Source organism: Spirulina sp. LEGE 11439 (assembly GCF_059821285.1).
On the sequence record NZ_JCAMRX010000002.1, the window covers coordinates 37,679 to 95,349 of the forward strand.

Genomic DNA, 57,671 nt, shown 5'->3' on the forward strand with positions numbered 1-57,671 from the left:
ATTGCTGGAAAAATTGCTGGAAAAATTGCTGGAAAAATTGCTGGAAAAATTGCTGGAAAAATTGCTGCGATGATTACATATTATCGTTTCTTTTTATTTTAAAACCTTAAGTTTTGCAACAGGCTGTTAAATTTTACGAGAGAATCTTTTTCTGTTAAAAAATAAAAAGATTTGCAACAAATGATGACAAGAAAAAGAAAGTTGGCGATAAAAATATCAAGAGATTTCTAGCAGTTTCTCAGGATAGTTTAGTTTTGTCAATATATAAAGTACGGAGACTTTTGCGATTTAACGAAGTCGAGCAATAAACAGTTGTCAGCGTACAGGTTCTTGCGGCGATCGCTAGACTTAAAGTTCCTCACGTATTGATAGCATTCATAGATAAGTTAAGATTAAGAAGATGTTATCGGAAAACTGAAATCTTACTCTTAATAACTGTTTGCCGATTACTAATAACCGTTTGCTATTCGAGATCAAACAGATTCTTTCTGTAAATCTTGAATCAATCGTTCTAAATGAAAGCGATCGGCTTGATAAACTTCCTTACAAAAATGGCAAGTTGCTTCTGCGCCATCATCTTTTTCAATCATATCTTGTAATTCTTCCGTGCCAAACATTTTTAATGCTCCGAGGACGCGATCGAAAGTACAACCGCAATGAAAGCGAATCATTTGCACCTCGGGTAAAATTGTTAAGCCCATATCCCCCAAGAGTTCTCGAAAGATTTCCGGTAAAGTTTTCCCCGATCGCAGTAACGGCGTAAACCCAGATAATTGAGAGACTCGAGATTCTAAAGTTTGCACCAATGCCTCATCTCGTGCTGCTTTAGGCATGACTTGCAAAAGAAGTCCCCCAGAAGCCGTCACCCCTCCCGCACCCACAAAAACCCCCACCAACAATGCGGAAGGAGTTTGTTCGGATGTCACGAGATAACTGGTGACATCATCGCCAATTTCCCCAGAAATGAGCTTGACCGTACTGGAATAGGGATAACCATATCCCACATCCCTAACCACATAAAGATAGCCCTCACGACCCACAGCCCCGCCAACATCAAGTTTGCCTCGGGCATTGGGCGGAAGTTCCACATCAGGATTATCCACATATCCCCGCACCGTACCATCTAAACCGGCATCAACTAATAAACCTCCCAAGGGACCATTCCCGCGAAAACGAAGATTGACCCGCGAACCTTCTTTTTTCATGCTAGAAGCTAATAAAAGGCCGGAAGACATCGCCCGACCGAGGGCCGCTGTAGCCACATAAGACATTTTGTGGCGCTGTCTGACATGGTTGGTCAAACGGGTGGTAATTACACCCACGGCTCGAATGCCTCCATCTGCGGCGGTGGCGCGAATTAGTCGATCGCTCATTCAATCTCCTTATTATTAGCTTAAAATATCTTAACGAACTTTCGATCGCTAGAATAGTGTCTGGAGGTTGAGGGATAGCATTACAGACGTAGCGCGATCGCGATCGAAGCCTCGATCGTCATGCGATCGCGGACAATCGAGAAGAAATAACTGAGAATTGGAACAGAAACAGGGTCTTCTGCGATCTTAAAAACACTTGAGTTGCGGAATAAGGAGTAATTTTTCCACCATGAATCATGTGCAACTGCGGACTTTGTTCGCTGTCTGTTTGTCATTGCAAGTATTAAATTTTGCCGCCCTTCCTCAAAGGAGTGCAGCAAAACAAACTCAATTAAATCCTGTAGAAGAAAAACTGGTTTTTAATGAAGCCTTTGAACCGACAGAAGGAGAGCGCCCCAATACGCGAGGAGGAGGCGCTCGTCCCGGTCTGCGGAAATGTTCTCGCGATCGCGATGCCAGCGAAATATTAATGCCACAACAGGGTTATGGCTTAACCTTAGTAGAACGTCCTTCACTTTTCGTTAAATTACCCGAAACCACCGCCCGAGAAGTCTGGTTGCTCGTCCGAGACGAAACTGGGGAGTTTAATGAAAAAGCAGTTCTACCCATCGTAGAAACATCTGGAATTGTTCGTTTTGCCTTTCCCGATCGCTTTCCTCCTTTAGAAATCGGTCAAAAATATGAATGGACTTTAGCGATCGTCTGTGGAGAAAATCTCGATCCTGACGATCCTGTTTTTACCGGACAAGTTAAGCGCAGGGAACTCTCCCCAACTATCGTGCAAGAACTAAGACAAAAAACTGCGATCGAGCAGGCACAATGGTACGCAGAGCGGGGATATTGGTACGATCTGCTTTTAACAATGGTACGAGCAAGACAAGAATTTCCTCTGGACTCTAACTTAAAAATGCTTTGGGAAAGTTTATTGACTTCTGTGGGTTTGGAGAAAATTGCTTCTCAACCGTTACGCGCGATCGACTGAAGGTTTATTTTGAATATCTCTAAATCTGAGCAAAATCATCCTAATTTTCTGAGATTGTAATCTTTTAATTTATCGCTCCCTTTTCATGTAAAAAGGGCGCAAAATTTGCGCCCGCAATTTAAAAATCTCCAGTAAATCATATTTCCCCTCTCTTTTTAATGTTATAACTGAATTAATTCCCTATTAATAAATAATTAACTTTATTTCTTTACCTTTTCTTAACCAATTGTTAACGCTTTCTTATTTGACAAAGTATTTTATCTTGCAGTAACAGTAAAAGGGCTATCAATTGTAATAATATGCAAATGAATCTATTTGCATAAATGACAGTTTGCACGATCGACGAGTTTATGCAATTAACCTGACGCGATCGCTCTGTTAATCGGCATCTACGGGAGACAATCTCGCAGAAGTTAAAACCCTAACAATTGGATTTGAGACTCTACACTAGCAAAATTGAGGAGTGGCAGCATGGTTTTCTTAAAAGCAAAACATTCTTGGGCTTTTCGCTTATCGGCGATCGCTGTACTATCAGCCCTAACTGCTTGTAGCAGCAGCAATAAAGAAGATGTACTCGTAGATGGTTCGAGTACGGTTTTTCCGATTTCCGAAGCAATGGCAGAAGAATTCCAGAAAGAGAATTCCAATGTCAGAGTTACCGTTGGCGTTTCCGGTTCTGGGGGCGGATTCAAAAAATTCTGTGCGGGAGAGACCGATATTTCCAACGCTTCTCGTCCCATTAAAGAATCTGAAATTGAATTGTGTAAAGAAGCCGGCATTGAATTCGTTGAAGTTCCCGTTGCTTTTGACGGTCTTTCTGTCGTCGTTAATAAAGAAAACGACTGGGCAACCTGCATGAAACCAGACGAACTCGCCAAGATGTGGGAGCCAGCAGCCGAAGGAGAAATCAGTAAATGGAATCAAATCCGCGATGAGTTCCCCGACCAAGACTTGAGCTTGTATGGACCCGGTACCGACTCCGGCACCTACGACTACTTTACTGATGCCACCCACGGCGCAGAAGGAGAAAGCCGAGGTGACTATACCGCTAGCGAAGACGATAACATCATCGTACAAGGAGTTCAAAACGATAAAGGCGGTTTGGGTTTCTTTGGCTTTGCTTATTACGAAGAAAACAAAGATTCTCTCAAAGTCGTTGAAATTGAGAATGCGAATGGCGATTGTGTCGTTCCTACCAGTGTCTCCATCGAAGATGGCAGCTATAATCCTTTAGCTCGTCCCATTTTCTTCTACGTGAAGAAAGAGTCTTTAGAAACCAAGCCTGCTGTTAAAGCTTTTGCAGAATATCAGATTGGTTCTGATAATGCCGAACTCATTAGCGAGGTGGGTTATGTTGCCTTACCTTCCGAGTTGGTTTCTAAAATTGAAAGCCGCCTCGATGAAGGAAAAGTCGGTTCGATTTTTGAGGGCCGTTCCTCTTTGGGTGTAAAACTTGCCGATAAACTCTAGAATCTAAAATTAGATTCGCGCGTTTACCCGATAGTCAACAGTGCGATCGCACTGTTGACTGTATTCGATAACTGCTTCTTTTACATCGAGTATGGCCTCCAATTTTTCGACTGACAACACAACCCTTTGGCATCCCGATCGCCAAGGTAGCAAGCGGGTTCAATTTATCGTCAAAACCATATTTGCGACATTTGCCCTTGTTTCTGTCGCCACAACTATTGGCATTGTCCTGACATTGATTTTTGAAACATTTGAATTTTTTCGGGAAGTTTCCTTCTGGCATTTTCTTACAGATACGAAATGGACTCCGCTCTTTTCTAGCGCTCAATTTGGAATTTTCGTCCTGATTAGCGCCACCCTGATGACTTCAGGAATTGCGATTTTAGTAGCGCTACCTTTAGGGTTGCTTGCAGCAATTTGCTTGAGCGAATATGCCGGCCCCAAAATTCGTAAAATTCTCAAACCCATCCTCGAAATTTTAGCAGGGGTTCCGACGGTGGTTTACGGTTATTTTGCCCTCTTATTCGTCACCCCTCTCCTACAAAATTTTCTCCCCATACAAAGGGTTAATGCTCTAATGAATTGGGTCTGTCAGTTCACTAAAGGTTTTGTCTGCCTCCCTAATATTCCTGAACTGCAAGGATTTAATGCCCTCAGTGCGGGTTTGGTTTTGGGAATTATGATTACGCCTTTGGTGGCTTCTTTGAGTGAAGATGCCATTTATGCTGTTCCTCGTAGCCTCCGGGATGGTTCTTATGCCTTGGGTGCAACCAAACGAGAAACGATCGTTTCCGTCGTTCTTCCGGCTGCTTTATCGGGGATTGTTTCTTCAGTGATTTTAGCAATCTCCCGAGCCATTGGTGAAACCATGATTGTCACTCTTGCCGCCGGGCAAAACCCGCGTTTGGGCTTCAATCCAATGGTTCCCGTAATGACGATGACGGCATTTATCGTGCAAGTGAGTTTGGGAGATACTCCGGCAGGTTCGCTGGCCTATAAAACTATTTATGCGGTCGGAATGACTCTGTTTTTAATTACCCTCGTTCTGAATATTTTCAGTTTCTGGTTCGTTCGCCGTTTCCGCGAGAAATATGATTAATTGCCAAAGGTTATGACAACACAAAACCCGATTTCTGATGCCTCTAATGCCTCTGATTTTCAAATGAATTTATCTGGTCGTTACCGCATCGATCGCCTTTTTGCTATGGCGACTTGGGGTGCGATCGCGATCGCGATCCTCGTTCTGGTAACATTATTATTGAGCGTTTTGATTGAAGGCTTTCCGCGTTTAAGCTGGGCATTTTTAACTAATTTTCCCTCGCGAAAACCAGAACAAGCGGGATTATTGTCTGCTTTAGTCGGGACGATTTGGATGATGGTGACGATCGCGGCCATTGCTTTCCCTTTAGGAGTCGGTGCGGGAATTTATCTCGAAGAGTTCGCTAGAGATAGCTGGTTAGCACGAATTATTGAAATTAATATCAATAATTTGGCTGGAGTTCCCTCTATCATTTACGGATTGTTGGGGCTACAAGTTTTCGTGCGCTTCATGGAACCGATCACGGGAGGACGCAGCATTCTTTCTGGGGCATTAACCCTTGCTTTGTTAATTTTACCGATTATTATTGTCTCTACCCGCGAATCTTTACGTGCCATTCCCGACAGTTTGCGTCAAGCGGGTTTTGCGTTGGGGGCGACAGAATGGCAAGTGGTGTCCCGTCAAGTTTTGCCCATCGCTTTTCCGGGAATTCTCACGGGAACGATTTTGGCGCTCTCGCGAGCGATCGGTGAAACCGCACCTTTGATTACCATTGGGGCGCTCACCTTCATTTCGTTCCTACCGGAAAACCTACAAAGTCCATTTACAGTCCTACCCATTCAAATTTACAACTGGATTTCTCGTCCCCAAAAAGAATTTCACGTTAATTCTGCTTCTGGGATTATTATCTTAATGATCGTGTTGCTCATTATGAATGGAACAGCAGTGTTCTTACGAAATAAATTCCAAAAAAATCGCCTTTAACCAACAACAAAAAACAAACAAATGGTTTCTTCCCATCCCACCTACATGTCTGCTCCAGAAGATTTAGTGACGGAAGCCGTTCTTCGGGCTAAAAGCGTTAATGTTTATTACGGCTCGAATTTAGCCGTGCGAGATGTTTCCTTGGATATTCCTTACAATCAAGTTGTTGCTTTTATCGGACCGTCGGGGTGCGGAAAGAGTACGATTTTGCGCTGTTTTAACCGCATGAATGATTTGGTTGCCAGTGCGAGAGTTGAGGGTAAAATTACATTTCACGGACAAAATTTATATGGATCCGGGGTCGATCCCGTGGAAATGCGCCGTCGAATTGGCATGGTTTTCCAAAAACCCAATCCGTTTCCCAAATCGATTTATGACAATGTTGCGTTTGGGGCGCGGATTAACGGCTATACTGGCGATCTGGATGAACTGGTGGAAGATTCTCTCCGTAAGTCTGCCTTGTGGGATGAAGTCAAGGATAAACTTAAAGATAGCGGTTTGGCTTTGTCGGGAGGGCAGCAACAACGTCTTTGCATCGCTCGAGCGATCGCGATTTCTCCAGAAGTCATTCTTATGGATGAACCTTGCTCGGCTCTCGATCCTATTTCTACTCTGAAGGTAGAAGAGCTCATTCACGCATTAAAGCAACAATATACAATTGTTATTGTTACTCACAATATGCAGCAAGCTTCTCGAGTATCCGATCTGACAGCATTTTACAATGCAGAGGCGACAGAAACTGGTGGCAAGGTGGGCTATTTAGTAGAATACAATCGCACGGAAGTTATTTTCCAAAACCCGACGCAGGAAGCAACTCAGGCTTATGTAAGCGGTCGTTTTGGTTAATTTGGTTTCTTTTAGGACATTACTTAATATCTTTCTTGAAAAAAGAGGCTTCCTTAAGGAGGCCTCTTTTTTTGAATGTTGTCAGGACGTTCAATTGAATGTCCTGACGGTAGGGAAATGATTCGTTTCTTAATTTAGTTTCTCAATTTAGAAACTAAACGTAGTCCGAAGCATTCCCACAAAAGTCGTATCGTTATTAGGATTACCATTGGGGCTGAAAACAGCATAGACCCCGGGAGCAATTTCAATGTTGTCAGAGACCGGGAAACGGTACTCGAAATTGGCCATATAAGCCGCAGAGCGATCGTTTGGACCATTATCAGCGCGGACTAAATAAGGCAATTGACCGAAGCCGACAACCAATACGTCATCTTCTTTGAGCAAGTCGGGGAAGCCGAAGTTTGCACCCCAAGTCCAGAGGTCGGCGATATCTCCCCGACGCACGCTGGATTCGGCGATCGCTTGAGCATAGCCAACAAATGCACTCAAATTGATGTTTTCGTTGAGGTCGAAACTTCCTGACAAGTTGAAGTGATTGGCAGAAGTCGCAGCTTCTTGGATATTGCCGCTACTGTTGACATAGAGGAAGGGAGACGCACCTAAAACACTGGTCGCACCGCCAAGGGTAATATTGTTGCTGGTGCGAGCGCCACCGGGAGAGAAGCTGCGAGCATATCCCAAGGCCAATTTGAAGTCTTCATTGAGGGCGAGATTCAGTTGGATGGGAACGGTATAGCCGCCAGCAAAGACCCCTTGATTGGCATCGCTGGCATTATTGGCAAAGTAACCAACATCGATACCAAACGAATCGTTGAGTTTGATGTTTGCGCCAAATGCGGCACTGCCATCGGGAGCTTCGTAAAAGAGGTTGTTATAGGATAAACCTAAGGGCAAGCCATCGATCGCATAGGGGTTGGTGGTTTCTGAATCGATAATGTCATCGATGCTAATTCCCGATGCTGCCACGTGGAGCATGACATTCTCGTTAGCAGGGAAGCGGTACCATAATTTGGCGAGGCGCACGTCGTCGTTGGCCGTAAATCCGTATTTATTGGGATCGGCTTGAGGGGTTCCCGTGCCAAACTGGGAAACATTCCGCAAGTTCCGCGCTTGAATGCGGGTGCGAAGGCGATCGCGTCCGGTGAAGCTGGTATCGAAGTTCAATCGCGCCCGATAGCCGAAAGCAACGGAATTGTTGCGGTTGCGATTAAAATCGGCGGCATTGGTATTGCCGTTTTGCTGAATCGTATCTAAGTCGCTGATAAAGTTAGTGATGAGAGTATCGGCTCCACCGCCATCGCCAGCACTCAAATTATTACCATTGAAGTTGGCATCGGCAGAGTTGACTAACTCTCCCATCGTAATGGAGTCGATTACGCCCAACCCTTCAAACATTCCCAACATTCCGTTGCGATCGATAATTTGGGCGAAAGCGGCTGCGGGAGCTTGTTCGCTCAAATCCGGCGTAATTGCCAAGCCGTTCAATTGACTCAAATCATTGTAATCTGCGCCATCAAGTCCAAAAATCTTGGCGCGATCGCCTGTAGCGGTATCCAAGTTGAAAATAACTTCTCCCACTAACTTGGTGGTGGTGGAGAATTGGTGGTCTTCTAAGAAAGCAACGCGTCCTTCGAGATTATCCACCCGCGTTCCCAAGGCAGTGAGTTCGACTTCAAATTCCTGCATGAGGCGGCGCAGGGTTTCTAATTCGTCTCGGGTAACAAAATCGGCGGTGGTTTCAGCAATCAAGCGCTCGATTTGTTGCAAACAAGCGTTCAAACCTGCCGCGAATTCATAACGGCTTAAGGCACGATTGCCGCGATAAGTGCCGTTAGGATAGCCCTTAAGACAATCGTAGCGACGAACGAGATCGTCTAAGGCTTGGAATGCCCAGTCGCTGGGAGAGACATCGCTAAATTGCGATGCACCGGTAAATTGAGCCTGACCGGCGGTACCTTCTGTGCTGTAATTATTGATTTGTTGCAGGACTTCGCCGCTCGATAGGGAAGCCTCTGCGGGATTCGCAAATGCGTCTCCCGATATTGCTAGAACTGCACCCAGAGTTGCGGGGGCGGCTAATAAAGCCTTTCTCAGAATTTTAGACATGAATACATCCTCACACTGAACCAAGAAATAGAAAAATCGAAGGGATGAGTTGAGCTTATACTCTCAAATCAACCTAGATTGAGTTTAACGAAAGTTTGCCGATTAGAGATCGCCAAGCAACTTTTAATTATTATATCATTCCCTCCCGATCGGTATAAAAGGAGTGCAAAAATGCACCCCTTCTTGAGTTAGAGCATTACAAATCTCTTAGAACTTGAAAATGGTGCGAATCATACCCACCAAGACAGTGTCGTTATTGGGATTGCCGTTGGGGTTGAATACGGCATAAACTCCAGGAGCCATTTCGATATTGTCGGTTAGGGGGAAGCGATATTCGAGGTTGGCCATATAGGAAGGTGCGCGATCGCTCGGTCCATTGTTTGCACTGGCGAGATAAGGCAATTGACCAAAACCCGCTACTAGCACGTCATCCTCGCGGAATAAGTCGGGGAAACCGAAGTTAATGCCCCAAGTCCAGTAATCCGCGCTATCGCCTTGACGAATACCAGATGTACCAGACGCATTCGCATAACCCAAGAAAGCACTGACATTGAAGATTTCGTTGGGATCCCAAGAGAAGGAGAGGTTGTAGTGATTGGTAGAAGTTGCCGATTCTTGGATGTTGCCATTCCCGTCTACCCAGAGGAAGGGAGATAAGCCTAAAACACTGGTTGCCCCAGCGATTTCGACATTCCCAGCAGTGCGAGCGCCACCGGGCTGCCAGCTATAGCCGTATCCGAGAGCCGCTTTGAAGTTATCGGCAATATCAAAGTTTAATTGAAGGGGGATGGTAAACCCACCAGCAAAGAGTCCGAGATTGGCATCGTTAGGAGAACCAGCAAAATAGCCGATATCAATAGTTAACAGGTCGCTAACTTTGATATTGGCCCCCAATGCGGCCTCAGCATTGGGCATTTCATAAAACAGGTTGTTATATGCTAAGCCCAAAGGTAAACCGTCAACGGCATAGGGGCTGGTGCTTTCGGAATCCAAGATGTCGTCGATGCTGATTCCCGTGGCGGCGACGTGCAGCATGACATTGTCGTTAGCCGGGAAACGATAGTGCAGTTTTGCTAAGCGCACGTCATTGCTTGCGGTGAATCCGTATTTGTTAGGGTCAACTTGGGGGGTTCCCGTGCCGAGTTGAGAAATATTTTGTAGATTCCGTGCTTGAATACGGGTGCGAAGGCGATCTCGTCCGGTGAAGCTGGTATCGAAGTTCAATCGCGCCCGATAGCCAAATGCCAAGGGAGAATTCCGATTGCGGTTGAAATCAACAGCATTGCTGTTACCGCTTTGCTGAATCGTATCCAAGTCGCTGATGAAATTGGTAATCAGAGTATTGACTCCCGCCGCGTTTAAATTATTAGCGTTGAAGTTCAAGTCTGCCGTATTGACTAACTCTCCCATATTGATTGAGTCGGTGACTCCCAAGCCTTCAAACAAGCCCAACATGTTGTTGCGATCGATGATTTGCGCGAAGGAAGAAGCCGCAGCAGCCTCGCTCAGAGCGCTACCTGTAAAGCCATTCAACTCACTGAAATCGTTGTAGTCCGCATTATCCAATCCGTAAATTTTGGCGCGGCGACCTGTGGCAATGTCTAAGTTGAAGATCACTTCTCCCACTAACTTGGTGGTGGTAGAGAATTGATTGTCTTCGAGGAAAGCCACGCGACCTTCTAAGTTGTCTACGCGGGTTCCGAGGGTTGCCAATTCGGCTTCAAACTCTTGCATCAAGCGACGCAAGGTTTCGAGTTCTTCGCGAGTGACAAAATCGGCGGTGGTTTCGGCAATCAAGCGCTCAATTTGTTGCAAGCAAGCGTTTAAACCTGCGGCAAATTCGTAGCGAGTCAGAGCGCGGTTGCCGCGATAGGTGCCGTTGGGATAGCCTTTGAGACAGTCGTAGCGACGAACGAGGTCATCCAAGGCTTGGAATGCCCAATCTCCGGGGGACACATCGCTGAATTTTGATGCTCCGGTGAATTGAGCTTGGGAAGTTCCCTGCACGCGATAGCTTTCGATTTGCTGCAGCATATCGCTGGTGGAAAGGGAACCGTCAAAGGTTTGGGCTGTGGCTTCTCCGGAAGCCAAAAGCAATGCACCCAATGTGGCGGGGGCGGCCAATAAGGTTTTCTTGAAAATTTCTGACATGGATGACTTCCTCACACTGAATAAGAAACGGGTTGCTCAATGACTTGAATTTGAGGCTTGAGCCGGACCTCAATTAGCTTAATGAAAATTTCTCTTATTTACAGCAACTGTATATGAGCTGTCAATTGAGAATAAGCTGAAATCCTTACAATGAGAGGACTTACTCATCCACAACTCAAATTAGGATTGCTATAGCTTGAAACATTTTCGCCAAAATCATATCATTTTCAAGCCTCAAATATTGAATCTTGAATGATTTGATTTTGTTATCGAAACAGAAAAAACAATGATCTTTTTTTTAACTAGAGGAAAAAAAATCGACAAAGCTGCTAGAGTGAATTTCAATAATTCAAACACGAGAGCTTCTATTTGCTAAAGGTTTGAATTTCTGACATTTTAAAGTAAGATCGCCAAAAATCCTTGACATACATGAGTTTTTGGCGATTTTTTTTGATTTATGATAGATAAGATTGGGCATCTCTTAATATAGTCTATATCTTTAATTAATTTTTTCTTAACTATATCTTAAAGAATGTATTTTCTCGGTTCTGAGAATTTGTAAAATAATAACAAGTAGAAAGTTTGTAAAGTAAGATAAAAAGATTGGAAAATATAAAAAATAGAGATGATTAGAGGCCATTGATTCAACAATATATTTCATTATAATATCTCAATAAGTAGAGTGTTAGATAGAAGTTTACGCGATCGCCGATCGCGAGACCGTTTGCCAGATTTACGAGTTTTGCAGGTTAATAAATAATAATAATTATCAATAAGATTTTCTTAGAGATGGGTGCGATCGCAAAAAAAAGCAGAGAGCATTTAAACTAGCTCTCCACTTTTTCGATTCAGTTTTAATTGAACAACGACTTAAGCCAAGTCGCAAAACCAAACTCTATTTAGAATTTCAAAAGGGTACGAATCATCGCCGCAAGAATGGTGTCGTTGTTGGGGTTGCCATTGGGGTTAAAGACTGCATAAACTGCTGGAGCAATTTGGATATTTTTCGTGAGGGGGAAACGATATTCCAGATTAGCCATATAAGCGGGAGAGCGATCGCTCGGCCCGTTGTCAGCACTCGCGAGATAAGGAAGCATACCAAAACCAGCAACTGCAACATCGTTTTCCTTGAAAAGATCTGGGAAAGCAAAGTTCAAGCCCCAAGTCCACATCTGGGCATTATCTCCTTGCCGAATCCCCGATTCGCCAGTAGCAGTAAGGTGTCCGATATAACCGTTAATGTTAAAGTCATCGGAAACAGCCCAGCTTGCAGAAAAGTGATAGTGGTTAGCAGAAGTTGCCGACTCTTGGATATTGCCGTTGCTATCGACCCAGAGGAAAGGAGATTGACCCAACACACTACCCGTGGTTGCCAAGACAATATTTTCATCCGTGCGCAGACCGCCGTCCGAAAAACTGCGAGCATAAGCGACAGCTAGTTTGAGGTCATCATTGACCTCAATGTTAAGCTGGATGGGCAGGAAATAAGAACCGCCAAACAATCCGAGATTGGCATCGTTAGCATCTTGAGCGATGTAGGCAACGTCTAAACCAAAGTTTTCATTGAACCGAATGTTGGCACCAATGGCAGCCCCTGGAATTCCTTGACTTTCAAAAAATAAGTTATCGTAAGCTAACCCCAAAGGAATTCCTGTCAGCGTGTAAGGAGAGGTGGTATGGGAGTCAATAATATCATCCACAACGATTTGGGAAGCGCCAACGTGGAGTACAACATTATCGCTAGCCGGGAAACGATAGTGAATCTTATTGATGTGTATATCATTGTTGGCGCGGAAACCATAGAAGTTAGGAGCGGTTTGTTCCGTCCCTGTTCCGAATCGCTTCAAGTTGTGTAAGTTGCGAGCCTGAAGCCGGATTCGCAGGCGATCGCGTCCCATGAAACTGGTATCGAAAGCAAGTCGCGTCCGATGGCCAAATGCTACGGCTGAATTGCGATTGCGATTGAAGTCACTGGCTTGGGTGTTTGTACCCCCCGCACTATTTTGGGTACTGTTAATAGTATCGAGGTCGCTCAGGAAGTTATTAATCAGAGTGTTGACACCGGCTGCACTCAAATTGTTGGCGTTAAAGTTTGGGTCTGCTGAGTTGACCAACTCACCCATATTGATCGAATTTGTAACCCCCAAGCCTTCAAACAAGCCCAACATATTATTGCGATCGATGACTTGCGCGAAGGAAGAAGCCGCAGCAGCCTCGCTCAGAGCGCTACCTGTAAAGCCATTCAACTCACTGAAATCGTTGTAATCCGCATCATCCAAACCGTAAATTTTGGCGCGGCGACCTGTAGCAATGTCCAAATTGGTCATGACCACGCCTCGCAATACGGTGGTGGTGGAGAATTGATTATCTTCTAAGAAGGCGACGCGACCTTCTAAGTTGTCGATGCGGACACCGAGGAGCGCTAATTCTTCCTCAAATTCTTCCATTAAGCGACGCAGGGTTTCTAGGTCTTCCCGTGTGGCAAAGTCAGCAGTGGTTTCAGCAATCAAGCGCTCAATTTGCTGCAAACAAGCGTTTAAACCTGCGGCAAATTCGTAGCGAGTCAGAGCGCGATTGCCGCGATAGGTGCCGTTGGGATAGCCTTTGAGACAGTCGTAGCGACGAACGAGGTCATCTAAGGCTTGAAATGCCCAATCTCCAGGGGATACGTCGGTGAATTTTGAAGCTCCGGTAAATTGTGCTTCGGTATCCTCTACCATAGGATCTTCCATTTCCATGCTATAGCTCTCGACTTGCTGCAAGAGACTATCGACGGATGAATTAGCAGAGGCATCTCCAGAACCGACAAAGAGAAAGCCGAGAGTAGCAGAACCGGCCAGTAAAGAGTTTCTTAGAATTTTAGACATTAATAAATCCTCACACTTAAACAAAAACTAGAGAACTGAACTAACGGGTTTCAAGTTTTGTTCCCTATGTTTCTTGTTCTTAGCTTATCGGAAATTCTCTCCCTTGGAAGAGTTTGAGAAAAATTTTCTTGAGATTGTAATATCTATAATTTTACAGATTTGGCTGAGCAATGATTTGATTTCTTTATATTCCTAAAATGTGAAAAGGAGTGCTTGCAAGCACTCCTTTTTTGTGATATAGGCAGTTAGGTTGAAAAACTAGCTGAAAAACTAGCTGAAAAATCAGCTATGAAATTAGCCATTCTTAGAAACTGAAGGTTGTGCGGAGCATCCCGACTAAGATGGTGTCGTTGTTAGGGTTACCGTTGGGGTTAAAGACCGCATAAACCCCAGGAGCCATTTCAATATTGTCGGTGATGGGGAAGCGATATTCTAAGCTCGCCAAATAGGAGGGAGAGCGATCGCTCGGACCATTGCTGACATTGCCTAAGTAAGGAAGTTGACCGAAGCTGGCCACAATTACGTCATCTTCCCGGAAGATATCAGGAAAACCTGCGTTGATCCCCCAAGTCCAATAGTCAGCATTATCACCTTTACGGATTCCCGATTCTCCAGATGCGCTACTGTAGCCAAGGAAAGCGCTGACGTTAAAGGCTTCGCTAGGATCCCAAGAGAAGGAAAGATGGTAGTTGTTGATAGAACTTGCCGATTCTCGAATATTACCAGTGGTGTTATCTACCCAGAGAAAAGGAGAACGTCCCAAAACGCTAGTCGTTTCTCCAAGGCTGACATTACCGGCTGTTGCTAAACCGCCAGGAGCAAAACCATAACCATAACCCAAGGCAAATTTAAACTTCTCGTTGAGATTAAAGTTCAATTGCAGAGGAATATAAAACTCTCCTGCAAAGATGCCCAAGTTCGCATCGTTCGCATCGGTAGCAAAATAACCAATATCTAAGCCAATTTGGTCGTTGAATTTGACATTTGCACCCAGTGCTGCACCGCCATCACCGACACCATCGTAGAACATTTGGTTGTAAGCCATTCCCAAAGGAAGACCGTCGTAGGCATAGCCTCCGGTGGTTGCTGCATCGAGGATATCGTCAATAAAGATTCCTGTAGCGGCAATATGCAACATGACATTATCGCTGGCAGGGAAGCGATACCAGAGCTTCGCTAAGCGCACGTCATTATTGGCAGTGAATCCATAGCTGTTAGGGTCAACTTGAGGGGTTCCCGTGCCGAGTTGAGAAATATTTTGCAAGTTCCGTGCTTGCAGACGGGTGCGAAGGCGATCGCGTCCAGTGAAGCTGGTATCGAAGTTCAATCGCGCCCGATAGCCAAATGCTAAGGGAGAATTGCGATTGCGATTGAAATCGGCCGCATTCCCGTTTCCGGCTTGCTGAATCGTATCTAAGTCAGAGATGAATTGGGCAATGTAATTATTAACTTGTGTTGCGCTCAAGTTATTGGCGTTGAAGTTCAAGTCTGCCGTATTGACTAACTCTCCCATCGTGATGGAGTCAACAACACCAAACCCTTCAAACAATCCCAACATCCGGTTGCGATCGATGATTTGAGCAAAAGATGATGCGGCGGCGGCTTCACTCAGAGCGCTGCCAGTGAATCCATTCAATTCGCTCAAGTCGTTGTAGTCGGCATTATCCAAACCGTAAATTTTGGCGCGACGACCTGTGGCGATGTCCAAGTTGAAGATCACTTCTCCCACTAACTTGGTGGTGGTGGAGAATTGATTGTCTTCGAGGAAAGCAACGCGACCTTCTAAGTTATCTACGCGAGTTCCGAGGGTTGCCAATTCGGCTTCAAACTCTTGCATCAAGCGACGCAAGGTTTCGAGTTCTTCGCGAGTGACAAAATCGGCGGTGGTTTCGGCAATCAAGCGCTCAATTTGTTGCAAGCAAGCGTTTAAACCTGCGGCAAATTCGTAGCGAGTCAGAGCGCGGTTGCCGCGATAGGTGCCGTTGGGATAGCCTTTGAGACAGTCGTAGCGACGAACGAGGTCATCTAAGGCTTGGAATGCCCAATCTCCGGGGGATACATCGCTAAATTTCGATGCTCCGGTGAATTGAGCGCGAGTGCTTCCTTCTACACTGTAGCTTTCGATTTGCTGCAGCATATCGCTGGTAGAAAGAGAACTACCGAAGGGTTCTGCCATGGCTTCTCCGGAAGCCAAAAGCAATGCACCTAATGTGGCGGGGGCTGCTAATAAGGTTTTCTTGAGAATTTCTGACATGGATAACTTCCTCACACTGAACCCAAAAGCGTTGAACCCAAACGACTTGTTTTTAGTTTTGCGCTTTTGTATCTACCCTTATAGCAAATTGAGAGAGAATTGTCGATCTTTCGCAAAACTTTTTTTAAAGATTGAGGAATTGAGTCATGGATCGTCGTTAACGGAAAATGCTCTCCGCCTTCTGCGTCCCTAATTTCTTGGCTTCTCTAATTTCCTTATCTCGCTTTTTCCCTCTTCTCCTGCTCCCTGTTCCCGATTAGTATACAAACAAGGGTTGGAGGATTATCAAGGTGACGATTGAATTTGCCCGAGAGCTAGAAACTTTTTGGGAGAAGCGCTTGCAGGAAGATTGCGCCGATCGCTCCGATCGCACGCGTCAAAGTATTGCTTTGTGGCTGTTAGGGGAAGATCGAGAGCGATTTTCCGATATGGACAATCGCCAAAAAGCTATTACTCGACAAGCCATCGAATACCGCTATCGCATTCTCCACCAACGTTATTTGGGGGCAAGCCCGAGTCGAGCCTATCGCAATTTAATTTCGCGTTTGGGTGCGTTAGCGGTCTTGCGGAATAAAATCCGGACTTGGGTGTCCTTGAGTCGCGATCGCCAGAGGGCGGTGGCGGATGTTTTGCAGGAAGTAATTCAAGAGATGATCGAGAGCGATCGCTACATCCAAACCACCATTGCGCGAATTTCGCGCTGTAGCGCCAATCCCTCTTTGAGAAATTCATTATTGTTGGCCAGTATTGAAGAATACTGTATGCGACCCATTCGCAATCAACCGTTACTGGCTTATCGCTTTACCAATTACCTGCGGCGCGTCCAAAAAGGCGGTATGACCCAAGTGCCGCAAAAAGAGCGCATCAAAATGATTTCCGAGGAACTGACTCCCGAAGCGGGGGATTCTCCTGTGAGTTTGCTGGACTCGGAAGCGATCGCTACTTACCAAATCGAGCGAGATGGGGAAGAGGAACAGGTTTTACGCGAGGAGGTGCGACAGGAGTTCGAGCATTATTTGGCTGAAAAAGTCGATCCTCTTGCTGTTGAATGGCTGCGGCTCTATCTCCAAGGGCATTCCCAAGAAGCGATCGCCAAAATACTCGATTTACCCATTAAACAAATTTATCGCTTGCGAGAAAAGATCAACTATCACGCTGTGAAAATTTTTGCCCTCAAAAGTCGCCCGGAATTAGTCGCCAGCTGGTTAAAAACTTCTCTGCAAGAACACAATATGGGACTCACCCCCGATCGATGGCAAGAATTTTGGCAAGGTTTAACGCCTTTGCAGCAAAAAATTATCGATCGCCTCAAAGAAGGAAAGACGATCGATGAAATTGCCAAACAATTAAACCTGAAAAAATCCCAAGTCATGTCTGAATGGAGCAGAAGCTATCAACAAGCTCAGGCTCTTCGGAATTAGGCTTAAGGGAATTAGGTTTGAGGGTTGGGGAGAGATAGAAATTCAACGGTATCTTTCCTCTCTCATCCCTCATATTTTATTCTTGAGCGTCCGAACCCAAAACTTGCTCTTTCAAGGTCTGAAATTCTTGCATGAGTTCTTGACGACCTTGAGAACTCCAGAGATAACGCCAACCAAACCAAATAGCAAACCCAATACCCACCAATTCAAAAACGGGAGCGAGTAAGGGAATATCGTTAATCGCATCGAGTAACGCTAAGGTCAGGTATACGGTAACGAGTCCTCCCAACAATAGGGCTAGCACTGTTAAGGGATCTTTGAAATCTGAGAAAAACTTCTTCACCATCTCGGGTAACGTACCCAAGAATTCTGAAGCAGGTTCGATCCATTCTTGCCAAGGGCGATCGGTTGCCGGCGGTTTTGCGGGTGAAATTGCCCCAGAGGGATCTGTGTTAAAACCTGATGCTTGTTGGGATTGAGTAACTTCAGCTTCAGCCGAGGGAATATTCGGATCCATTACTTTTTTGTCTCCTGAGCTTTGAGATGGAATTTTATTGTAGGTTGCGATCGCGACCCGAAGATGGCAAAAACAAATTGATTCTTGCCCATATTACCCAAAAATATCGTCAGAATGTCCCTTATCGATCGTTACGAACAAAAATATGCCACAGATATCAATTTTTGATAACTTTGTTTTATCATTCAACAAATAACAAATAACCAACACCGAATCACAAATTTGTTATTCTTCCGATTGATATTGCGCGATTTTGGCATAATCTCCCAGAGCATAGCACGCCGTTCGTAAGCTGCCGAGCGCTTGCTTCTCTACCCGGCGATCGCCGATTTCTCGGGCGATGTTGAGGCGTTGTTCGTAATATTGAATCGCTTGTTCGTAATCGCCGATCGCGTCGTAAGCCACCCCGAGACTGCCTAAAGACTGTTCCTCGGAACGAAAATCCGTTAACTGTCGGGCAAGGGCAAGGCGTTTTTGATTGTAGGCGATCGCTTGACGATAATCTCCCAAGGTATAAGAGGCATTCCCTAAATTTCGCAAGATTTGTAGGGCAACTCGATCTTCCTCTAGCTCTCGTGCCAGTTCTAAGCGTTGTTCGTAGTAAGTAATGGCTTCGCGATAATTGCCTAAGGCATAGTAGGTATTGCCCAAATTTTTCAAAATTTGCCCGGCGGTTTGGCGATCGTCGAGAGAGCGGGCAAACATGAGGGCGCGTTTTTGGCAGGAAATGGCATCTTCATGCTTGCCTCGGGCTTTATAGGCCAAGCCTAAATTATTTAGAGCCGCCATTGCGCCGATGCGATCTTTAAGATCGAGAAAAACCTTTAAACTTTTTTTCTGAAATGCGATCGCTTTCTCATAATCGTCGAGATGGCGATAAGCATTGCCTAATAAACTGAAAACTTGTCCGATGGGCCGCTGTTCCGATCGCGATTGAGCGAGAGAGAGGCTAGAGAGTGCCGCTTGAATGGATTGTTGATAGTTTGCCAAAGCATAGTAAGCCAATCCCAAGTAATAAAAAGAGGTCGCCTCCGCCAGATTATCTTGAAGGTGGTGATAAAAGTCTCGCGCTTGTTGCAAGCTTTCGATCGCCTGCTGAAAATCGCCGTTTTGTTGACTGGCGATCCCTTGCTCGAGCAATTGCGCGGCGCGATCGCTCTCAAAATTGGGAGAATTTTGCCGTTCCTCAGAATTGAGGATGGGATTTTCCTTGGGGGTGAGTTTTTCGGATTTGTCACCTTCATCTGCCACTCTCTCGCTACCCCTTCATCAATGATCGATTATTAGGTCAACTGGATATGAGCGCGAGACAATATCCCTCAAGCGCTATTGACGAATCGAATTCGCTATCCCTCGACCTCATAGGTCGATTGGATATGCTGAATTTAGTTCCGCATCCCTCGACCTCAATTATCAAGTATCAATTATCAATTATCAACAAAATACGATCGGGACTTGATAAATATTGATGTGTGGATGTTTGTCAATCAGCCCGAACTGTGCAGCAAAGAATCGCGATATTGGGGAGGTTTGGGAGTCGGACGCAAGCGACGGGATTTGCGATCGCGAATCGAGCGCGCAATTCTTTCTTTTTCTGAGAGAGGGCGTTGAGAAGCTGACGTATTTTTACGAAGCTGAGGTTCTGGAGAGGCTGGGGGGGCGATCGAGGTATTCATACATTGAGAAAGATTATCTTGAGGAGAAGCAAGATTGAGATCATTGATAATCTCGTCAACGGATTGATAGCGTCGCTCTAATGAAGGTTCAAGCATTTTATCCAAAATTGGAGCCAAAAGTTTACCCACGTCGGTTCGTTCTTGCCATTGCAGTTTTCCGGTGCGGGGATTGGTTTTAAAGTCTAAGGGGGCTTTTCCGGTTAAGAGATACAAACTGGTTACGCCTAAAGCATAAATATCGCTGGCAAAAACTGGACGCAGGGAGAATTGTTCGGGTGGAGCAAAACCAACGGTACCCACAAAATGAGTGGTTACACCGCGAATGCTGCTTTCACTGGCTTGAACCAATTGATGTTTGACTGCGCCAAAATCGATTAACACCAAGCGCCGATCCTGAGACAAAATAATATTTTGCGGTTTGATATCGCGATGAATGACCCCTTGATCGTGAACGTATTTTAAGAGGTCGAGCATTTCTCGCAAAATGCGTTTGACGGTGATGCCCGACTGACATCCCTGTCTTCTGACCAATCTGGCGAGGGTTGCGCCTTTAATATATTCCTGAACGAGGTAAAATTCATCTCCCAGAACAAAATAATCTAATAAGAGAGGAATACGGGAATGAGTCCCTAAGGCAGCCAAAATTTTAGCTTCTCGGTGAAAGCGGCGACGGGCGGTATCTAGGGCTTTTTGTTCGCTGACTCGGGGACAGAGTTGCTTAATGGCGCAGAAAGGCTGTCCGGGCAATGACATATCTCGCGCTAAAAAGGTGACCCCGAAACCCCCTCGACCCAGCATTCGCAGGATGAGGTAGCGATCGCGAAACAATTCTTCGGATCCGCACAGTTGCCCGAGTTGAGTTTTGGCAAAGATATCGTTATGAAATTGGGAGAGGTTAGCGGGTGGAAAAGACATAAGATGTGCTATCGGAAAAAGTGAAATCTGGAATTTGGGTACGCGAGCCGATTTTCGGAATGTCGCGATCGGGTTCATTAAGTCTCTACACGCCCCCCCTCTCTGTTTCCCAAGGTCAAGAGTTGGGGGAATGACCCCTCACGCTGTATTGTACTCAAAATTCGCCTAATGTCGCCAGAATGCCCTTGCAATTAAGAGCAAGGAATGTATGAGGATGCCGATCGCGAGGGGAGAAACATTGAGGAACAAGAATCGGTAAAATTATTTTTGGTAACCGAGTTTGTCGATCTACTTATCGGTTAATACTTTCTTTCAATCTAAAAGTATGAATTCTAAATTACAACAGGCATTTGTGCGTAAAAATGCTCTCAAAGTCATTAGCGGCTTGAATAATTTCGATCGCGATCGCGTGGGGGCAACGGTGAAAGCAGCAACGGCAGGCGGTGCGACGTTTGTGGATATTGCCGCAGATCCTGAGTTGGTGAGGATGGCACGTCAACTGACAGATTTACCGATTTGCGTTTCGGCAGTCGAACCGGAAAAATTCGTCAGGGCAATGGCAGAGGGGGCAGATCTCATTGAAATCGGCAATTTTGACAGTTTTTACGCCGCAGGACGACGATTTGAAGCTGAGGAAGTTTTGGCGCTAACGCGGCAAACTCGTACTTTGTTACCGAATGTGACGCTTTCGGTGACGGTGCCTCATATTTTGACGCTCGATCGTCAGGTTGCCCTCGCTGAGGCGTTGGTCGCTGAAGGGGCAGATATTATCCAAACGGAAGGCGGAACTAGTGCAGCTCCCCAGCATCCGGGAACTTTAGGGTTAATTGAAAAAGCGGCTCCCACTTTGGCGGCGGCACGGGAAATCTCTCAAGCGGTTTCTGTCCCGGTGTTGTGTGCTTCGGGATTGTCAGATGTGACGGTGCCAATGGCGATCGCGGCGGGGGCTTCTGGAGTGGGAGTCGGTTCCGCTATCAATCAACTGAAGAGCGAGGTCGCAATGGTAGCTGCGGTGCGTCGCTTGGTTGAGGCGTTAGGGACGGTTTCCGCAACGAGTGCGATCGCATAGCCGTATCGTTTAGTAAGGTATAGCCTTGTCATTTAAGATTTATTACAATCTATTGACTTTCCCGCAATCTTGTATAATTATTGCGGGTTTTTTCTCTCAATTTGCATTTTTCCGATCATTTCAAGCGTCATAGTCTTAGTGATAAAGTGAAACATTTGAAGGAAGCGAGTAAATAGAAGTACACTTTACCTATTGGCTCGGTATACACAATCGTGAATCGTCCGCCATATGTTTGAAAACTGGAAATAAAAAATAATTCTTGCAGCAAATATGCAAGTTCTCCAATGAACAAAAAACAGCGCTTTTCTTCCTTCGGAATAAAACGACGCAATCTCTTGTATTTATTAGTAGGATTATCTGGCAGTTTAGGAATGGGGAGTTGTTCCCAATTATCCGCACAACCTAGTAAGAATAAAAGTGAGGAAACTCTCTATGATACTATAATTATTGGTGGTGGTATTAGCGGGCTGACAGCAGCTTTTTTGCTCAAAGATAAAAATATCTTACTATTGGAAAAAGAATCCTCTTTGGGAGGGCGAATTGTCTCGGGAGAATGGGAAGGATTTCATTATCCGAAAGGGACTGAATATCTCGGGAAACCGGAAGGAGAATCCGCCCGCTTATTTTCACAATTGGGTCTAAAAGCGATTAAAATGCCGCCTCCTACTGATGCGATCGCTTATCAAGGAAAAATTCATCATGGGGAAAATATTCTCGATTTTCTGGATGAGGAAACACATGAAGATTATTGGCGTTTAGAGGAGAAATTATCTCAGTTAAACGATCGCATCGAAGACGATCTCTTTTCTGGATTAGGCGATCGCGAGATAACTCCTCTCAAGCACTTAGCAGAATACGATGGGAAAACAATGGCAGAATGGTTAAACCAACTCAATATCGATCCGGTGATTCAGCAATATATCGACATTGAAAATCGCGGTTTATTTGGTGCGGCAAATAACGAGCTTTCTGTACTGTTTAATATTCCCGAAATGGCTTATAATTTGCCCGATCCTGAAGAAGCAGATGAGAGTGAGGTTTATACTTTTTCGCGAGGTATTTACGAGTTAGTTGAGGTGTTAGCGCAAAGATTAGCTACAAACGCAGTCACGGGAGCAAAAGTTCGTCAAGTTGAAGTGAGTGAAGATGAAGCAGTGACTGTTATTTACGAACGAGAAGGGAAAGAAGTTTCAGTTAAAGCAAAAACAGTTATTTTATCCACCCCTGCACCGATTAGCGATCGCCTTGTCACCAATGGTTTTGCCAACAAGGTTAAAAACGTACTAAAATCTATTCAATATGCAGAATACGTGACGGTTAATTTGTTCTTGCGCGATCGCCTTTGGAAGGACGCATGGACACTTTCTTGTTTGGATGATTTCTTTGTCACCCTTTACGATGCCATTCGCACACAAGTCGATATTTCCTATAATGACAAGGCAATTTTAGGAGTTTATATCGCTGCTAAAGATGCCAAGGATCGTTCTTTGTTAAAAATGTCTGACGCAGAAATCAGCGATCGCGTTCTCAAAGATTTAGAAAAATATTACCCTGATATTCGCAGCCAAGTATTAGGACAAGATATTCAACGGTTTCCTTATGCTTTTCCAGTCTTCAATCGCAATTATGCTGATACTCTGGAAGTTCTTTATACCGATGAAATACTTCGAGATAGTCCTCTTTTTCTCGCTGGTGATTATTTAGTCTATGCAACTTTAGATGGCGCGATCGCAAGTGGATTTCAAGCCGCAGAAAATGTCAATGAGTATTTGGAACAAGCTTGAAATAAAACAATCTCTCTGCGATCGCCAATTTGTCAAACTAAGGGTCGATAAACGCGATAATTTATATTAGGAAAGATATTATCGAGAATCTCGACTTTTTCTAACCAGCCTGAATCAATTCTACCTTGCTTGATATCTTCGTAGAGCTTATTAAAACGCATCAAATGAGATTTTGTCCGTCGTGTGGCATAGGAAACCATCGTCCCCGTCCGCATGATAAACGCCCAGTCGGAAGATTGTGCTAAAAGTAATTCCCGTGCGGCTTGATTTAAGGCTTTTTTCTCTAACTCATCCTTAGCTTCTCGGCAACTTAACTGAATCATTCGTTCTGCTGATTTATGTAAGTGAGGATAAATCCAAGCATTGGTTTCATTAAGCCAAAATTCGTGAAATCCTTTAAAACCCCAACTAGACTGGGCGGGATAGCTCACTTGTTGGGTAGGTTCGCGCTGCAAATAGTCGGCGAGATGAATGGTTTCGTAGGTATTTTGGTCAAAATGGGTTTTACGGAAGAGAAAATCTAAAAACCAAGGCCCCTCATACCACCAATGTCCTAATAATTCGGCATCGTAAGGAGAGACAATCAACGGCGATCGCTCCATCAGTTGCGATAAATGCTGCACTTGTCGTTCTCGGTTGAACATGAAATTTCCCGCGTGTTCTGCGGCTTTCTCTTTCGCCCAATAGGGATCGTAAGGGGCTTTCTCTCCCAATCCCGAATTGCGACTGGTAATTTTATGATATTTAATGCCCGTATTTTTTCGCTGACCGTTGGGCATAATGTAGGGCTTAATATATTCGTACTCTGCTTCCCAGCCCAAATCTTTATAAAATTCCCGATATTCGGGATCGCCTGGATATCCCACCTGAGACGACCAAACCTGTTGCGAAGATTCTTGATCTCGCCCAAATACTGCTACTCCAGTTTCTGTAAAAATAGGAGCATAAGTCCCATAGCGAGGACGGGGACGGGCGTAGAGAACCCCATGACCATCGGTGAGGAAATAGCGCAAGCCTACATCGGCGAGCATTCGTTCCAAGCCGTTATAGTAGCCGCATTCGGGAATCCAAATCCCTTTGGGAGGTCGTCCGAAATGCTCCTCGTAATGTTCGCAAGCGACTTGCAGTTGCGCCCACACGGCTTGGGGATACATTTTCATTAAGGGAAAATAGCCATGGGTTGCGCCGCAAGTGATAATTTCGAGATTATTGCTGTCCTGAAATTGTTTAAAGGCTTTAACTAAATCGCGATCGTAACGCTCCCAAGTGCTGCGGACGGTTTGGAATTCTCGGGCATAATATTCCGCCAGATAACGGAAATGACCGTTATGCTGATGGCGATCGATTTCCTTTTCTGCCAGTTCTTGTAATTGGGCGAGATGCGCGTCGAAACGGTCTTGGAGCAAAGGATCTCGCAACATGGAAATGAGAGGCGGGGTCAAACTCATGGTGAGTTGAAACTGAACGCCGTCTCGCTTCAAGCCTTCAAAAACATGAAGTAGGGGAACGTAGGTTTCTGCGATCGCCTCGAAGAGCCATTCTTCTTCTAGAACGTAATCGCTTTCGGGATGGCGAACAAAAGGAAGATGCGCGTGCAGAACGAGGGCGAGATAGCCAAGAGCCATAGTAATTTCGGGGATGGGATAATTTGCTGGCGAGCAAAAAAATTTAGACTATTTAAAGATTCTAAGCTGGATGGGGTGCTAAAGCGAAAAAACTTCTTTGCGGTTTAATTGAGGGCGATCGTGCAGAAATATGGTCGATTGAGGCAAAAGATATTAAGATAATATTAATAAACGTCTTTATTCTTGAGTGACAACGCCAAGTAGACCTTGATTAGAGCAAATCGGTGTTTGAATCCGTGCTAGAACCCACTGGCAAGCAGATAAATCAGCAGATAACTTCGCCCCTCGCGATCGAGCCTTGTATCGAGTCTCCCGATACTCTCCACCTCTTGCTATTTGTTGACAAGCGTTCCGGTTCCACCGAACGCAATCGAGAAATCAAAGATTGCCTACAACAATTAAAAGAGGAAAGCGCAAAAGAGAATTATCCTTTTGTGCTAGAAATCCTTGAGGTACAAGAACGTCCGGACTTAGTTGAACATTTTCGGCTAGTGGCCACGCCTTCTTTAGTCAAAATCAATCCCAAACCGAGACATATTCTGGCAGGTGGCGATTTAGTGGCGCAATTGCAAAAATGGTGGAGACAATGGAAGCAAGATTTAAAGGAGTTATATTTAAATTCACAAAAAGTCATTTCAGAATCAGTTTCTCCAGCCCAGAATGCCGTTTCGGCTAATGGTAATGGCTATTATCCAGAAAGAATCCGTTTGGGTGACGAAATCTTTCGCTTACAGAAAGAAAAGGAAGAGTTACTCGAGCAGTTACACTTTAAAGATCGCGTTCTAGCCATGCTCGCTCACGATCTTCGCAGTCCTTTAACGGCTGCTTCGATCGCCTTAGAAACCTTAGAACTAGCTCAAAATCAAGAAGATCGTGAGAAAGCGGCTGCTTTGACGGCGCAACTTTACAAGCAGGCTCGCACGCAGTTTCGCACGATGAACCGCATGATTGGGGATATTTTACAAGCAGCAAAGGTGAAAGAGGGAGAATTTTCACCAAAATTGGAAGGTCTCGATCTATCTAGTTTTTGTGCAGACTTTCTCAAACAATTTAATAGTCGCTTGCGAAGCAAGGGATTATATCTCGAAAAAGATTTGCCGCAAGATCTGCCGAATGTTTATGCCGATCCGGAGTTGATTTCTCAGGTTTTGGCTAATTTACTGGACAATGCCATTAAATATACTCCCACTGGCGGGACAATTAGCTTCTCGATTTTGCATCGGACAACCCAAAAAATGCAAGTGAGTGTCTGCGATACGGGACCCGGAATTCCTGAAGAAAAACGCGATCGCATTTTCGAGGGGCATTTTCGACTCGAGCGCGATGAAGCGCAAGAAGGTTTTGGCATTGGCTTGGCATTATGCCGACAAGTCATTCAAGCGCATTATGGCCAAATTTGGGTGGATAGTCCCAGCGATCGCGGCAGTTGCTTTCACTTTACCCTTCCTGTTTATCAATAAGTTAGCATATTAGCTGTAACTTTTTGATTTGACTTTTTTTGTTGCGGTTTAAAGTTCTGTTTCTATTTCCACGATTTCTTCTACATTCACTTTATAGCGTCCGCGACTATTGGGATCGTAGCTATTCACTAATATTCGATAAATTCCATCTTGAGGCAAAACAATGGTGAGTTGAGAGTTTTTGTTATCTTCGCTGATATCGTCATTTTCATAAAGTTGCCGATCTTTGTCATCCAAGACAAACAAATAGGTATCAAATTCCGTACTCTCTAAATTAATCGCGATCGCTTGCCCAGCTTTGCCCTGAAAACTATATAGATCGTAGTGACTTCCATCTACAGGGAGAACGGGATCTTCATCGGTTAACTCTCCTTCTTCCTGTAGTAAAATCGATTGTGGAGGAGAAACCACTGCGGTATCGTTTGCACCCGGAACCGCCAACACGAGAGACCAATAATGTTTAAATCTCGAAGTAGGATTGTTGGCATAACCCAATCCGGCTTCTGTATATTCTGGATTGAGCAAATTCAGCCGATATCCCGGACTATCTAACCATTGTGTGAGGATTTCTTGCGGTTGAATGTGATTGATTCCAGGGTTTTCAATAACGCTCGCACTAACATATCCGGTTGCTGCAACTCGTTCTTTTGTACCAATTTCTCTTGAATCAACAGGGCTAATAGAATCATTTTCCGCCATATATTCAGCGTGATTTTGAGCAGCTTCTTCAAGTTGAGAATTAAGTTTTAATGGAGCTACACCGACTTTTTCTCGTTCTGTATTGACCAATTCTAAAAGAATCTCAAGAGGACGAGAGTTTTCTCTGTCTTCTGTTGCTTCGGGACTATCTTGTTCTTCAGATTGCCCCAAAATGAGAGAGTTACGATCTTCTAAGTTGAAGCGAGGTAAAGTGTCCGAGGGAAAAATAAGCGGCGATAAGTCAGCACGGACTGACTCCGAACTCAGGACAATTAACCCAAAACTTAAAAAAGTTAAAATTGGCAAACGGGTAAAACGACTTTTAATAAACATAACGCGCGTTCTGTTGGTTAGAGCGATCGATGAATTACGAAAGGAATGACGAAAAATAGGGGTTGAGAAGACTTTGCCCTCGATCGCTTGCTGTTGAAAACCATTATAGAGGCTAAGGTAATCGGCAAATTTTCTTCTTGCCCTTCTTTATGCTCTGTTGCTCATTGTCTATTATTTGTTCCTTGTTTTCTAGAGAAGGGTTAAACTAATTCGTTTTAATTCTGCATTGACCTCTAGCACCTTGACTTTGACCACTTGGCCGACTTTAACAATTGTTTTCGGATCTTGGACAAAATAATCGGCCATTTTAGAAATATGAATCAATCCGTCTTGATGAACTCCCATATCAACGAAAGCACCAAAATTGGCAACATTCGTTACGATTCCTTCTAACTCCATTCCCGATTTGAGATCGCTAATTTCCTGAATTTCTTCTTTAAACGTGGCATATTGAAAGCGCTCGCGAGGATCTCGTCCCGGTTTTTTTAATTCTTTGAGAATATCTTGTAGGGTAGGCAATCCAATGGTATCGCTAATATAACGATCGAGGGAGAGGCGCTCGATACGATCTCCGACGCGATCGATTTCGGTTAAGGACAGTTGCAAATCTTTAGCGATCGCGGCAACAATCTCATAACTTTCTGGATGAACCGCAGTATTATCTAAAGGATTCTCACCATTGCGAATGCGAAGAAATCCTGCCGCTAATTCGTAGGCTTTCGGTCCCAATTTTGCCACTTTTAAGAGTTGGTGACGGTTTTTAAATACACCATTTTTATCTCGATAGGTAACGATATTTTTGGCGATCGCAGGAGTGAGACCAGATACAAAAGTTAATAGTTCTTTGGAGGCCGTATTCAGATCGACTCCCACATAATTAACGCAACTTTCGACGGTTTCGGCTAACTTTTGTTTCAGGAGTTTTGGCTCGACATCGTGTTGATATTGTCCCACGCCAATAGATTTCGGATCGAGTTTAACTAATTCTGCGAGGGGATCTTGCAGGCGGCGACCGATACTAATAGCACCTCTGACTGTAACATCGAGATCGGGAAATTCTTCAGCAGCGAGTTTGCTGGCCGAATAAATAGATGCACCGGATTCATTAACGATAACTTTAACGGGTTTTTGGGATATTTTAGTTAAAACCTCGCTCATAAAGCGATCGGTTTCTCGGGAAGCAGTGCCGTTACCAATGGCAATTAATTCGATTTTATACTGCTCGATAAATTTCCGCACAATTCTTGCAGCTTCTTGACGTTTTGCCTCGCCTGTATGGGGAAAAATGGCGCAATATTTAATGAATTTTCCTGTTTTATCTAATAGAGAAACCTTGCATCCCGTGCGAAATCCCGGATCGATCGCCATTGTTGGTTTCATTCCGGCTGGAGGGGAAAGGAGTAAATTTCGCAAGTTTTCGGCAAAAGTTTTAATAGATTCGCGATCGGCATAGGTTTTGCGATCGCTGCGAATTTCTGAGAGTAAGGAATTTTTCATTAAACGCTTAAAGGCATCTACCAACATTTCCCGATAAAATTGCCGAATTTCGGGATTTTTGCTGCGAATTTCTTGAGATTCTAAATAAGATTGCACGAATTCTTCGTCATAAGCAATATTCACCGAGAGAATTTTTTCTGCTTCTCCACGTAACAAAGCAAGAATATTATGAGGAGCAATTTTAGCGACTTTGATTTGATAATCTCGATACATCTCATATTTGGTACTGCCTTCGGGATAATCTTTTTTGATTTTCGAGGTAAAAACACCTTGTTTTGCCAAATAATCCCGTAAATAAGCGCGTAATTCTGACTTTTCGGCAACTTCTTCCGCAAGAATATCTGCTGCTCCTTTTAAGGCTGCTTCGGCAGTATTCACTTCTTGTTCTGCGTTGATATATTTTTCAGCTTCTCGGGTTAAAGGAACAGTCGGAGCGTTCTTTTTATTTAAAGATTTTATTCGTTCTGCAAGAGGTTCAAGTCCTTTTTCTCGCGCTTGCATTGCCCGAGTGCGGCGTTTGGGTTTATAGGGGAGATAAATATCTTCTAGTTCATTTTTCAGCCAACAGGATTCGATTTTGGTTTGGAGTTCTGGGGTGAGTTTGTCTTGTTCTGCGATCGCAGTTAAAATTGTTTCTTTTCGCTTCTGTAATTCGGTTAAGTAGGCATAGCGATCGCTAATTTCTCGCAGTTGGATTTCATCGAGTCCTCCCGTTCGTTCTTTCCGATACCGCGCAATAAAGGGAATTGTTGCACCTTCTGCAAACAACTCTAAAGCACTGGTAATATTTTTGGAGTTGAGGGCTAATTCTTTCGCCAGAATGGGAACGAGTTCGAGCATTTTAGGATATTTCTCAAGTAAGAAGATTGATTTTGTTTGTACTTATGCTATAATATAAGCAAAAAGTATCTTAGTTCGGTTAAGTTGTTTAAACAACTTCAATTTAATCATGTCTTTTTTATCCGATCAAAAATATATTTCGGTCAAAAAAGTAGATCGGGATGATGGTAATACAAGATACGATGATCGAAAGATTACTCAATAATTATGAAGAAGAAACTCTAAAAATATTGAATTTAGGAAATTACGTGAAAACTGCTTTAACTTTTGAAGAAATCAAACAAGTATTGCAGAAATATTTAATTGACGACTTAACAAAAATTTTTACAGACTTTATTAGCAGTTCACCAGACTCTTAATTTAGAAAGACTCGATCGCTTAATAGATTGAAATTAACTGCGATCGCTAATCTGCGCCAATAATTTTGCTTCATCCCAATAAGAGGATAACTTTTGAATTTTTCCTTCATGATTAAATTCAAAAACACCAATTCCGACCGCCGTTCCTTGTTTGCCATTCTTGGCCGTAACCTTCATTTTCCATTTTACTGCCGCCCCATCCCCAGCAATAAAAATTTCTTCTGGTGTAACTTCTAAGGAATCGTAGAAGCGGGTAATAATCGCAAAAAATTTCTCAAATTCCTCATGGATTTTCATCGAGGGTTTGCCGACAGGATCGCAGACGATCGCATCTCCTGCAAAATTTTTTACCCACCCCTCTCCATTCATGCGGGAAATTTCTGAGAAATACGATTCGAGAACCTGTTGAATTTGTTCGGCTGACATACAATTCTAGATGCTAAGCGATCGCTTCTATTTTACTCGCTCCCGTCGCTCTTTTCCTCATGTAATTTAGCAATCCAAGCATCTTCACCTCCGGCAGCATTCCCGGCTTCAATATCGCTCGAAGTTTTTCCTGTAATGTAAATATAACCGCGAGCATCGATCGCTACTCCTGAAGCCCCATCGTAACCGGAACTCCCCAATTGTTTCACCCAGAGGCGATTCCCAGATGCGTCGTATTTTGCCACCCAAACATCCATCCCGCGTACTCGCTTTCCTGTTTCTAAAATTCCCGAAGTATTCCCAGTGAGATAAATATTGTCCTTCGAATCTGTCGCGATCGCGCAAGCTGCATCGTAGCTATAACTCGAACTCCCAAGTTGACGAATCCAGAGGCGATCGCCGTTAGGATTATATTTGGCCACCCACGCATCGTAATATCCAGCAGCCCCGATCGCGTCTAAAGTCCCCGAGGTATAACCCGTAATAATCACATTACCGTCTAAATCCGTCGCCACGTCCGCAGAAGAATCATAACCCGAGGGACTGCCCAATTGCCGAATCCACAGCTTGTTACCATCGGGATCGTATTTAGCCAGCCAAGCATCTAATCCTCCCGTCCCGTTTTCTGCTTCGAGAATACCCGTCGTACTACCGGTAATATAAGCATTACCTTTGCGATCGGTTGCGACTCCATAGCCGCGATCGGCTCCAAAACTCCCCAATTGACGCACCCAAAGCTGCCGACCGTCCAGATCGTATTTAGCCAGCCAAACATCGTGATATTCAGCTTTGCTGTGATTTTCTGCGTCGAGACAGCCAAAAGTTCGACCGGTAATGTAAATATTGTTGTCAGAGTCGAGGGCGATCGCTTCTGCTGAATCATCATTTGCACTGCCGATTTGTTCGATCCAAATTTGTTGCCCTTGAGGATCGTACTTTGCCAGCCAAGCATCTTCATCCCCTTTGTGGAAGTCTCGGGCGATCGCGCCAAAAGTTCGTCCGGTTGTGTAAATATTACCTTGGCGATCGAGAGCAATTCCTGCTGCAGAATCATCGCTTGCGGTTCCGATTTGTCGCAGCCAAATGCGATCGCCCCGCTCATTATATCGCGCCAACCAAGCATCTTCAGCCCCAGCAGGGTTTTCGAGTGCGAGTTCTCCAAAGGTGCGCCCAGAAATATAAACATCTCCGTAGCGATCGACGGCGATTCCCGTTGCCGAATCATCCTGAGACGTTCCCAGTTGCTTGATCCAATCAATAACAATATTCATTTTCTCGCGCCCATTTCTTGCTCGTGGAATGGTAATCAATCTACTGGGTATTACTTTAGCAAGACAATCGATAAAGCGGGAGAGTTTAATATTATTTCTTCAAAGTTTTGAGGTATCTAATCAACCGTAAAAAATAGATTTTTCTATCAACAATTTAAAACTGATAAAAAATTGATTAAATTAAAACTGGTTTAAATAAAGATTAAGACTGGAAAAAATTGGTGCATTCACTGTTCGTGATTCGCCGTTTATTGTTCGCCAATTAGGGGGAGGATATCAAGTTGGCCTCCCAATCAAACTCCCCCCAATTAAATCACCTCTAATTCATTGTCACGAAAATGAGAGCGAAACTTTTTTTCAAATTGGACTTGAATGGGCAAATTAGCGCTAACGGGTCTACCTTGCCATTCTTGAACAATTGTCGTAACTTCTCCTTCCATTCCTTTGAGATCGAACGGTTGTTTTCTATTTTGGGGATGATGGTAAACCGTAACGGATTCTTTAACTCGGACGCGATCGCCAACTTTCATAAAACTCTCGTCTCTCCTCTTTATCGGTGTTTTGTTATCTGGGGTTAGGCGCGATCGCTTTCGGAGGGTGGACTAGATATCCCGCTTCCATCTGCCGAGCGCCTTTATCATTGTTGCATAGGAGCGTCCCGATCTTGAATGTTCCCTATTTTTACTGCTTTAACCGGATTGCTCCGGCTTAGGGAATGTTTTTTTCTGCTCCTCAATGCCCCAAAATCCTCAAGTCGAGCTAGGATAATGACAAAATATGAATTTTTGTGGAGATTTCCTATGTTTTTTGAAGAACTCCTCCCCCTCGGGAAAGAATTCCTGCAAAATCCGATTGCCTTTGCGGGAGGATTCGTGGCAGGGGCGTTGCACCTCAATCTCAACGAAGATCCCTTGAAAAGCTGGCTGGATGAGCAAAGTGGGACAAAATCAACCCATAATGGCAGCGATCGCGACGAGAACAAACCCCAATCGATCGAAATTGAATGAGTCGGCGATATCCTTAATCTTGAAAGAGTGTAAAGTTAAGCCCCGTTCCCTCAAAGCCTCCCTATCATAATAAAAAGGGAGAGCTTCTGGTTCAATGTTGTTTATTCGGATTTAGAGAAGGCGATCGCGGTAACGATTGAACAATCAAGAGGCTATTGAGATTGTTCTCGCTTGCTAAATTCCCCCAACTCACAAACCATTAAGGCCGATCTCCCCCATTTAATTCGCACAGAAAGGGGAAATTTATGGAAAATCCAGAGCAAACCTTGGCTCACGAACAGACATTAGACCGAGATTGTACCACCCTCTCTCGCCACGTTCTCCAGCAAACTGTTAAAACTTTACACGCCTCTTCCCTACTCTCTCCCGAGGCACAAGATATCAGCGCCATTATGAACCGCATTGCCCTAGCGGGCAAGCTCATCGCCAGGCGTTTGAGTCGGGCTGGACTGATGGAGAATGCTCTCGGATTTACTGGAGAAACCAACGTTCAAGGGGAATCCGTCAAACGCATGGATATGTATGCTAATGAGGTTTTTATTTCAGTCTTCAAGCAAAGTGGTTTGGTTTGTCGCCTTGCTTCCGAAGAGATGGAGAAACCCTACTACATTCCTGAAAACTGTCCGATCGGTCGCTATACCTTACTCTATGACCCTATCGACGGCTCTTCTAATGTTGATATTAATTTGAACGTTGGGTCGATTTTCTCCATTCGCCAACAAGAAGGCGACGATCTCAATGGAGAAGCACAAGATCTATTACAAAACGGACGCAAGCAACTAGCAGCCGGGTATATTCTCTACGGACCTTCAACAGTCCTGGTGTATTCTGTCGGCGATGGGGTGCATTCTTTCATTCTCGATCCCAGTTTGGGAGAGTTTATCTTAGCAGAAGAAAATATTACCATCCCCGAACACGGCCCCATTTACAGCGTCAATGAAGGCAATTTCTGGCAATGGGAAGAATCAATTCGCGATTATAATCGGTACGTTCATCGTCACGAAGGATATACGGCACGCTATAGCGGCGCTTTAGTCGGAGATATTCACCGCATTCTCTTACAAGGAGGCGTATTCCTCTATCCCGGTACCGTGAAAAATCCAGAAGGAAAATTGCGCTTGCTTTATGAAACCGCACCTTTGGCGTTTTTGCTAGAACAAGCAGGAGGTCGTGCCAGTACTGGTAATGAAGAGATTTTAGATTTCATTCCCCAAAAATTGCATCAGCGTACACCTTTGATTATCGGTTCGACCGAAGATGTGAATCTGGTTGAATCGTTTATTCAAGACCGTAGCAAACGCGAGGAAACCGAGGCGATCTCGGTGCGTTAGTTCGGGGATGAAGGAGTTTCAACTCGGAGGGCAGAGAAAAAAATTTCAACTCGGAAGAACGCTGAAATACGCCAATTTTCCACTCATTACTCATTACTCGTTACTCGTTACTCGACAAAACAGGAGCTTAATTTTATGACAGCCGCTAATCCGATCTTGCAAATCGAACAAGATTTCCATCAAAGTATTTGGATGGATAATTTGAGTCGAGATTTAATCGTATCTGGCGAACTCAAAGTACTCATCGGATCGCGAGGAATTGTCGGGATCACTTCTAACCCAGCAATTTTTGAGAAAGCGATCGCGGGAAACCAGATTTATGATGCAGATATCGCCACCGGAATCAAAGCCGGGAAATCAACCCTAGAAATTTACGAATCCCTCGTTTTTGATGATATTCGCAATGCTTGCGATGTATTCAAACCCGTTTATGAAGAAAGCAAAGGACTCGATGGTTATGTCAGTATTGAAGTTCCTCCCACCATCGCTAAAGACACTGACAGCACCATTAAAGAAGCCCTTCGTTATTACGAAGCGATCGGTCGAGAAAATGTCATGATTAAAATTCCCGGAACTCCGGAAGGATTACCCGCCGTGGAAGCGGTTATCGCAGCAGGAATTAACGTGAATGTCACCTTGCTTTTCTCCGTACAAAGCTATATCGATACAGCTTGGGCGTATATTAAGGGACTGGAAAAACGAGTTTCCGAAGGCAAAGATATCAGTAAAATTGCCTCCGTTGCCAGTTTCTTTCTCAGCCGCATCGATGTAAAAATCGATAAAATGCTGGATGCAAAACTCAAAGAAGGGGTCAGCGAAGATACCGCCGGAAAATTAATCGCCCTCAAAGGCAAAATTGCGATCGCCAACGCCAAAGTTGCCTACCAAAAATATAAAGAAATTTACAGTAGCGATCGCTGGCAAGCACTTGCCGATAAAGGCGCAACCGTCCAACGCCTCCTTTGGGCCAGCACCAGCACCAAAAACCCCGACTACAGCGATGTCATGTACGTGGATGAGTTAGTCGGAGAAAATACCGTGAACACCCTTCCTCCCAACACCATCGAAGCCTGCGCCGATCATTGCGATCCCGCCAACCGTATCGAATCCGACCTCGATACCGCCTACAAATACATCAAAACCCTCAAAGATGTGGAAGTTGCGATCGACCTCGATACAGTAATGAACGAGTTACTCGAAGAAGGCATCGATAAATTTATCAAACCCTTCGAGTCCCTCATGTCCTCCCTCGAAACCAAAGTCAAACAATTGGCTGCGGTTTAATCGTTTTGTTAGCAATTACGAGTGACTCATTCAGTAATTGCTAACTGATAACTGATAACTGATAACTGATAACTGAAATATGGTAACGTTACTCGAAAATCCCCTGCGGGTTGGATTGCAACAAGAACGCACTCCCGAACCTCTTATTATCACCATTTTTGGTGCATCCGGCGACCTCACTCAACGCAAACTCGTTCCGGCAATTTATCGACTCAAACAAGAACGCAGGCTTCCCCCAGAACTTACCGTAGTTGGGTTTGCCCGTCGGGATTGGAGTCACGATTACTTCCGAGAACAAATGCGCCAAGGTATTGAAGAATTTGGCGGCGGTTTGGGTGGAGAAGAATTCTGGAATGAATTTGCCAAAGGTTTGTATTACTGTTCCGGTAATATGGATCAGCCGGACAGCTATACAAAATTAAAAGCATTTTTAGCAGAACTAGACGAGGAAAGAGGGACGCGAGGCAATCGCGTTTTCTATCTATCGGTTTCGCCGAGATTTTTCAAACCCGGTTTGCGAAATCTTGGGGCGGCGGGAATGATAAGCGATCCCGTTAAAAATCGCGTGGTGATCGAGAAACCTTTTGGGAAAGATTTAGGAAGTGCCAAATCTTTAAACCGAGTCGTCCAAGAAGTTTGCCAAGAGGCACAGGTTTATCGCATCGATCATTATCTCGGCAAAGAAACCGTGCAAAACATTTTGGTTTTTCGCTTTGCGAATGCGATTTTTGAACCTCTCTGGAATCGTCAATTTGTCGATCACGTGCAAATTACTGTTGCGGAAACCGTGGGAGTAGAAGATCGGGCGGGATATTATGAAACCTCGGGGGCTTTGCGGGATATGGTACAAAACCACCTCCTGCAATTGTTTGCCATTACCGCAATGGAAGCACCCAATTCTCTTGATGCCGATAGCATTCGCAATGAGAAAGTTAAAGTATTGCAAGCCACTCGCCTTGCCGATACCCATAACCTAGATCGTTCTGCCATTCGCGGACAGTATTCGGCGGGTTGGATGAAAGGCAAGCCTATCCCGGGTTATCGCACGGAACCCAATGTCAATCCCGAATCCACTACGCCGACTTTTGTAGCGATGAAATTAGAAGTAGATAATTGGCGTTGGAAGGGAGTTCCTTTTTATCTGCGAACCGGGAAACGATTGCCCAAAAAAGTAACCGAAATTGCCATTCAATTTAAAGAGGTTCCCCTCTTAATTTTCCAATCTGCTGCCCAACAAACCCATCCCAATGTTCTTACTATGCGAATTCAACCGAATGAGGGGATTTCCTTACGTTTTGAAGCGAAAATGCCCGGGGCGGACTTGCGGACGCGATCGGTGGATATGGACTTCAGCTACGGTTCGTCTTTTGGTATGGCGACAGCAGATGCTTACAATCGCCTTCTCTTAGATTGCATGTTAGGGGATCAAACCTTATTTACTCGTGCCGATGAGGTAGAAGAAGCGTGGCGGGTGGTTACGCCAGCTTTGAGTGCTTGGGATGCCCCAGCCGACCCGAGTACTGTACCCCAATACGAAGCGGGAACGTGGCAGCCGACGGAAGCGGAATTTTTCATCAACCGCGATGGTCGTCGCTGGCGCAGACTTTAAACTCAGTCACCAGTCACCAGTCACCAGTTATCAGTCACCAGTCACCAGTTCATTGAAGGGTAAGAGATTATGGCTACAGAAGCGCCTCCTTTGGTTTCCTTGCAAGCCCCGAAAGATGTATCGATCGATGAGATTGAAGCCTCTTTACGAGAGATTTGGCAAAGTTACGGCAGTGGTGAGGATGGCCTTGCAGCAACGCGGGCAACTACGTTTAGTTTTTTGGTCTACGAACCCGATGGTACGCAACAGTATTTGGCGGCTTTAGGTTTCTATACGGGTCCGATTGACGGCATTGCTGGAGTGCGGACGGAAGCGGCGATTAAGGCGGCTCAAAAGGCTTATGGACTCGACGTTACGGGCAGAAATGATTCTGCTTTATCCGTGCGCTTACAACAAGAGTTTGAGAAACTCACGGATCTCGATAAACAAACGCCAGAAAATTTGCGAACGGCGTTACAGTATTCTCCTGATTCTGAAGGAGCCGGACTTGCGGACGCGATCGCCGCTTCTAATCCCTGTCGCATTATTACTCTCTGTCCAGTTCTCGGGGAAGATAAAGGGGTATCGGTTCAGGTTTCGGCGTACTGCCCTATTCACAAGCGCGGCAGTAGCACTTTGGTCTGTTGCGAATACATTACCCTAAGCGGGACGGCAGAGGCATTAGAGCGCATTACAGGGGTGATTGAGGCTCTCCTGATTCCCGAGTTGCCTAAGTTTCTCTGGTGGAAAGCGACACCGCGACCCAAGTTTTCTCTCTTCAATCGTTTGGCCGATGTCTGCGATAACGTAATTGTCGATTCGAGCAGTTTTAACCGCCCGGAAACGGATCTGAATCATCTGGGAACTTTGCTTGAGAAGAATGTGGCGATCGCAGATCTGAATTGGCGACGTATTGCCGCTTGGCAAGAGTTGGCCGCCGAAGCCTTCGATCCTCCGGAACGTCGGGCGGACATTTGGGAGATCGATAGTGTGGTGGTGGACTATGAAAAAGGCAACCCTTCCCAAGCCTTCTTGTATCTGGGATGGTTGGCCAGTCGCTTGCAATGGCAGCCGATCGCTTACGAATATGAAGGCGGCGATTACGATATTCGCCGGGTGAAGTTTCTCGGCTTAGAACAACGCGAAATCGAAGCAGAATTGGCAGGCATCCCAACGGCAGATTGGGGAGATATTCCGGGGGATTTAGTGAGTTTGAAATTGAATTCCACCAACCCCAAAGCAGATTGCTGCACGGTTCTCTGTTCGGAAACCACGGGATGTATGCGAATGGAGGCGGGTGGCGGCGCTCAGTCTTGTCGTGTCAATCAAGTGAGTTCCATTGCCGATCAAAAAACCGAACAGTTACTCGGTCAGCAATTGCAACGATGGGGACGAGAAGTGCTTTATGAGGAAAGTATGAACGTTACCAATCAGATTTTGGCACTACGGAAAGAGTAGTTTGTTATTGTTTATTGATTGTTCGAGGCCAAATAACCAACAACAAACAATAAGTTACTTTCTGTCCAGTTCTTGGAGATAAATTTCTCCGAATTCCTGACCGTCGAGTGGGATGCTCTGGTATTCCACTCGACCTCGAATTTCTACAGTCGTCCCGATCGCGGGTAAAGATTGGTTGCTCATCACCCAAATTTGCCCATTTTTATTGACCAGTTGGTAGGCACCGCGATCGAGAAAGGGAGCTTGTGCGATCGCTTTGCCTCTAACCGAGATGATTCTACCGGCTGCTTTTGGGGTTAAGCGATCGAGCGATTGCGTCCCGATCCAGCTACAACTGGTTAAACTCAGCAATAGTAAAGGAAAGACAAAACTTCTATAATTAAACATCATTTTATTCTAGAATTCAAACGAAAAGTGCGATCGCTCTCTCTAACAATAACAAATAACAAATAATAAATAACAATGACAATTATTCTTGATGGTAAAGCTCTCGCGAAAAAGATTAAAAGCGAATTAAAAACCAAGATTGAAGCATTACAGCCTAAAATGGGTCGCCCCCCCGGTTTAGCCGTTCTCATGGTCGGAGATAATCCGGCAAGTGCAGCTTATGTTCGCAATAAAGAACGGTCCTGTCAAAAAATCGGTATGGCTTCTTTTGGTCAACATTTTCCCGCACAAACTTCTCAAGTAGAATTGACGCAAGTCATTCAGCAATTAAATGAAGATGAACGAGTAGATGGGATTTTAGTTCAGCTTCCTCTTCCTCAACATTTAGATTCTGTTGCTTTATTACATACCATTCATCCTGATAAAGATGTAGATGGTTTACACCCTATTAATTTAGGTCATTTGGTACGAGGGGAAATTGGTCTGCAAAGTTGTACCCCAGCAGGAGTTATGCGTCTTTTTGAGGAGTATAATATTGCATTAAACGGCAAGAATGCCGTGATTATCGGACGCAGTATTTTAGTCGGTAAGCCTCTGGCTTTGATGCTGTTAGCCAAAGATGCAACAGTGACGATCGCACATTCTCGAACTTTAGATTTACCCAATATTACTCGCAATGCCGATATTGTTGTAGCAGCAGTAGGAAAACCAAATTTATTGACGCGAGAAATGGTGAAAGAGAATGCGATCGTCGTTGATGTAGGTATTAATCGCATTGTTAATGAAGAAATGGGAAAATCACGTTTGGTGGGAGATGTTGATTTTGAAAATGTTAAAGAAGTTGCTGAATATATTACACCTGTACCGGGAGGAGTAGGACCGATGACGGTCGCAATGTTATTAGATAATACAGTGCAGAGTTACGCTCGGAAGTGTATAAAATGATTGTCTCGAAATTCAATAAAACATATCATTGAAAAATATTTACACTAGAAAAATTCTTGAAGTGCAAATAAAGTGCAAAGCTGGAAAAATAGAGCTATTTTTCCAGATAATCCAGTAGTAGTTGTTGATATTGATGGATTATTTGCTCTTGCTCTCGGGCAAAGGAAGAAACAGAAAAATAAGGAGATTTGAGAGATTTTTGTTGCTGTTCGCACACATAAATATCCTCCATCATAAAATCTCGCGATGCGAGAGGATCGTTTTCTCCAGTTTCATGCTTATCTTGGTTGCGATCTTTGAAATAGTGCCAAGATGTCTGTTTTTGGATCGTATTTTTCCATTCTGACACAGATTTAACTTTCGTTCTAATTTCCACAATTGATTCGTCTGGAGTCATGGGAATTAAATGAAAGATAAACCAACTCAATTCGGTTTCAATTAAACCCAGATTAGGGAACAGAAATAATACATATTTTTTCATTTCTCGTTCTTGAGGTTTGATGAGAAGTTGAGCCGCATTCTCTTCAATTTCTACCAGAAACTTTTTTTTCGCAGGCATGCAAAAATGAGCATGTTTCCCTGCTAACCCCATTCTCGTTTGTTTGTAATCGTGCATTACGAAAGTTTTGGAATGGAGATGACTGACATGATAGGCATCAAGGAAGTTTTCAGCAATAATTTTCCAGTTTGCCTTAATTGGGTAACGAATTCTATCTTCGGTATATTCTTCTAGTTCTGCGGGTTGATAGAGAGCTAAATAGGGTTTAATAGATTGAAACCAATCCTCGATAAGTTCAACATTGGCATCGGGATGAACAAAAATCATGCCTCGCCAAGTTTCAACAGAGGCACGATAAAGACATAACTTCTCAAGATCGAGATCGGGAAATTGGGTATTACGCTCTGGAACATCGGTTAATTGTCCTTGAAGATTATAAGTCCAATCATGATAAGGACAGGTGATAACGACCTTCTGTTTGCCAGTAGATCGCAGCAGTTGAGTACCGCGATGACGGCAAATATTATGAAAAGCCCGCATCTGTTTGCGTTCGTCCAATAAGACGATAATGTTATTGAGTCCAGCCTGTACGGTTATATAGTCTCCCGCATCTTTGATGTCTTCCACAAATCCAGCAAATTGCCAAGTTTTACTAAAAATGGTTTGTTGTTCTCGTGCGAACCATTCTAGGGAAGTATAGGCTTCAATCGGTAAAAGGGGAATTTGTTGTGCGCTAACCACGATTGTTTCTGAGTTTTTTCTTAAGAGAGTTCTCTGTAATCAATTTAGCTTGGGGAGTTTAACAGAATGTGAATTCTATAGAATGCGATCGGGATCGACTTTGTGAAGCCACAAACACTTCTGGAAACCAAAAAATATTATTGTAGTCTCGACAAATGCCTTTTTTCTCTATTTATTATGACAACTTCTCTGCTCAATAATCGCTATCGTATTATTAAAACTCTCGGTAAGGGAGGTTTTGGGCAAACTTTCCTTGCTGTGGATACGCACCTTCCTTCGCAACGTCAGTGCGCGATCAAACAGCTTAAACCTGCTGTTGCTATTTCACCAGAACAACAACAATGGTTAGAGGATCGCTTTCAACGAGAAGCCGCAATTTTAGAAGCATTAGGAGAAGAACATTCACAAATTCCCCAACTCTATGCTTATTTTTCTGAGGGAGGAGAATTTTTTCTGGTTCAAGAGTGGATCGCAGGGGTGACCCTCACTCAAGAAGTGCGCCAAAAGGGAATATTATCTGGCGATCGCGTTCAATCTCTCCTCGTTGAATTACTGGCAATTTTAGATTACGTTCACACCAAACAAATTCTGCATCGCGATGTTAAGCCAGATAATATCATTCTCCGCAATGATGGCAAACCCGTCCTGATTGATTTTGGTGCCGTTAAAGAAACGATGGGAAGTACGGTTTATTCTTCGGGAAATGCGACTTCTGTGGCGATCGGGACTCCCGGTTTTATGCCTTCAGAACAGTCGATGGGTCGTCCTTTGTATTCTAGCGATGTTTATGCGTTGGGGCTGACGGCGATCTTTGCTCTCAGTGGGAAAATGCCTTACGACTTGGAAACAGACTCGCAAACGGGAGAATGGTTATGGCGAAAAACTATTTCTCAATTAGATTCTGGTTTAACAGAGGTACTCGATCGCGCGATTCGCTATCATCCTCGCGATCGCTTTCCCACCGCCAAAGCGATGCTAGAAGCCCTCGGAAATCCCACATTAGCCCAACCGACTCAATTCCCTCCTACTCAAGGGGCATCTTCGCTACAAGGGTCTCCTCTGTCCATGGCGAAAACGATCGCAGTATCTCCCGGTGGAAAGGAACAAACTCAATCTGTATCGACTTCTGCAACTTTAGTCGTCCCTGCACCCACTTCACCACAGCGATCGCAAAAGAGAGGAGGACTGGCGATCGCAATAGGAATCTTGGCAACGGGAGGAGTAGCGATCGCGGGGTTATTTTTCGGGTTTAGTCTGTTTCAACCGCGATCGACTTCCAATCAGTCTGCTGAGGTTGATTTTCCACCTCGAGAAACCCCGACTCCTAAACCTTCTCCGACTCCTGAACCTTCTCCGACTCCCAAACCTTCTCCGACTCCTAAACCCTCTCCCACGCCTTCCCCCATTGCTTCTCCTCGTCCAACGCCAAGACCTTCTCCCAAACCTTCACCAACGCCGCGATCGCAACCTTCGCCTCCTACTCATAATAATGCTCCCAAAGTTCCTATTTTTTCCACAGGAACCTCTACAAGTACAATTATTAACCAATTGGGACAACCCAGCCGCGATCGCAAGGGATTTTGGCCGGGAACGCGCATGATTAGTTATAATCAACCCGATCGCGTTCGTTTAAATTATCTCTTTGAAACCGATACCGATCGACTGCGACAAACTGAGGTTTCTTTACCCTTATCTGTTGGCTATGACAGCATGGAACAAACCTTAAAAAAATTGTTAGGCGGACAAACAAATCCAGCAGCCAATCAAGCCTTAAAAGATGGATACAATGGAGCGAGTTTGCGCTCATTCAGTACGAGTCAATTTAGCGGTATGATTCGATATAAAGGCAATCGCCTTGAAATTGAAGTGCGAGATGCCAATTTTCGGCCTTGATACTCACTGTTCACTGAAATGCGATCGCTCCTTTTTCAATCTTTAAAAAAATTATCTTCTCTGGGTGAAAATGAGTTTTTCGAGGAGCATCAAGAGGAGATTTTAAGCATTTTTGATGTTGAAGAAGTTAATGGAATTCTCCAATCTCGCAACAAGCGATCGGCTTCTAAATATGTCTCGCAACCGCAATTGAATTTCTTGTTTGCAACGTCCCGAGAAGTCGGATTATCGAAAACAGAATTAAGGCAGTTAATTAGCGATCGCTTTAGATGCGATTCTTTCAAATATATCTTACGAGAGCAATTTGATGAGATTATTCAAGCAATAAAGGCTTCTACAGAATTTTAACATTGAATATTAATGAAGATTAAATATTTATTTCGGTAATAATGCGATCGCTGTAATTCCCCAATCCATTTCAATGGATTTTTTATATGAGACAGGGATTTTCAATCCCTGACGGATCGACAATAAGTGCCAGAATCTCATTACCGATTTATTTCCTTAACTTCCATAAACATTTAATGTTTTCCTGCGATCGATTGCAATAAGAAATCACCTAAACTGTCAGCAATTTACAGGATGTTAAAACCGCCATTAATGCGTCCATTCTAATCGGTTTGCTAAGATAGTCATCCATCCCAGCAGCCAAACAATTTTCGCGATCGCCTTCCATTGCATTTGCTGTTAAAGCAATAATACGAGGACGATTTTCTCGATCCCAACGCTGGCAAATTGCCCGAGTGGCTTCAAAACCATTCATTTCTGGCATTTGTACATCCATTAATATAACATCATAAAATTGACGTTCTAAAGATGCGATCGCTTCAAAACCATTGCTGACAATATCAGCACGATATCCCAAACGTTTTAATAAATGTACGATTAACTTTTGATTGACTATGTTATCTTCAGCTACTAATATTCTTAAAGGTAACTGAGTCGCGAGAGATGAATCAAATTTTGCTTTTTTGGATTGTGTATTGTTGTTAATTTTTTGGAATTCAACTGGTTCGGAATTCTCTTGTAAAATCCAATTTAATGTATTAAACAATTGGGATTGCTTAATTGGTTTGGTTAAACAAGCTGCAAAACCGACTTCTTCTTTTAAAGATTTTTCTTCAATTTGTCCGATAGAAGTCAATAAAATCAAAAAAGTTTTTTGATAATAGGGAATTTGGCGAATTTCGCGAGCGAGTTGTAAACCATCGATTTCTGGCATTTGCATATCTAAAATCATCAGATCGAATGCGGGATTTTTTTGTAAAAGAGTCAATGCCTCTATGCCAGAGTTCACGGGAATCGGAATCATCTGCCAATTCGTACATTGCAAGCTCAATATTTTACGATTTGTGGTGTTATCATCGACAATCAGAACTCGTTTTGCAACTAGCTGAGAATTGGCTGCATAGCTGTCTAATAAAGTCTGTTCTGGTGCTAACATTGCCATAATACTAAAAGAGAAATTTGAGCCGACACCGACTTCGCTTTCTACCCAAATTTCTCCTCCCATTAGTTCGCAAAGACGCTGAGAAATCGTTAATCCCAGTCCCGTTCCGCCATATTTTCGAGAAGTAGACGCATCAACTTGAGAAAAAGATTGAAATAAGCGATCGCGTTTATCTGGCGGAATCCCAATTCCTGTATCTTTAACTGTAAAATAAAATGCAGTTTTAGTTTTGATGTCTTGGTCGATATTTGTTTGTGTCTGTTGCGGATACAAAATTGATTTTTGGTTATTCTTTATTTTCTGGTTGGTGATTGGTGGTGAGGTCGTAACTGTCAGTGTTACTTCACCGCGTTCTGTAAATTTTATTGCATTGTTTAATAAATTGACTAAAATTTGCCGTAATCTGGTCACATCACCAATAATCTGAGTTGGTGTATTGGGTTGTATCAGATAAGCAAGCTCTAAGTTTTTTTCACTGGCTTTCATCGCCACTAAATCTAATGTTTCTTCAATGCAAATTCGCAAATTGAAAGGATATTCTTCTAATTCTAATTTGCCTGCTTCGATCTTGGAAAAATCCAAAATCTCATTAATGATTGTGAGTAAACTATCACTACTAGTGCGAATAATTTCTGTGAATTCTCGTTGTTGCTGGGTTAGCTTTGTATCTAAAAGTAAACTTGTCATCCCGATAACACCATTCATCGGCGTGCGAATTTCGTGACTCATATTCGCTAGAAATTCAGATTTCATTTTTGTTGCCGAATGTGCTTCTTGTAGTGCAAGATCGAGAACTTTATTTTTGTCTGCTAATTCTCTCGTCATTCTTTGCATTTTCTCTTTAACTTTGACAACTCGTTCGATATATTTGCGAATTTGACAGATAGCAGGATGAAAAACAAATAAGGCTTCTAAGACAAGAACGGCGAGAACAATAATTAAAATGATTTTTTCTAATTGCCGCATTTCGTCAACACGAGATTTGGCCTCGCGATCGTACTGAAAAACGATCGCATTCATTCCGGGTAAAAAATCTCCTTCATTGGCAAGAATTATCTCTGTAAAAGGTAAAATTGCAGAAGATTCCACAGGCAAGCTATTTTTTTGCAGAATTGTTAAAACTTGTTTTGCTGCCTCTAGCATGGCTTGATAATGTGGCTCGATCGCGGTAAACATTTCTGTAACCTTCTCGCTATTGTCGCCAGGAAGTTCTAATTTGCGATCGCCTTGTTGCAAACCCGTATGAGAGATTTCCCAAAGTTCGATAACCTCTTCGAGTTCTGCTAAGCGTTTTTGATATTCGTCGCGATCGCGAGTATTCTGTAAAGTCAGCACCGTTTTACTTAACTTCTGGCTCAACATTCGTTGACGACCGGCAATATTAATAATGCGAGAATCGCTCGATTGTCGTTCGAGAGAGCTTTGGATGATGAATTGTGCTAAAATCGACAGCAAAGCGATCGCACTTAAAGCGGAAATATACAAGACAGTCAAGCGACGAGTAGGAGCAATGTTTTGCAACTGCTTGCGAAGTCGAGCCAACATAAGATTTCAGGTTAATAAAATTGTGCGAATTGGGGATATCTGGGGATAATATTTAGATTATAGCTTCATCACTATTGACAATCGGTAATTTTTAAGTTTAAAAAATAATAAATTCCCTAACTTTGCGTTCTTTTTTCTTGCCCCACCAGAAAATAATTTTCTTGACTAACATCATAAGGTTTCCAGCCTTCTCCGCCAAGAGGAAAACCCCCAAAACTTCCGAATATCAAGCCTCTCGCTTTAGCGGGAGGTTCTGTTTGCCGTTCGCTGATAACTGTTCGCTGAAATGACTGGCTGTCAGTTTTTTAGTTCTCCTATTCTACTGATTGGAAGTTAATCCCACTTGGAAAACCCAAGCTCAATCCGTTACAATATCTATACAACAAAATTTAACTTCACTTGTGATGTTTCGATACCAAAATTTTTAAACTCTCTAGAAGATTTTGCGATCGCAAATAAAATAACAGTAGCGCATTATACTTTTTCTATCGTTTATCACCGCCCGAGCTATGTTTCTTGCCACAAACTTACTCATCGACAATCTCGTTAAACAATTAACCTCTGGCTATCGTCGAACTTATGGCGGCTGGAAATCTGAATATGCAGAAATCATCGCTTGGGCTGCAGGCATGGCTCTCGAAAATATTGCCAATAGCGATGCACTTTACCACAATGTCGAGCATACAATTTTTGTGACCCTCGTCGGACAAGAAATTCTACGAGGAAAGCATATTAAAGATGGCGGTGCTACGCCAGAAGACTGGTTGCATTTCCAGATTTCGCTCTTGTGTCATGACATTGGTTATGTTAAAGGGGTTTGTCGTCCCGACGATCCTTTGAATAGTCGCTATGCAACAGGAATTGGCGAACAAATGATCCAGCTTCCCGCCGGTGCCAGTGATGCGAGTTTAGCTCCTTATCATGTCGATCGCGGCAAATTATTCGTCCAAGAAAGATTTGGCGGACATAAATTAATCGATGCAGAAATCTTAAAAGAAAACATTGAATTAACCCGTTTTCCCGTGCCTGCGGATGAAGATCACAAAGATACAGAAAATTATCCCGGTTTAGTACGCGGGGCAGATTTAATCGGTCAATTAAGCGATCCTCGCTATTTGCAAAAAATCCCCGCACTTTTCTACGAATTTGAAGAAATCGGGACAAATAAATTCCTCGGTTATAAAAACCCCGGCGAGTTGCGTGCCAATTATCCTAGCTTTTATTGGAAAGCCGTTTATCCCTATTTACACACGGCATTAAGATATTTAAACTTAACCCAATCTGGCAAACAAATTATTGCAAATCTTTACGCAACGGTGTTCCGCGTCGAACATGAAGAAGATGCCAAAACCTCAACGGCAGCATAGTTCAGTTATCAGTTATCAGTTATCAGTTATCAGTTATCAGTTATCAGTGAAGAGTTACCATTGAATTTTATCTTTGTGCCCCCAGAATCCTTGATATTTGGTAATTTTAATGTCTCCTAATATTTTGGTTTGACAAGCGAGACGGAGATTGCGATCGGGAGAGTGAGGGGGAAGCGATCGCCGCTCTTTATCCTGCCAATTGGGTTCTGAGACTTCGCCTTCGATCGCCACCGCACAAGTGCCGCAGGTTCCCAAACCGCGACAATTAATGATTTGAGAATTTCCGTTATAGAGAGGGATTCCATGTTTTAATAGAAGTTTACGGAGATTTTCTCCGCGATCGCCCTCAATTATTTTTCCGCAAACGCTGACTTTTATTTTTTGCTGGGAAGTTTGCATATTATTTTAAATTTGTCAAGTTTTTTACTGATATTATTGAACTGAGGCGATCGCTCATTCCCTACTGTTTCCCCTTCCCTTTCAATCATGGAAAATCGGATTTGGCTTTACGATACAACCCTCAGAGATGGAGCGCAACGAGAAGGACTGGCACTCTCTATTGAGGATAAGCTGAAAATTGCCCACAAATTGGATAATATGGGCATTCCTTTCATTGAAGGGGGATGGCCGGGGGCAAATCCGAAAGACGTACAATTTTTCTGGCGACTGAAAGAACAACCGCTAAAACAAGCTGAAATTGTTGCCTTTTGTTCCACTCGTCGCCCCAACAAACTCGCCTCGGAAGATAAAATGCTGCAAGCAATTCTGGCTGCGGAAACGCGGTGGGTGACAATCTTTGGTAAATCTTGGGATTTGCACGTCACAGCAGGACTGAAAACCAACTTAGACGAAAATTTAGCCATGATTCGCGATACGATCGAGTATCTGCGATCGCGAGGCCGTCGCGTTATTTATGATGCAGAACATTGGTTTGATGGCTATCAAAAGAATCCCGAATACGCCCTGAAAACCCTAAAAACTGCTTGGGATGCGGGGGCGGAATGGTTGGTTTTTTGCGATACCAACGGGGGAATGCTTCCCCATCAAATCACTCAGATCGTGGGGGAAGTTTTTGCCGCTTTTCCGGAATTAAAACAGGAAAGTGATGCACCCAAGCTAGGAATACACACTCACAATGATTCCGGTACCGCCGTTGCTAATGCGATCGCTGCTGTGATGGGAGGATCGCGGATGGTTCAAGGAACGATGAACGGCTATGGAGAACGATGCGGTAATGCCAATCTTTGCAGTTTAATTCCTAATTTGCAACTCAAACTCGGCTATCGGTGCATTGAGGCAGAACAACTGGCGCAACTCTCTCAAACCAGTCGTTTAATTAGCGAAATTGCCAATCTTGCTCCAGACGAACACGCCCCTTTTGTCGGCCTTTCTGCTTTTGCTCACAAAGGAGGAATTCACGTCTCTGCGGTACAGAAAAATCCTTTAACTTACGAACATATTAACCCAGAATCCGTCGGCAACGAGCGGCGCATTGTCATTTCCGACCAAGCGGGAATGAGTAATATTGTTTCTAAAGCTCGCAATTTTGGCATTGAATTAGATCCCAAAGATCCGACAGCAAGAGGCATTTTAAACCAACTGAAAGAATTAGAACATGAGGGCTATCAATTTGAAGCCGCAGAAGCCAGTTTTGAGTTACTCATGCGATCGGCTTTGGGACGGCGAGAACAAATGTTTGAACTAAAAGGCTTTCAGGTGACTTGCGATATTTTACAAGGCGTACAAAGTATTAGTAGTAATGCTTTGGCAACGATTAAAGTTGGCGTGAATGGAGAAGATTTATTAGAAGTTGCTGAAGGGAATGGTCCTGTTTCTGCTCTTGATGCAGCTTTACGGAAAGCATTGGTTAAATTTTATCCCGCAATTGCAACCTTTCATCTCACGGATTATAAAGTCCGAATTCTCGATAGTAATTCGGGAACTTCTGCCAAAACTCGCGTTTTGATCGAGTCGAGTAATGGGGAACAACGTTGGGCAACAGTCGGGGTTTCTACGAATATTATAGATGCGTCTTATCAAGCCGTGGTTGAAGGGATTGAATATGGTTTGTTATTAAAATCTTCTCGGAAAGTTGCGATCGCATAGCTATTGAGAATTATTCATTAATCAGATGGTAATTACAAACCTCAACCTCTCAAAGTTACAAGAGTTTTTGCAAAAATCTCATATTGATGAGTCACCTGCATGGGAATTTATCGAAGGAGAAATTAGGCAAAAAATTATGGGAGGTGGAAAACACAGTCTCTTAACAAAACGACTGGTCAATATCATCGATAACGCGGAAAATAATTATGAAGCTTTTCCCGAATTACGCTGTAGTTTTGGCGATCGCTCTCTCGTTCCCGATGTGAGTATTTTAGAGAGCGATCGCGTTCCCTTTGATGCAAATAACGAAATTATTGCCACGGGAATTAAATTTGCGCCGGTATGGGCGATCGAAATTCTTTCCCCCAAACAATATCAAACCCGAGTCACCGATAATCTCTTGCATTGTTTGCAACATGGAACAAAATCAGGTTGGTTAATCGATCCGCAAACTCGTTCTATTTTAGTGTATTGGCCCGATCGCTTACCGGAAATTTATCAAGGCGATCGCACGCTTCCCCTCCTCCCAGAAATCAACTTAGAATTATCCCCAGAGCAAGTATTTAACTGGTTGCGTCGTTAACAACAATCAATCACTATCCTTTAATTAAACACAATCTTTCAACCCATAAACAACCCGATCTTGTTCCTCCTGAGAGAGTTCGGGAAACATGGGCAGAGAAAGCACTTCATCAGCAACTTGTTCGGCATTGGGCAATTGTCCCACTTGATAATTGAGATGTTGATAAACAGGCTGTAAATGGAGAGGGCGAGGATAATAAATCATCGAACTAATGCCCTTTTCTTGTAAGCGATCGCGGACTTCATCCCGCTTACCCGCTAAAATCCGAATCGTAAATTGATTCCAGACGGATTTTCCTTGTTCTGAAGTTGACGGGAGGGTAATTTGCGAACAGGATTGGAGAAGTTCTTGATAGCGTCGGGCGACTTGCGATCGCTTTCCATTCCACTCATCGAGATAGCGCAACTTAATCGTTAAAATCGCCGCTTGTAGGGAATCCAAACGACTATTCACCCCGATCGCATCATGAATGTAGCGGTTTTTTTGACCGTGTTCTTTCAACTTCCGCACGATCGCGGCAATTTCGGGGTCATTGGTGGTTACGGCACCCCCATCCCCACAAGCCCCTAAATTCTTCGTCGGGAAGAAGCTAAAACAGCCAATATGACCGATATTCCCCACCTTTTTCCCCATCCATTCCGCTCCTGCTGCTTGGGCGCAGTCTTCAATAACCGATAAATTGTGCTTTTGGGCAATTTCCATTAATCCCGTCATCTCCACAGGACGACCGAATAAATGTACGGGGATAATGGCTTTAGTTTTTGGCGTAATCGCTGCTTCGAGGCGATCGCGATCGAGATTGAAGGTAGCGCGATCGATATCGATAAAAACGGGAGTCGCCCCCACTTCTGAAATCGTCTCCGCCGTGGCGATAAAGGTAAAGGGACTGGTAATCACTTCATCTCCCTTGCCAATATTGAGGGCGCGGAGTGCCAAATATAGCGCATCCGTCCCCGAATTACAGCCCACGCATTCCTTTGTCCCAATATATTCGCTAAATGCCGCTTCAAAGTCTGCCACGGATTTTCCCCCGATGTAGCGACCCGATCGCAGAACTTCGAGGACTGTAGCATCAACTTCTTGGGCGATCTGCTGGTACTGTCTGGTCAGATCGAGGGGGGGAATATTGTTCACTCGCACAACACCTTAAAAATCTTTTATATCAAATCAAAAAATGGTCATTTTGTCATGGGGTTGGGGAGCGAGATATCGGGTCAAGCCTTTCATGTGATACAGTTGGGGCAAATCTTTACCCCATGCGTTCCCTATTTTGATTATGTCTGCTTCTGCTTTAAGCCAATCTTCTTTCTCGTTAAAACATGACGAACTGGCAAGCATTTTAACTAAGACAGAAAATATTTTAATTATTCAAGATTTAGATGGCGTTTGCATGGGTTTGGTCAAAGATCCCCTCACGCGAGTTATCGATCCTCAGTATGTTGAAGCAGTGCGATCGCTTTCTGGTCATTTTTATGTTTTGACCAATGGGGAACATATTGGCAAGCGCGGGGTTAAAGGTATCGTTGAAAGAGCGTTTGGAAATGCAGAATTGGTCAAAGAACGAGGGTTATATTTACCCGGTTTGGGGGCTGGAGGGGTTCAATGGCAAGATTGTGATGGGAACGTTTCTCATCCGGGAGTTAGCGATTGCGAATTAACATTTTTAGCCCGCATTCCTCAACGCATTCAAGAACAACTCAACTCTTTTTTGCAAACCCATCCCGATCTGTTACCCGAGGAGAAGATAGAGGCATGTATTGCGGCTTCTGTGTTGGATAATAAGGTTTCGCCAACGGCTAATCTCAATACCATTTATGAGGAAATTCGCGATCGCACAGATGATTATATTGCTTTGCAACAGAAAATGGAAGATTTGATGGATACATTGTTACAAGAGGCCGCAGATCGGGGTTTACAAGATTCATTTTTTGTGCATTACGCTCCCAATTTAGGACGAGATGAAACAGGTAAAGAAATCGTTCGTTTTGCGAATGAACATGATTCGGGAACGACAGATTTTCAGTTTATGTTACAAGGTGCTGTAAAAGAAGTCGGGGTTTTAGCAATTCTCAATCATTATTATGGGCAAAGAACGGGTAATTATCCCCTTGGGAAAGAGTTTAAGGTGCGTCAAGCCCCAAGAACTCAAGAGGAGTTATTACAACTCGTTCAAAACAATTTCGATCTCAAAGAAATGCCGCTTATGATAGGGGTTGGCGACACGGTAAATAGTACGGTAGAAGAAAAAGACGGCAAAATTACAGTACGACGAGGAGGCAGCGATCGCAATTTCTTACAGTTAATTCAAGGGATTGGTAAAGAATGCGATCGCGATAATATTGTGGTGTATGTGGATAGTTCTCGAGGAGAAGTAAAAAATCGTAAATCCGTGCGCTGCGATCGCATTGATGGGGAACTCAAAGTTATCGAAGGACCTTGCGATCCCAGTGATATTAACGACCCTTTAACTTTAAATGTTATTTTTCCAGAAGGTTATCAACAATATTGCCAATTCTTCCAAAAAGTCGCCCGCAAAAGGCAATTTTAACAACGAATATTAAATCTTACTAACTTTAGCACGATATAATAACTTTTTGTCCCGATCGCAATAGCCGATATAACGAACTTTAACTATTTCTCCAATTTCCGCCGCTCCTTCCATGAGTTGATGCCATTGGGGATCGTAGGGGATTTCTTCTCCTACGGAAGCGATCGCTTCTAAACCCCATTCTGCAATCAAACTTTCAATCGGTTTGACTAAAGGTAATAAACGCATCGCAGACAGTTGAGGATTATTCTGAACTGCATTCACCACCGTCGGCCATTGTAAAAGCCATGATTCTATAATTTGTAAACTCTCGTGTTGAAAGTCTTGTTTGAGGTTCTCTTCTTGGCGATCGAGTTGTTGTTGTAAGCGATCGCATTCTCGTTTCCAGTCTATCTCTGCACTGCGATCGGCTGATTCGGGAGAAAATTCTGTAATGAGTTGGGTGAGGGAAATTTGTAATGCTTTGGCTAATTTTTCCAGATTCTCAACCCGCATTTTGGTAATATTTCCACTTCGCAATTGTCGGACTTGCCATTCTGAAACGCCAGCAAGACGAATTAACTGTTTAAAACTAGAAATATTCGCTTGCTGCATTAATGTCTGCAAGTGTTGGCTCTGTTGATTCATATTTTAAAATCCCCTCTTCTTCAAATGAAGAAAAGGGGTTAGAGAGCAATTACTGAATTCTTAACAATTCAACATCAAAAATTAGCGTTGCATTGGGAGGAATGACACCACCAGCACCGCGTGCGCCATATCCCAAATCTGAGGGGATAACTAACTTGCGCCGTCCTCCCGGTTTCATCATTCCCACGCCTTCATCCCAACCTTTGATCACTTGTCCGATGCCGATTTTAAAAGAAAAAGGCTGACCGCGATCGCGAGAACTATCGAATTTCGTTCCGTCTTCTAAGGTTCCTGTATAGTGGACGACAACTGTATCGCCGCGCTTGGGAGAGTCGCCGACCCCTTCTTTGATGACAACGTATTGGAGTCCGGACTCCGTTGTAACTGCATTTTCTTCGCTCACGTTTTCCTGAATGGGTAAAAGATCTGAGGCATCTGCAAGAGATTCCTCTGGTGTTAGTGTACCTGTTGTGACTTCAGTTGTAGAAGACTCTGTGGGATTGACAGCTTGAGACGAAATCGCTTCTTCTCCATTTCCTGTGAATAACGCGATCGCCAAAATCACCCCAAATGCTGCGATCGCGCCAACGCTAATTAAAATTGCTTTCATTGAATATCCTTAGATTTAACGCCATTGTTTATTTTCGAGATCTCTGACTTGATGTTCCAAGCGATCGATCCGTCCGCGCAATTCGTCAATTTCTGACTGTCGGGGAACCCCGATATCTTGCAGGACGGTTTTGAGTTGTTGCTGCATCCGGTCTTCTACAGTACCGCGATCGGTGTTGACCTTGGTGAGTACCTCATTCACCATCGCTTTGGCTTCATCGGGTTCGATTTTACCCTCTTTCACCAAGCGATCGCCCATTTCTCCCAGTTTCTCGGCGACAAAGGCGGTGGTTCCCAATCCGATCGTTAACAATTCTTGTATCAAGTTGCTGTTGTTGTCCATATTGCTGTTTTGTCCTCCAACTTTATTTATCTTAGCGAGGCGATCGCAAAATTGCTGGAGTCTTGCCGATCTTCCTCTTCTTCCTTCTTACCGATTCCCCATTCCCAATTCCCGATTTTTGATATAATCATTTATAATTACTTATTAATAATTGATAATTAATATGGTAGTAATTGAATGGTTAAAATTTCGGGTTGCATCTGAAGAACGAGAACGCTTTATTCAAAAGGATGAGGAAATCTGGACGACTGCGCTCGCAAAATACCCATTTTTTTTAGGGAAAGAAGTCTGGTTATCTCCTAATTCTGAAGAAGTTGCTTTTGTTATTCGCTGGAGAACAAAAGAAGAATGGAAAGCGATTCCTCAAGCTGTTTTAGAAGAAACAGAGCGAAGATTTGCGATCGCGTTCAATCGACCTTACGATCTGATTGAAGAAGGAGAGTATCAAGTTCGGAAATTTTTCCATAATGGAGAATAAACAGGTTGAAAGCATTTTTGAGTGAAGTTTATGCCGAGTTGTCCTCAATGCGAAAAGTTAGTGACGACGGATGCACTCAAGTGTCCTCATTGCGGTATTGTTCTCAAAGCCTACGGACATCAGGGAATCCCGCTTTATCAAGCAGAAGGAGATTCATCTTTATGCGATCGCTGCATTTATCACGAGGATGATAGTTGCAATTTTCCTCAGCGTCCTTATGCCAAAACTTGTACGATGTACTGCGATCGCGATGCTCTCCAAGAAGATATCATTCCGGCGCTAACAGGCCGCAAAGCCTTGCAATCTTGGTGCAGGAACAATCGCGGTTTATTGCTTTTATTAGGAATTATTGTAATCAGCATATCATTAGTGCTATTTCGTTGATCTTTAAGCTAAGAGCATTTTTCGTCGTGGTTTTGACCATCTTTTCAAAAATAAAAGCAACAGAGTTTTTCATCTGTTGCTTTTACGATCTAAAGAAATCGAGTTAATTTAGAACGAGAATGTAGTTCTCACTGTTCCGATAATATTGGACTCATCGCGAACGTCTTGATTAGGACTCAAAACCCAAACAACGCCTGGAGTAATGGAAATATTATCCGTGACTTGGAATTTATAGAATCCTTCGATGTGCCAGACATCATCAACACGACCGCGATCGCGGTTGACTCCACTGGCTCGAATTCCTTTCAGAGTTGGTTGAATCCCGCCATAAATGCCCAAAACACTACCTTCGCGTCCAAGATCGGGGAAGGCAACACCGAGAGAGTAAGACCAGATATCGGCGTTTCCTCGTCCTAACAGAATTGTGCTGGTGTACGTGACACCCCCGTTGATAACAAAGGTTTCGGTAGGACGAACGGAGAACTCTGCACCATAGGAATTCGTGACCATCGGAATTCCGCCAGTGTTGTTATCTAACAAAACCCACGGATTATTGGATGTATAACTTCCCACTAAGCCATTTTGTCCAGATTGCCGAGCGCGACCTTCAGCGTAAATGGGACTGCCGCTTGCATGATAGCCATGAACATAGGTCAAGCCTACTCCAAAAGTATCACTGACATTTGCATTTAAATGACCCATTGCAGCATAGTCGCCATTAAATGCGCCGGAACCCGATCCCGGAGTTGCTGCATTGCTGCCGGCAAAATAACCGATCGTCACGGTGCTGGGACCGAGAATGCTTTCAATGGCAGTAAAACCAAAGCTCAATGCTGCACCAGAACCACCACCGACGCGGAAAATGGAGTTGCGTTGACCGAAGGTAGACAGAGACCCATTGCCTCCATCAAAATCTTCAAAGTAGGGGTTTAAAGTCGGAGCGATATCGCTCCATTTCCCGCCCGTCGCAGCAACATATGCTTGAGAATTGAGGTATTGGAAATAATAGCCCAACCAATCGACATAAACATCGTTACCCGTTCGATCGCTGGGAATATTAAATGTTTGAGTCCCTGCAAAGGAACTGGTATTACTGAGGTTATTAACCGCTCCCGTGCTGAATGCCGTCAAATTACCAGCCGCTAAGCGTGTGACCAAGCGATCGCTCCCTGTGAAGCTCGTATTGAGTTCGAGACGAACGCGATCGCCAAAGGCAGATTGACCTACACTCGAAACGGCAGCAGAAGCATTCGTATCGCCACCAAAATCATTGGTTAAACCAAAAATTACTTCTCCAGACAGTTTTGTAGTGGTGGAGAATTGGTGATCTTCAAGGAAAGCAACGCGACCTTCAAGGTTATCGACGCGAGTGCCGAGGGTGGCTAATTCTGCTTCAAATTCTTGAATGAGACGTTGCAGCGCTTCTAAATCTTGACGGGTGACAAAATCTGCTGTAGAAGCTGCAATCAAGCGCTCGATTTGTTGCAAGCAAGCGTTTAAACCTGCGGCAAATTCATAACGACTCAAAGCGCGATTGCCGCGATAAGTGCCATTGGGATATCCTTTCAAGCAATCATATCTGCGTACCAAATCATCTAAGGCTTGATAAGCCCAGTCGCTCGGGGATACGTCGCTGAAACGAGCCGCACCGGGAACCCCTTGACCCATTGAGCCGTTAGTATCTTCGTTGCTGTATTGATTGACGCGATCGAGAACTTCGCCATTACTGTTCGTGCGATCGCTATACATTTGAGCGATTTCAGTTGGCGCGGTGGATAGCCCTAAGAGATCTTCGATGCTGGTTTCGTCTTCAGCGCGAGCTAATTCTTCTAATTCTTCAGATCCAGCCGCAATTTCCGTTACGGTGTTTTCTGGGAGTACGTGAGTAGTAGAGGAATTCTCGGTGAAATCATTATTAGAGAACTCAACGATCGGAATCTCAATTTGTTCTGCAACTTCTTGCTCTGAGACTTCAACTTCCTTGACTGCTGCGGGCAGAGTTGGAGACGCGATCGCCTTTTTCGCGAGGGTTTTTGTTTCTCTCGCTGCGGGTGCGATCGCGACTTCTTCGGTTTCAGCGAATTCGCTAAGTTCGAGGGAACTTAACGTCGCATTATTTTCTTGAGAAGTTTCCGGTTCGATCGCGATCGCCGTTGAAGTAGATACCAGAGTCAGCGCCATCCCAAGAATGGCGGGACCCTTCAATAACTGTAATTTCCAGAATTGCTTGTCCATGTTTGCCTTGTCCTCACACCTTATGCTTAGGCTGACAATCTGAGTTTGAATTGTAGCAGATTGACAACGGGATAAATCCCATCTCAGGACAATCTTACCGCAAAAGACTCTAAACCAGTTGGGAAATTGTCACAGCCATTTCAAAGTCTTTTGCTGTCAGTCCACCCGCATCGTGATTGGTCATAGTAACGGTCACTTTGTTATAGGAAATTTCGAGGTCTGGATGGTGTCCGGCGGCTTCTGCTGGTTCGACTAATTGATTAACAAAAGCGATCGCCTTGATAAAATTTTTAAATCTA

At 44.0% G+C, this 57,671-nt stretch carries 48 protein-coding genes (1 of these 48 cut by a window edge); 24 read left to right on the top strand and 24 right to left on the bottom strand.

Annotation, left to right across the window (positions count from 1 at the left end):
- Nucleotides 1-473 precede the first annotated feature (473 nt).
- Nucleotides 474-1,373: an Hsp33 family molecular chaperone HslO gene (gene hslO / locus AC6RV6_RS01575; RefSeq protein WP_500238419.1), complete on the bottom strand. Its 900-nt coding sequence runs from the start codon at nucleotides 1,371-1,373 to the stop codon at nucleotides 474-476.
- A 229-nt stretch (nucleotides 1,374-1,602) separates the two neighbouring features.
- Here hslO and AC6RV6_RS01580 point away from each other — a divergent pair, with 229 nt between their 5' ends.
- From AC6RV6_RS01580 to pstB, 5 genes are all read left to right on the top strand, one after another.
- Complete coding sequence (locus AC6RV6_RS01580; protein WP_500238420.1) at nucleotides 1,603-2,355, top strand: DUF928 domain-containing protein; 753 nt, start codon at nucleotides 1,603-1,605, stop codon at nucleotides 2,353-2,355.
- A 471-nt stretch (nucleotides 2,356-2,826) separates the two neighbouring features.
- Nucleotides 2,827-3,825 carry a PstS family phosphate ABC transporter substrate-binding protein gene (locus AC6RV6_RS01585; protein WP_500238422.1) on the top strand — a complete coding sequence of 333 codons (999 nt, stop codon included), beginning with the start codon at nucleotides 2,827-2,829 and terminating at the stop codon, nucleotides 3,823-3,825.
- A 91-nt stretch (nucleotides 3,826-3,916) separates the two neighbouring features.
- Entirely contained in the window at nucleotides 3,917-4,924 is a 1,008-nt protein-coding gene (gene pstC, locus AC6RV6_RS01590; protein WP_500238424.1) for a phosphate ABC transporter permease subunit PstC, read from the top strand.
- A gap of 12 nt (nucleotides 4,925-4,936) precedes the next feature.
- Nucleotides 4,937-5,848 carry a phosphate ABC transporter permease PstA gene (gene pstA / locus AC6RV6_RS01595; RefSeq protein WP_500238425.1) on the top strand — a complete coding sequence of 304 codons (912 nt, stop codon included), beginning with the start codon at nucleotides 4,937-4,939 and terminating at the stop codon, nucleotides 5,846-5,848.
- Between the two features lie 45 nt (nucleotides 5,849-5,893).
- Nucleotides 5,894-6,694: a phosphate ABC transporter ATP-binding protein PstB gene (pstB, locus tag AC6RV6_RS01600; RefSeq protein ID WP_500238770.1), complete on the top strand. Its 801-nt coding sequence runs from the start codon at nucleotides 5,894-5,896 to the stop codon at nucleotides 6,692-6,694.
- Nucleotides 6,695-6,841: 147 nt separating this feature from the next.
- On the opposite strand, the gene AC6RV6_RS01605 is transcribed toward pstB, so the two are convergent.
- From AC6RV6_RS01605 to AC6RV6_RS01620, 4 genes are all read right to left on the bottom strand, one after another.
- The gene (locus AC6RV6_RS01605; RefSeq protein ID WP_500238427.1) at nucleotides 6,842-8,800 is read right to left on the bottom strand and encodes an iron uptake porin; all 1,959 of its coding nucleotides are present in this window, start codon (nucleotides 8,798-8,800) and stop codon (nucleotides 6,842-6,844) included.
- 207 nt (nucleotides 8,801-9,007) lie between these two features.
- Complete coding sequence (locus AC6RV6_RS01610) at nucleotides 9,008-10,951, bottom strand: iron uptake porin (RefSeq protein ID WP_500238429.1); 1,944 nt, start codon at nucleotides 10,949-10,951, stop codon at nucleotides 9,008-9,010.
- An 899-nt stretch (nucleotides 10,952-11,850) separates the two neighbouring features.
- Nucleotides 11,851-13,818: an iron uptake porin gene (locus AC6RV6_RS01615; RefSeq protein WP_500238430.1), complete on the bottom strand. Its 1,968-nt coding sequence runs from the start codon at nucleotides 13,816-13,818 to the stop codon at nucleotides 11,851-11,853.
- Nucleotides 13,819-14,122: 304 nt separating this feature from the next.
- Entirely contained in the window at nucleotides 14,123-16,072 is a 1,950-nt protein-coding gene (locus AC6RV6_RS01620; protein WP_500238433.1) for an iron uptake porin, read from the bottom strand.
- 290 nt (nucleotides 16,073-16,362) lie between these two features.
- Between AC6RV6_RS01620 and AC6RV6_RS01625 the strand changes: the two genes are divergently transcribed.
- On the top strand, nucleotides 16,363-17,493 hold the full coding sequence (locus AC6RV6_RS01625; RefSeq protein ID WP_500238436.1) for a HetZ-related protein 2: 1,131 nt from the start codon (nucleotides 16,363-16,365) through the stop codon (nucleotides 17,491-17,493).
- Between the two features lie 76 nt (nucleotides 17,494-17,569).
- Here AC6RV6_RS01625 and AC6RV6_RS01630 read toward each other — a convergent pair whose 3' ends face one another.
- From AC6RV6_RS01630 to AC6RV6_RS01640, 3 genes are all read right to left on the bottom strand, one after another.
- Nucleotides 17,570-18,010 (bottom strand): CAAD domain-containing protein, encoded by a 441-nt coding sequence (locus AC6RV6_RS01630; protein ID WP_500238439.1) that lies wholly within the window; start codon nucleotides 18,008-18,010, stop codon nucleotides 17,570-17,572.
- 225 nt (nucleotides 18,011-18,235) lie between these two features.
- Entirely contained in the window at nucleotides 18,236-19,261 is a 1,026-nt protein-coding gene (locus tag AC6RV6_RS01635; protein ID WP_500238441.1) for a tetratricopeptide repeat protein, read from the bottom strand.
- Nucleotides 19,262-19,497: 236 nt separating this feature from the next.
- The gene (locus AC6RV6_RS01640; RefSeq protein WP_500238442.1) at nucleotides 19,498-20,601 is read right to left on the bottom strand and encodes a protein kinase domain-containing protein; all 1,104 of its coding nucleotides are present in this window, start codon (nucleotides 20,599-20,601) and stop codon (nucleotides 19,498-19,500) included.
- Between the two features lie 325 nt (nucleotides 20,602-20,926).
- Here AC6RV6_RS01640 and AC6RV6_RS01645 point away from each other — a divergent pair, with 325 nt between their 5' ends.
- Together AC6RV6_RS01645 and AC6RV6_RS01650 are read left to right on the top strand one after the other, a co-directional pair.
- Entirely contained in the window at nucleotides 20,927-21,670 is a 744-nt protein-coding gene (locus AC6RV6_RS01645; protein ID WP_500238444.1) for a DUF561 domain-containing protein, read from the top strand.
- Nucleotides 21,671-21,954: 284 nt separating this feature from the next.
- A complete protein-coding gene (locus tag AC6RV6_RS01650; RefSeq protein ID WP_500238448.1) occupies nucleotides 21,955-23,454 on the top strand; it encodes a protoporphyrinogen/coproporphyrinogen oxidase in 1,500 nt (499 codons plus the stop codon).
- 32 nt (nucleotides 23,455-23,486) lie between these two features.
- On the opposite strand, the gene AC6RV6_RS01655 is transcribed toward AC6RV6_RS01650, so the two are convergent.
- Nucleotides 23,487-25,079, bottom strand: coding sequence for a glycoside hydrolase family 57 protein (locus tag AC6RV6_RS01655; protein WP_500238450.1), 1,593 nt, complete (start codon nucleotides 25,077-25,079; stop codon nucleotides 23,487-23,489).
- Between the two features lie 260 nt (nucleotides 25,080-25,339).
- Here AC6RV6_RS01655 and AC6RV6_RS01660 point away from each other — a divergent pair, with 260 nt between their 5' ends.
- On the top strand, nucleotides 25,340-26,539 hold the full coding sequence (locus tag AC6RV6_RS01660; protein WP_500238771.1) for a histidine kinase: 1,200 nt from the start codon (nucleotides 25,340-25,342) through the stop codon (nucleotides 26,537-26,539).
- A 48-nt stretch (nucleotides 26,540-26,587) separates the two neighbouring features.
- On the opposite strand, the gene AC6RV6_RS01665 is transcribed toward AC6RV6_RS01660, so the two are convergent.
- Complete coding sequence (locus AC6RV6_RS01665; RefSeq protein ID WP_500238453.1) at nucleotides 26,588-27,571, bottom strand: CAP domain-containing protein; 984 nt, start codon at nucleotides 27,569-27,571, stop codon at nucleotides 26,588-26,590.
- A gap of 189 nt (nucleotides 27,572-27,760) precedes the next feature.
- Nucleotides 27,761-29,908 carry a Tex family protein gene (locus tag AC6RV6_RS01670; protein ID WP_500238455.1) on the bottom strand — a complete coding sequence of 716 codons (2,148 nt, stop codon included), beginning with the start codon at nucleotides 29,906-29,908 and terminating at the stop codon, nucleotides 27,761-27,763.
- 161 nt (nucleotides 29,909-30,069) lie between these two features.
- Here AC6RV6_RS01670 and AC6RV6_RS01675 point away from each other — a divergent pair, with 161 nt between their 5' ends.
- Nucleotides 30,070-30,267, top strand: a complete 198-nt coding sequence (locus AC6RV6_RS01675) for a hypothetical protein (protein ID WP_500238457.1) — start codon at nucleotides 30,070-30,072, stop codon at nucleotides 30,265-30,267.
- Between the two features lie 33 nt (nucleotides 30,268-30,300).
- On the opposite strand, the gene AC6RV6_RS01680 is transcribed toward AC6RV6_RS01675, so the two are convergent.
- The 3 genes from AC6RV6_RS01680 to AC6RV6_RS01690 form a co-directional block, all read right to left on the bottom strand.
- On the bottom strand, nucleotides 30,301-30,693 hold the full coding sequence (locus tag AC6RV6_RS01680; RefSeq protein ID WP_500238459.1) for a nuclear transport factor 2 family protein: 393 nt from the start codon (nucleotides 30,691-30,693) through the stop codon (nucleotides 30,301-30,303).
- Between the two features lie 32 nt (nucleotides 30,694-30,725).
- Nucleotides 30,726-31,964: an SBBP repeat-containing protein gene (locus tag AC6RV6_RS01685; RefSeq protein WP_500238460.1), complete on the bottom strand. Its 1,239-nt coding sequence runs from the start codon at nucleotides 31,962-31,964 to the stop codon at nucleotides 30,726-30,728.
- Between the two features lie 308 nt (nucleotides 31,965-32,272).
- Entirely contained in the window at nucleotides 32,273-32,494 is a 222-nt protein-coding gene (locus tag AC6RV6_RS01690; RefSeq protein ID WP_500238461.1) for a ferredoxin-thioredoxin reductase variable chain, read from the bottom strand.
- Between the two features lie 270 nt (nucleotides 32,495-32,764).
- On the opposite strand from AC6RV6_RS01690, the gene AC6RV6_RS01695 reads away from it, so the two are divergent.
- The 5 genes from AC6RV6_RS01695 to opcA all read left to right on the top strand — a co-directional run bounded on the left by AC6RV6_RS01695 (nucleotide 32,765) and on the right by opcA (nucleotide 38,632).
- Nucleotides 32,765-32,971 (top strand): ssl0294 family protein, encoded by a 207-nt coding sequence (locus AC6RV6_RS01695; protein ID WP_500238462.1) that lies wholly within the window; start codon nucleotides 32,765-32,767, stop codon nucleotides 32,969-32,971.
- Between the two features lie 245 nt (nucleotides 32,972-33,216).
- Complete coding sequence (gene fbp / locus AC6RV6_RS01700; protein ID WP_500238463.1) at nucleotides 33,217-34,302, top strand: class 1 fructose-bisphosphatase; 1,086 nt, start codon at nucleotides 33,217-33,219, stop codon at nucleotides 34,300-34,302.
- A gap of 135 nt (nucleotides 34,303-34,437) precedes the next feature.
- Nucleotides 34,438-35,586 carry a transaldolase gene (gene tal, locus AC6RV6_RS01705; RefSeq protein WP_500238465.1) on the top strand — a complete coding sequence of 383 codons (1,149 nt, stop codon included), beginning with the start codon at nucleotides 34,438-34,440 and terminating at the stop codon, nucleotides 35,584-35,586.
- A gap of 79 nt (nucleotides 35,587-35,665) precedes the next feature.
- A complete protein-coding gene (gene zwf / locus AC6RV6_RS01710) occupies nucleotides 35,666-37,195 on the top strand; it encodes a glucose-6-phosphate dehydrogenase (protein ID WP_500238467.1) in 1,530 nt (509 codons plus the stop codon).
- Between the two features lie 69 nt (nucleotides 37,196-37,264).
- Nucleotides 37,265-38,632 carry a glucose-6-phosphate dehydrogenase assembly protein OpcA gene (gene opcA / locus AC6RV6_RS01715; RefSeq protein ID WP_500238469.1) on the top strand — a complete coding sequence of 456 codons (1,368 nt, stop codon included), beginning with the start codon at nucleotides 37,265-37,267 and terminating at the stop codon, nucleotides 38,630-38,632.
- Between the two features lie 54 nt (nucleotides 38,633-38,686).
- Here opcA and AC6RV6_RS01720 read toward each other — a convergent pair whose 3' ends face one another.
- On the bottom strand, nucleotides 38,687-39,022 hold the full coding sequence (locus AC6RV6_RS01720) for a hypothetical protein (protein ID WP_500238471.1): 336 nt from the start codon (nucleotides 39,020-39,022) through the stop codon (nucleotides 38,687-38,689).
- 72 nt (nucleotides 39,023-39,094) lie between these two features.
- Here AC6RV6_RS01720 and folD point away from each other — a divergent pair, with 72 nt between their 5' ends.
- The gene (gene folD, locus AC6RV6_RS01725) at nucleotides 39,095-39,964 is read left to right on the top strand and encodes a bifunctional methylenetetrahydrofolate dehydrogenase/methenyltetrahydrofolate cyclohydrolase FolD (RefSeq protein WP_500238473.1); all 870 of its coding nucleotides are present in this window, start codon (nucleotides 39,095-39,097) and stop codon (nucleotides 39,962-39,964) included.
- A 94-nt stretch (nucleotides 39,965-40,058) separates the two neighbouring features.
- On the opposite strand, the gene AC6RV6_RS01730 is transcribed toward folD, so the two are convergent.
- Complete coding sequence (locus AC6RV6_RS01730; RefSeq protein WP_500238475.1) at nucleotides 40,059-41,204, bottom strand: aromatic ring-hydroxylating oxygenase subunit alpha; 1,146 nt, start codon at nucleotides 41,202-41,204, stop codon at nucleotides 40,059-40,061.
- 177 nt (nucleotides 41,205-41,381) lie between these two features.
- On the opposite strand from AC6RV6_RS01730, the gene AC6RV6_RS01735 reads away from it, so the two are divergent.
- Entirely contained in the window at nucleotides 41,382-43,097 is a 1,716-nt protein-coding gene (locus tag AC6RV6_RS01735) for a protein kinase domain-containing protein (RefSeq protein ID WP_500238476.1), read from the top strand.
- 18 nt (nucleotides 43,098-43,115) lie between these two features.
- Nucleotides 43,116-43,445, top strand: a complete 330-nt coding sequence (locus AC6RV6_RS01740) for a hypothetical protein (protein WP_500238479.1) — start codon at nucleotides 43,116-43,118, stop codon at nucleotides 43,443-43,445.
- A gap of 211 nt (nucleotides 43,446-43,656) precedes the next feature.
- Here AC6RV6_RS01740 and AC6RV6_RS01745 read toward each other — a convergent pair whose 3' ends face one another.
- Complete coding sequence (locus AC6RV6_RS01745; protein ID WP_500238481.1) at nucleotides 43,657-46,092, bottom strand: response regulator; 2,436 nt, start codon at nucleotides 46,090-46,092, stop codon at nucleotides 43,657-43,659.
- 509 nt (nucleotides 46,093-46,601) lie between these two features.
- On the opposite strand from AC6RV6_RS01745, the gene AC6RV6_RS01750 reads away from it, so the two are divergent.
- Nucleotides 46,602-47,459, top strand: a complete 858-nt coding sequence (locus AC6RV6_RS01750; RefSeq protein WP_500238482.1) for an Npun_R2479 family HD domain-containing metalloprotein — start codon at nucleotides 46,602-46,604, stop codon at nucleotides 47,457-47,459.
- A gap of 54 nt (nucleotides 47,460-47,513) precedes the next feature.
- Here the strand turns inward: AC6RV6_RS01750 and AC6RV6_RS01755 are convergent, their stop codons facing one another.
- Nucleotides 47,514-47,858: a 2Fe-2S iron-sulfur cluster-binding protein gene (locus AC6RV6_RS01755; protein ID WP_500238483.1), complete on the bottom strand. Its 345-nt coding sequence runs from the start codon at nucleotides 47,856-47,858 to the stop codon at nucleotides 47,514-47,516.
- 87 nt (nucleotides 47,859-47,945) lie between these two features.
- Between AC6RV6_RS01755 and cimA the strand changes: the two genes are divergently transcribed.
- Together cimA and AC6RV6_RS01765 are read left to right on the top strand one after the other, a co-directional pair.
- The gene (gene cimA, locus AC6RV6_RS01760; protein ID WP_500238484.1) at nucleotides 47,946-49,565 is read left to right on the top strand and encodes a citramalate synthase; all 1,620 of its coding nucleotides are present in this window, start codon (nucleotides 47,946-47,948) and stop codon (nucleotides 49,563-49,565) included.
- 25 nt (nucleotides 49,566-49,590) lie between these two features.
- Nucleotides 49,591-50,148 (top strand): Uma2 family endonuclease, encoded by a 558-nt coding sequence (locus tag AC6RV6_RS01765; RefSeq protein ID WP_500238485.1) that lies wholly within the window; start codon nucleotides 49,591-49,593, stop codon nucleotides 50,146-50,148.
- A gap of 24 nt (nucleotides 50,149-50,172) precedes the next feature.
- Here AC6RV6_RS01765 and AC6RV6_RS01770 read toward each other — a convergent pair whose 3' ends face one another.
- A complete protein-coding gene (locus AC6RV6_RS01770) occupies nucleotides 50,173-51,282 on the bottom strand; it encodes a DegT/DnrJ/EryC1/StrS family aminotransferase (RefSeq protein ID WP_500238488.1) in 1,110 nt (369 codons plus the stop codon).
- A gap of 142 nt (nucleotides 51,283-51,424) precedes the next feature.
- Between AC6RV6_RS01770 and stpA the strand changes: the two genes are divergently transcribed.
- Complete coding sequence (gene stpA, locus AC6RV6_RS01775; protein ID WP_500238489.1) at nucleotides 51,425-52,696, top strand: glucosylglycerol 3-phosphatase; 1,272 nt, start codon at nucleotides 51,425-51,427, stop codon at nucleotides 52,694-52,696.
- 9 nt (nucleotides 52,697-52,705) lie between these two features.
- On the opposite strand, the gene AC6RV6_RS01780 is transcribed toward stpA, so the two are convergent.
- The 3 genes from AC6RV6_RS01780 to AC6RV6_RS01790 are packed head-to-tail and all read right to left on the bottom strand — an operon-like array spanning nucleotide 52,706 to nucleotide 54,275.
- Entirely contained in the window at nucleotides 52,706-53,323 is a 618-nt protein-coding gene (locus AC6RV6_RS01780; protein WP_500238490.1) for a helix-turn-helix domain-containing protein, read from the bottom strand.
- A 49-nt stretch (nucleotides 53,324-53,372) separates the two neighbouring features.
- Nucleotides 53,373-53,933 (bottom strand): FKBP-type peptidyl-prolyl cis-trans isomerase, encoded by a 561-nt coding sequence (locus tag AC6RV6_RS01785; protein WP_500238492.1) that lies wholly within the window; start codon nucleotides 53,931-53,933, stop codon nucleotides 53,373-53,375.
- 15 nt (nucleotides 53,934-53,948) lie between these two features.
- On the bottom strand, nucleotides 53,949-54,275 hold the full coding sequence (locus tag AC6RV6_RS01790) for a phasin family protein (RefSeq protein ID WP_500238494.1): 327 nt from the start codon (nucleotides 54,273-54,275) through the stop codon (nucleotides 53,949-53,951).
- A gap of 163 nt (nucleotides 54,276-54,438) precedes the next feature.
- Here AC6RV6_RS01790 and AC6RV6_RS01795 point away from each other — a divergent pair, with 163 nt between their 5' ends.
- Together AC6RV6_RS01795 and AC6RV6_RS01800 are read left to right on the top strand one after the other, a co-directional pair.
- Nucleotides 54,439-54,753, top strand: coding sequence for a TIGR03792 family protein (locus AC6RV6_RS01795; protein WP_500238495.1), 315 nt, complete (start codon nucleotides 54,439-54,441; stop codon nucleotides 54,751-54,753).
- 30 nt (nucleotides 54,754-54,783) lie between these two features.
- Nucleotides 54,784-55,137, top strand: a complete 354-nt coding sequence (locus AC6RV6_RS01800) for a zinc ribbon domain-containing protein (protein WP_500238496.1) — start codon at nucleotides 54,784-54,786, stop codon at nucleotides 55,135-55,137.
- Between the two features lie 108 nt (nucleotides 55,138-55,245).
- Here AC6RV6_RS01800 and AC6RV6_RS01805 read toward each other — a convergent pair whose 3' ends face one another.
- Entirely contained in the window at nucleotides 55,246-57,372 is a 2,127-nt protein-coding gene (locus tag AC6RV6_RS01805; RefSeq protein WP_500238497.1) for an iron uptake porin, read from the bottom strand.
- A 109-nt stretch (nucleotides 57,373-57,481) separates the two neighbouring features.
- Nucleotides 57,482-57,671, bottom strand: the 3' portion of a protein-coding gene (locus AC6RV6_RS01810; protein WP_500238498.1) for a 4a-hydroxytetrahydrobiopterin dehydratase. Its footprint extends 92 nt past the window's final position; the window shows 190 of its 282 coding nt (coding positions 93-282); its start codon lies off the right edge, out of view — the gene reads right to left on this strand; it ends in the stop codon at nucleotides 57,482-57,484.

Coding starts and splice junctions, on each gene's coding strand:
- hslO (WP_500238419.1), bottom strand. CDS start 1,373: ATGAGCGATCGACTAATTCGCGCCACCGCCGCAGATGGAGGCATTCGA.
- AC6RV6_RS01580 (WP_500238420.1), top strand. CDS start 1,603: ATGAATCATGTGCAACTGCGGACTTTGTTCGCTGTCTGTTTGTCATTG.
- AC6RV6_RS01585 (WP_500238422.1), top strand. CDS start 2,827: ATGGTTTTCTTAAAAGCAAAACATTCTTGGGCTTTTCGCTTATCGGCG.
- pstC (WP_500238424.1), top strand. CDS start 3,917: ATGGCCTCCAATTTTTCGACTGACAACACAACCCTTTGGCATCCCGAT.
- pstA (WP_500238425.1), top strand. CDS start 4,937: ATGACAACACAAAACCCGATTTCTGATGCCTCTAATGCCTCTGATTTT.
- pstB (WP_500238770.1), top strand. CDS start 5,894: ATGTCTGCTCCAGAAGATTTAGTGACGGAAGCCGTTCTTCGGGCTAAA.
- AC6RV6_RS01605 (WP_500238427.1), bottom strand. CDS start 8,800: ATGTCTAAAATTCTGAGAAAGGCTTTATTAGCCGCCCCCGCAACTCTG.
- AC6RV6_RS01610 (WP_500238429.1), bottom strand. CDS start 10,951: ATGTCAGAAATTTTCAAGAAAACCTTATTGGCCGCCCCCGCCACATTG.
- AC6RV6_RS01615 (WP_500238430.1), bottom strand. CDS start 13,818: ATGTCTAAAATTCTAAGAAACTCTTTACTGGCCGGTTCTGCTACTCTC.
- AC6RV6_RS01620 (WP_500238433.1), bottom strand. CDS start 16,072: ATGTCAGAAATTCTCAAGAAAACCTTATTAGCAGCCCCCGCCACATTA.
- AC6RV6_RS01630 (WP_500238439.1), bottom strand. CDS start 18,010: ATGGATCCGAATATTCCCTCGGCTGAAGCTGAAGTTACTCAATCCCAA.
- AC6RV6_RS01640 (WP_500238442.1), bottom strand. CDS start 20,601: ATGTCTTTTCCACCCGCTAACCTCTCCCAATTTCATAACGATATCTTT.
- AC6RV6_RS01645 (WP_500238444.1), top strand. CDS start 20,927: ATGAATTCTAAATTACAACAGGCATTTGTGCGTAAAAATGCTCTCAAA.
- AC6RV6_RS01650 (WP_500238448.1), top strand. CDS start 21,955: ATGAACAAAAAACAGCGCTTTTCTTCCTTCGGAATAAAACGACGCAAT.
- AC6RV6_RS01655 (WP_500238450.1), bottom strand. CDS start 25,079: ATGGCTCTTGGCTATCTCGCCCTCGTTCTGCACGCGCATCTTCCTTTT.
- AC6RV6_RS01665 (WP_500238453.1), bottom strand. CDS start 27,571: ATGTTTATTAAAAGTCGTTTTACCCGTTTGCCAATTTTAACTTTTTTA.
- AC6RV6_RS01670 (WP_500238455.1), bottom strand. CDS start 29,908: ATGCTCGAACTCGTTCCCATTCTGGCGAAAGAATTAGCCCTCAACTCC.
- AC6RV6_RS01675 (WP_500238457.1), top strand. CDS start 30,070: ATGATGGTAATACAAGATACGATGATCGAAAGATTACTCAATAATTAT.
- AC6RV6_RS01680 (WP_500238459.1), bottom strand. CDS start 30,693: ATGTCAGCCGAACAAATTCAACAGGTTCTCGAATCGTATTTCTCAGAA.
- AC6RV6_RS01685 (WP_500238460.1), bottom strand. CDS start 31,964: ATGAATATTGTTATTGATTGGATCAAGCAACTGGGAACGTCTCAGGAT.
- AC6RV6_RS01690 (WP_500238461.1), bottom strand. CDS start 32,494: ATGAAAGTTGGCGATCGCGTCCGAGTTAAAGAATCCGTTACGGTTTAC.
- AC6RV6_RS01695 (WP_500238462.1), top strand. CDS start 32,765: ATGTTTTTTGAAGAACTCCTCCCCCTCGGGAAAGAATTCCTGCAAAAT.
- fbp (WP_500238463.1), top strand. CDS start 33,217: ATGGAAAATCCAGAGCAAACCTTGGCTCACGAACAGACATTAGACCGA.
- tal (WP_500238465.1), top strand. CDS start 34,438: ATGACAGCCGCTAATCCGATCTTGCAAATCGAACAAGATTTCCATCAA.
- zwf (WP_500238467.1), top strand. CDS start 35,666: ATGGTAACGTTACTCGAAAATCCCCTGCGGGTTGGATTGCAACAAGAA.
- opcA (WP_500238469.1), top strand. CDS start 37,265: ATGGCTACAGAAGCGCCTCCTTTGGTTTCCTTGCAAGCCCCGAAAGAT.
- AC6RV6_RS01720 (WP_500238471.1), bottom strand. CDS start 39,022: ATGATGTTTAATTATAGAAGTTTTGTCTTTCCTTTACTATTGCTGAGT.
- folD (WP_500238473.1), top strand. CDS start 39,095: ATGACAATTATTCTTGATGGTAAAGCTCTCGCGAAAAAGATTAAAAGC.
- AC6RV6_RS01735 (WP_500238476.1), top strand. CDS start 41,382: ATGACAACTTCTCTGCTCAATAATCGCTATCGTATTATTAAAACTCTC.
- AC6RV6_RS01740 (WP_500238479.1), top strand. CDS start 43,116: ATGCGATCGCTCCTTTTTCAATCTTTAAAAAAATTATCTTCTCTGGGT.
- AC6RV6_RS01745 (WP_500238481.1), bottom strand. CDS start 46,092: ATGTTGGCTCGACTTCGCAAGCAGTTGCAAAACATTGCTCCTACTCGT.
- AC6RV6_RS01750 (WP_500238482.1), top strand. CDS start 46,602: ATGTTTCTTGCCACAAACTTACTCATCGACAATCTCGTTAAACAATTA.
- AC6RV6_RS01755 (WP_500238483.1), bottom strand. CDS start 47,858: ATGCAAACTTCCCAGCAAAAAATAAAAGTCAGCGTTTGCGGAAAAATA.
- cimA (WP_500238484.1), top strand. CDS start 47,946: ATGGAAAATCGGATTTGGCTTTACGATACAACCCTCAGAGATGGAGCG.
- AC6RV6_RS01765 (WP_500238485.1), top strand. CDS start 49,591: ATGGTAATTACAAACCTCAACCTCTCAAAGTTACAAGAGTTTTTGCAA.
- stpA (WP_500238489.1), top strand. CDS start 51,425: ATGTCTGCTTCTGCTTTAAGCCAATCTTCTTTCTCGTTAAAACATGAC.
- AC6RV6_RS01780 (WP_500238490.1), bottom strand. CDS start 53,323: ATGAATCAACAGAGCCAACACTTGCAGACATTAATGCAGCAAGCGAAT.
- AC6RV6_RS01785 (WP_500238492.1), bottom strand. CDS start 53,933: ATGAAAGCAATTTTAATTAGCGTTGGCGCGATCGCAGCATTTGGGGTG.
- AC6RV6_RS01790 (WP_500238494.1), bottom strand. CDS start 54,275: ATGGACAACAACAGCAACTTGATACAAGAATTGTTAACGATCGGATTG.
- AC6RV6_RS01795 (WP_500238495.1), top strand. CDS start 54,439: ATGGTAGTAATTGAATGGTTAAAATTTCGGGTTGCATCTGAAGAACGA.
- AC6RV6_RS01800 (WP_500238496.1), top strand. CDS start 54,784: ATGCCGAGTTGTCCTCAATGCGAAAAGTTAGTGACGACGGATGCACTC.
- AC6RV6_RS01805 (WP_500238497.1), bottom strand. CDS start 57,372: ATGGACAAGCAATTCTGGAAATTACAGTTATTGAAGGGTCCCGCCATT.